Raw genomic sequence first — 57671 nt, 5'->3', positions numbered from 1 at the left:
GATTCAAACGCGAAAACTCAATCTGACGCGGTTTACATTCGATACTGATATTCGCTAATACCCAGTCATATAAAGGGCGGTGATCTTCAAATTCAAGTGTACATAGGCTGTGAGTAATACCTTCAATCGCATCCGAAATACAGTGCGTAAAGTCATACATAGGGTAGATACACCATTCATCAGCCGTCTGGTGGTGATGAGCAAAACGGATACGGTAAATAACCGGATCACGCATTTTCATATTCGGCGATGCCATATCAATTTTTGCACGCAGCATCATCGCGCCTTCAGCAAACTCACCGGCGCGCATACGGGCAAACAGATCTAAGCTTTCAGCCGCAGGACGATCACGGAACGGGCTGTCTTTACCGGCTGTTGTTAAAGTACCGCGGTACTCACGAGTTTGTTCTGCATTAAGCTCACAAACATAAGCTTTGTTATTTTCGATTAACTCAACCGCATAAGCATAAAGCTGTTCAAAATAATTCGATGAATAATGGATATCACCGGCCCATTCAAAACCTAACCAGCGCACATCTTCTTCGATTGCAGCCACATAATCAGCATCTTCTTTAAGCGGATTCGTATCATCGAAACGTAGGTTGCAGGCAGAATTCGGGTAGTCTAATGCCAGACCAAAATTCAGGCAGATAGATTTAGCATGACCGATATGTAAATAACCGTTTGGCTCAGGAGGAAAACGCGTCTGAATCGACTGGTGTTTACCAGTTTCAAGATCCGAATCGATAATATTACGAATGAAATTGCTTGGGGCCGTTTCAACCTGAGTCATTGCTTACCTCTAAAAAAATGTAAATCACAAAATAGTGGGCAATCATCGTATATTCTAAGCAGAAGCTCAAGGGAAATAACAGGAAAAAATACAGGAAGCGATGCAGAAGTTAAACAGATGGTGAATGCTGCACAATATCCTCAAATAGAGCCTTTAATAAATCAAAAAAAAGCACTCCGAAGAGTGCTTATTAAATCATCTGCTTATTAAATAAATTTACTTAACAGCTTTCATACGGTTAGCAATACTTTCTGCCTGTGGACCGATAATAACCTGTAGGTTATTTTCACCCAGTTTAACAACTCCCATTGCACCTAAGGCTTTAAGCTCTGCTTCATTAGCTTCGCTGCGGTCTTTCAGAGTTAGACGTAAACGAGTAATACAAGCATCAATCACTTCAAGGTTATTGATTCCGCCTAGCGCTGCAACATATTGAGTTGCCAGTTCACCAGCATCTTCTGTTGTTTTAGCTTTTGATACATTTTCTTCTTCATCTTCACGACCAGGAGTCTTAAGATCCAGACCTTTAATAACAGCTAGGAAAGTGAAGTAATAGATTGCGAAGAATGCAATACCCTGAACAATCAGCATGTACCATTTAGTTGCCAGCGGGTTTTTAGAAGAAAGAACTAAATCCACCAGACCTGCAGAGAAACCAAATCCTGCCATCCATTCCATAGATGCGGCAAAGAATACTGATACACCAGCTAGTACAGCATGGATTACGTAAAGAAGCGGCGCTACAAACATAAATGAGAATTCAAGAGGCTCAGTCACACCGGTAAAGAATGAAGATAACGAAGCAGCTAACATAATAGATGCCACTTTCTCTTTATTTTCAGGTTTTGCAGCTGTGTAGATAGCAAATGCAGCACCAGGAAGACCAAACATCATAATCGGGAAGAAACCAGCCTGGTACATACCAGTTTTACCAATGACTGCTGTACCTGCATCAATACCCGTCTGACCGCTTAGGAAATTAGGAATATCGTTAATGCCGGCTACATCAAACCAGAACACAGAGTTAAGTGCATGGTGAAGACCAACAGGAATTAATAAACGGTTAAAGAATGCGTAGATACCGGCACCTACTTCACCTAAACCAGAAATTGTTTCACCGAACGACTGCAGACCAGAGAAGATTACCGGCCATATTGCCATCAACACAAATGATACAATAATCATCACCACAGAGACTATAATCGGTACTAGGCGGCGACCAGAGAAGAAAGCTAATGCCTTATGCAGTTCAACACCTGAGAATTTGTTATATAACTCAGCAGAGATAATACCCACTAAGATACCCACGAACTGGTTGTTGATTTTGTTGAACGCGAAAGGTACTTCAGAAGCCGGGATCCCCTGGATACCAGCAACCGCACCAGGAGAAAGCAGAGTAGTTACCACTAGGAAACCAACTAAACCTGAAAGTGCAGCCGCACCGTCTTTATCTTTAGACATACCGTAAGCAACACCAACCGCAAATAGGATTGACATATTATCAATTACAGCAGCACCTGCCTTAATTAAGAATGCAGCAAGTTGTGACTCACCACCCCAGCCGTTCGGATCAATCCAGTAACCAATACCCATTAAAATTGCGGCTGCAGGTAAAACTGCAACGGGAACCATCAGGGCTCGACCTACCTTTTGAAAATAACCTAAAATATTCACAACTAGCTCTCCTTTAATTGTTTGCGTATGTGATAATTTAAAATAGTGTATCATTGTTGAAATGTGCTGTTATGCCATTTACACAACACGCTTCAGCAAATCTACTCTCGACTCTAAAGACTTTATTTCTCGGTGCAAATAAAAGCCCCTCATTTTGTGACTACAGTCACTTATAAGGGCACTATTTTCACTATTTTTGTGGCATATTGCCCCGACTTAATTTACGCTACGCATTAACTTAACAACCCATTTAACAACCGGAGAAAAAAATGCGCCTAATCCCTCTTGAAAATGCATCGAAAGTCGGCTTGTGGTCGGCCCGCTATATTATCAACGCAATTAACAAGTTTGCACCAACAGCAGAGCGTCCGTTTGTTCTGGGTTTACCAACGGGAGGCACCCCGCTGGCAACTTACAAACGTTTAATAGAACTTTATAATGCCGGTGAAGTAAGTTTCAAACATGTTGTTACTTTTAATATGGATGAATATGTTGGTATCGAACCGACCCACCCGGAAAGCTACCACAGCTTTATGCATAATAACTTCTTCAGCCATATTGATATCCAGGCTGAAAATATCAACCTGCTTGACGGCCTTGCAGATGATTTAGAAGCCGAATGCCAGCGCTACGAAGACAAAATAAAGAGTTACGGAAAAATTGATCTGTTTATGGGCGGTATTGGTCTTGACGGACATATCGCATTTAATGAGCCGGCATCTTCATTAGCTTCCCGCACCCGTATTAAAACATTAACACCGGATACCCGTATCGCTAACTCCCGTTTCTTCGGCAACGATATCAACCAGGTTCCCAAATTAGCCTTAACAATCGGTGTCGGTACCTTACTGGATGCGGCTGAAATCCTAATCCTGGTAACAGGTCATAATAAAGCCCAGGCACTGGAAGCGGCAGTTGAAGGCAGTGTTAATCACCTTTGGACGGTTTCTGCTCTGCAGCTTCATCCAAAAGCAATAATCGCGTGTGATGCAGACTCAACGATGGAGCTTAAAGTAAAAACATTAAAATACTTCACCGAACTGGAAGCTGAAAACATCGGTAACTTATAAACTGTATTAGATCAAAAATACTCAATAATTTGTTATTGATACCTTCCCCTGTCGTCCGGCGCTTAAATTAATATGCCGAACTCCAGTACTGAGCATCAGAAAGCGCGGTCAGGGGAGCCTTTTATATTAACGGAGAAGTTTGTAATGTACGCATTAACAAATTGTACAGTCTACACAACAGATGCAGTTTTAATCGAACATGCTGTTATTGTAGAAGATGATAAAATCAAAAGTATTTGCCCGATCAGCCAGCTGGATTCGAGCATTGAAATAGTGGATCTGCAGGGTGCAAATCTAACCCCAGGTTTTATTGATCTGCAGCTGAACGGCTGCGGCGGCGTAATGTTTAACAGTGCGGTAAACGAGGAAACATTGACGGTAATGCAGAGTGCGAACCTTAAATCAGGCTGCACCAGCTATCTGCCGACTCTTATTACCTCATCAGATGAAGATATGAAAAGAGCACTGCAGGTGGCACGCACTTTCATAAATAAAACAGCTAACGAAGTATTAGGCCTGCATTTAGAAGGACCTTACTTAAACGTTGAAAGAAAAGGCATCCATCGCCCGGAATATATCCGCAAACCTGAAGCGGCTATGATTGACCTTATTTGTGAAAATGCAGATATTGTAAGCCAGGTAACACTAGCACCGGAAAATACCCCCATAGGAGTAGTTAAACAGCTCAGTGAATCTGGTATTGTTGTCTCGCTCGGACATACCAATGCCACTTATGCTCAGGCAAAGGCCGCTATTGATAACGGCGCCAGCTTTGCGACCCACCTGTTTAATGCCATGACCCCGATGACCGGCCGTGAAGCAGGTGTAATTGGCGCAGTTTATGATAATGATATCTACGCTGGTATAATCGTTGACGGTTTCCATGTCGCTTACGAAAATGTGCGTATTTCTAAAAGAATAATGGGCGAAAAATTAATTTTAGTAACAGATGCAACAGCTCCGGCAGGCGCTAATATTAATGAATTCGATTTTGTCGGTACAACTGTTTATTACAAAGATGGTAAATGTTTCGGTGCCGACGGCACGCTCGGCGGCTCGGCTGTTACTATGATCGAATCAATTGAGCAAAGTGTTAAGTTTGTTGGAATTGAGCTTGAAGAAGCGATTCGCATGGCGACTTTATATCCAGCGAAAGCAATTGCAGTTGACAATAAACTCGGCAGCATAAAATCGGGAAAAATAGCTAATTTAGCAATTTTTACTAATGACTACAAAGTAACAGGTACTGTTGTGAATGGTGTATATAAAGCATCCTGAAGCAGAGTGTGAGATAACAAGCTGTTTATGTTTTTTCGAGGTGAGGGAGCTGCCTTTTGATTATATTTCAGCTTGATTTTTAAAACATAAACAGTTGTTACATAAGGATCGGTAAACAACGATGGTACAAAACAATCAGCAAGCAGGTTCAGTGATTGCAAACATTGATCATATTAAACAAGCGAACAGTGCAACTATTTATAAAGTAATTGAAAAATATGCACCTATTTCACGCGTTAAAATTGCCAAGGTCAGTAAACTGGCTCCCGCTAGTGTCACCAAAATAACCCGGCAGTTACTTGAAAGCGGTATTATTTCCGAAACCGCGCGCCAGGCTTCGACCGGAGGACGCTGTGCAATATCACTTGCTCCTAACTCAGCCTCCATTTATGTGCTGGCCGTAAAAATCGGACAAAAGCTGTTATCCCTAAGCCGCTATAATTTAGCCGGCGAACAGCTGTCAAATAAACAGGTTAATATACAAGGTGAAGACGGCGAGCAGCTTATTGAGCTGCTGATTTCTGAAATTGATCATTATATTAATAATGAACTGCATAACGCAGACAAGATATCAGCCATTTCCATCACACTGTCAGGGTTAATCAACCCCAAACAGGGGCGCGTGGTTTATACGCCGCATTATTCCTTTAAAGATTACCCTTTAGTTGAAGTTATCGAGCAGCGTTTTAATCTGCCGACCTTTATCGGTAACCATACACGCAGCCTTGCACTTGCTGAACACTACTTCGGTGCAACAAAAAACTGTGCAGACTCCATTTTAGTTACCATACATCACGGTGTGGGCTCCGGGATAATTATCCAGGGTAAAGCGCTGTTAGGACAAAATTTCAATATCGGTGAAATCGGCCACATTCAGGCAAACCCCGCCGGAAAACAGTGTCACTGCGGCAATTTCGGCTGTTTAGAAACAGAAGTCAGTGACCGAGTTATTCTTGAGAAGGTAGAAAGCGCCATCAGACAGGGCTGCTTCACTCAGCTGGAACCACAGGATATCTCCATTGACAGCATTTACCAAGCGGCCGCGGCTAATGATCCTTTATGTCAGAAAATTATTGAAGATGCTGCCGTTTATTTAGGAAAAACCGTAGCTATATTAATCAATTTATTAAATCCGCAGAAAATAATTATCGCCGGTAAGATAACCCAGGCTGAAAACAGTCTGTTTTCTACGATTAATCAGTGTATTACTCATCAGGCACTACCTGACTTTCAAAAAGAGTTGAAAATTGAAGCTGCCCAGTTAAATCCCAATTCCACCGTGGCCGCATTTGCATTAATCAAGCAGGCGCTTTATGAAGGTGATCTGTTACAGAAGATTAAAATCTAGATAAAGTTAAGATAAACATTTGGATATAAAAAAAGCGATCAGCACAAAAGTGATAATCGCTTTTTATTTTAAGCTTTTCCGGCGACAGTCAGGAAGTATTATTACCCAACAACACTGCCTAACTGGAAGATCGGCAGGTACATAGCAACAATTAAGCCGCCGACTACCACGCCAAGCACCACCATAATCATCGGCTCTAATAAGCTGGTTAAAGCATCCACAGCATCATCAACCTGCTGTTCATAAATATCCGCCACTTTACTTAACATACCGTCCAGATCACCTGACTCTTCGCCTATCATAACCATCTGCGAAACCATATCCGGAAAAGTTGCAGTAGTTTTCATGGCCACATTCATCTGCATACCGGCCATAACTTCAGAGCGAATATTATTAATCGCACTGCGGTACACAAAATTACCCGATGCCCCGGCTGCCGAAATAAGCGCGTCAACTAAAGGGATACCGGCGGCAAAGGTAGTTGACAAAGTACGCGCAAAACGTGCAATGGCGGCTTTATCTAAAATGGTACTGATTACTGGAATTTTAAGAATAAACTTATCGGTATTATCTCTGACTTTCTGCGACTTCTGATGCGCTTTTTTAAACAGCATAACTGCAATGACAATGACAGCGAGTATAATATACCAGTAACTCTGCACCGCATCTGAAATACCTAAAACAAACAGGGTAAAAGCCGGCAGTTCAGCGCCAAAACCTTCAAAAATATCTTTAAACTGCGGAATAACAAAAAGCAGCAGCAGCATAGTTACCACACCGGCAACGGTTAATACGGCTGCCGGATAAAACATCGCTTTTTTAATTTTTGATTTTAAGACTTCTGATTTTTCTTTATAAATCGAGATGCGGTCGTATATAGTTTCCAACGCCCCGGACTGCTCACCGGCATCAACCAGATCGCAATACAGGTCATCAAAGTATCTAGGATAACCACGCAGGGTCTGCGAAAGCGGCGTACCGGACGCAACTTCCGTTCCGATCGATGTCATCAGCTCCCTTAAAGGCGCTTTTTCATTACTTTTAGCAATCAGCTGCAGGCTTTGTACTAAAGGTACACCCGCACCTAACATAGTTGCTATCTGCCGGGAAACAACGGCAATATCCATGGGGATGATTTTATTACCAAAGGAGAACATACCCTTGGATTTTTTCTGGGTGCGGGTAACATTGACCCCCTGCTTGCGCAGTTCCGCTTTAATTTCAGCAACGGACTCGCCCTGCAGCTCACCTGATACTTTGGCGCCTTTGCGGTTAATACCTTTCCATTTAAAAGTATGAATAGCTGGTGCTTTTGCTGCTTTCTTTGCAACCATGAAATATTCCTTGGAGATTAATTATTCTGTTCCTCAGAGACTCTCAGGAAGCAGGAACAGAGCAGTCTAATGTTAAGTTACCCGGGTAACTTCATTCAAGCTGGTAATGCCGTTTAATGCCTGCTGCAGAGCAGACTGGCGCAGCGTGTCCATACCTTCATCCTGTGCGACTTTCGCTATTTCCATGGCATTACCGTTATTTAAAATAATATGCCCAATATTTTCTGTCATTTCCATCACTTCATAGATACCAACACGGCCTTTATATCCGTCAGTGCAGCTTCCACAGCCTACCGGTTTATATAGTGTAATACCTGCTTCAATTTGTGTCTCATTAAAGCCGATATTTTTTAACTCGTTATTATCATAATTTTCTGCAGTTTTACACTGCTCACATAAACGCCGTGCTAAACGCTGCGCAATAATCAATGTCACCGATGAAGCGATATTAAAAGCCGGCACGCCCATATTTAGCAGGCGGGTTAAGGTTTCCGCAGCTGAATTTGTATGCAGTGTAGATAATACCAGGTGCCCGGTCTGCGCGGCTTTAATGCCTATTTCAGCGGTTTCTAAATCTCGAATCTCCCCGACCATTACAATATCGGGATCCTGACGTAAAAATGAGCGCAGCGCAGAAGCAAAAGTTAAACCCGCTTTGGTATTAATCTGCACCTGGTTAATACCGGTTAAATTGATTTCCACGGGATCTTCGGCAGTGGAAATATTACGCTCAACGGTATTAAGAATATTCAGCCCGGTATAAAGAGAAACGGTTTTACCACTACCCGTCGGGCCGGTGATTAAAATCATGCCCTGTGGTTTTGCCAGTGCATTCATATATTTTGCTTTCTGCGAGTCTGAATAACCTAAACGGTCGATATCCAGACTGGCCGCTGATGAATCGAGAATACGCATTACCACTTTTTCTCCCCACATGGTGGGCAGGGTACTGACACGCAGATCCACATTACGTTTATTAGAAATTTTAAGCTTGATTCGCCCATCCTGCGGTAAACGACGCTCAGCAATATCTAATTTAGACATAACCTTTAAACGCGCAGAAAAACGGTTGGCGAGGTTAACCGGCGGCGTTGCTACCTCATGCAGAATACCGTCAACACGAAAACGGATACGGTATTTTTTTTCATAGGGTTCAAAATGCAGATCTGATGCGCCTTTACGTACTGCATCAATCAAAATACCGTTAATATATTTAACAATCGGTGCATCATCATCCACCCCGCCCTGGTTTTCATCAAGACGGGAATCTGTATCATCGACTTCAATATCATCGATATCGCCCATTTCACCAAGGGAGGAGACATCATCTTCTAATACCTCTTCAATGGCTTTATTAAGGTATTTTTCCTCCACCAGCAGGGCTTCAGTATGCATAGAAAAGCTGAAACCGAAATCTTCCAGTGCCGATACATTGGTAGGGTCCGACATAGCGATATACAGGGTTTTCTGCTGCACATAAACCGGCAGCGCATGGTGCTTCTCTATTAACTTCTCGTTAATAAACTTATCAGGGATATCATCTAGATTAAGGGTCGCAGAATCTAATAGAGGAATACCATATTCAGCTTCACAGAACTGCGCTAACGCTTCACTGGAAATGAAATCGTTTTCCACCAGATAACTGACCAGCGCTTTGTTTTCGTTAGCGGCTGCAGTAGTTATCTTTTGGAGTTTATCTAAGGGCAGTAAACCGCGAGCGGCCAGGCTGGAAGCCAGACCGCTAATATTATGATTTGTCGTCATTAGTCACACATTGCTGTAGGAACGCAACTTTCAGTCCATGTGATTTTACCCGATGAAGCTACCGCACCAGTTAAAGTATAATGGTCAGTCGCTGTAAAGCCGTCTGTAGCATCTGTTAAAGCTTTAATTACGGGAGCAGTAGCACTCGCAGTGAACGCTACGCTTGCCAAAAGTCCGTCGCTTCCTGCATCTGTAGCAGCAGCGGTTGCGGCTGCACACGTCGCGGTAGTACCGTCAATTTGAGCACAAACTTCAACAGCAGACTTTACAGCTCCAGTTGCGACCTTCAATTGTGTAAATTTAGCTTCTTTTGTGTAGTTATTATAAGCAGGCAGTGCTACTGCTGCTAGAATACCGATAATCGCGATTACGATTAATAGTTCGATTAGAGTAAAACCACTTTGTACTTTTTTCATTTTTATCTTCCTTAATTTTAATTTAATTTAACGTCAGGCTTAATTCAAAACTCCATCCTTAGATGAATTGAGTCAGTCATTAAGACATCATGTTAGTTAACTTAACCTTAACTCAAAGATGCGTGCACATCACTGCAGTTAACAATAAGTCGAGTGTGAAAGGCTGCTGCCGACTCAACCTCAATGATAATATCATTTTCAGTTTAGTCCATTACCCGGAAATAACTTATGAAACAATAATAAATTTGGATTGAGCAGTTCACCTTGCGTAGGCACACTTTCTCAAAAGCTCTTTAATCGAACAAGTAACGAATAGTCAGTATTAGAGCTGGATCAACTTTACTTTTTAATTTGTAAACGTTTCCTTAAAAAACTTAAACAAATCAATCGTTTTTTGTGCGTCATAAGGCATTTCACGGCTGTATAACGGCGCGTATTGTACACAAGAATAATCAAATAGAACACATATAAATATAAAAAACAGAGACTTATTTTGCAAGAAAGTAAAAGTTACAGATCAATATAAGGGTCAATAACCTACAGATAGTGACTACAAAAACAGCTGAAGTTGTACATTTAAAAGGAAGTTGTGCAGGAGAGCTGGTGAATTTTCAGCGTTTTTCCCGCTTTAAAAAACGGGAAAAACGCTAAAAATAGATTAATTAAAAGAATGAGGCATTAATCCACAGATGGGTAACAATGCTGGCGGCATAACCCAATGCGATAACCGGCGCCCATTTGATATGTGCACCAAAGGTATAAATACCGCGCGCCTGACCCATTAAAGCAACACCGGCAGCGGAGCCGATAGACAGCATACTGCCGCCGACACCTGCAGTTAATGTAACTAATAACCACTGACCAAGGCTCATATCCGGCTGCATGCTTAATACCGCAAACATCACCGGAATATTATCTACAATGGCAGATAAAACACCCACGGTTATATTGGCGTAAGTCGCATCCCAGTTGGTATACATGGCTTCTGAAATCATACCCAGGTAACCGATAAATCCTAAACCACCGACACACAATACCACTCCGTAGAAAAACAGCAGGGTGTCCCATTCCGCTTTAGCGACTTTATTAAAGATATCAAAGGGCGCACCGTCACCTAAATCACGCAGACGCTCATGCTCTACTCTGTCAGAGGCATTGTGTACTGCACTTTCATAATAAGATTTTTGAGTTTTACGCAGGAAGAAAGCGAAGAACTGTAGTAATCCCAGGCCGGTCATCATGCCTAATACCGGCGGCATGCCTAAGAATGAATGACCTAGAACAGCACAAGAAATAGTCATTAAAAACAGAGCGACAATACGCTTGGCACCGCGCTTCATATGTACGACCTCATCGTCACCGGCAGCTACTTCTTTAGAGATAAAGAAGCTCATAATAACGGCAGGTACTAAGTAGTTAACCGCTGAGGGAACAAACAGATGGAAGAAGGTAGAAAATTCAACCATGCCTTTCTGCCAGACCATCAGTGTAGTGATATCACCAAACGGACTGAATGCACCGCCGGCATTGGCCGCTACAACAATATTAATACAGGCAATAGCAATAAATTTATGATTAGTTCCGCCCACTTTCATAACAATTGCACACATTAATAATGCGGTGGTCAGGTTATCGGCGATCGGCGAGATAAAGAAAGCTAAAATACCGGTCAGCCAGAAAATAAGGCGTAAGGTAAAACCTTTATTGACCATCCAGGCGCGCAGCGAATCAAACAGCTGACGCTCTTCCATGGCATTAATGTAAGTCATCGCTACCAGCAGGAAGAAGAATAGTTCTGCATATTCTAATAAATTATGACGGAAAGCTGCTTCAGCATCATGATTCATACCATGCTGAGTGTAATAAAAACCTATCATCGCCCAGATAAGCCCGGCGGCCACTAGAACAGGTTTAGATTTACGTAAGTGGATCACATCTTCAAGCATTACCAGGCAGTACGCTATACCAAAAAATAAAATTGCAGCGTAACCTATTCCATGTGAAGTTAAATCCATTGATTCACCAGCACTGGCGAACAGATTCGGTGAAAATAATACAGCGATAAGTGTCAGTAAAACACTTAACGGTTTGGTGCGTTGTAACATTTCATTCTTCCTTAAAAACAACTAATAAATAAAAACGATAGATAAATTTCATGACCTTAACATAATAAACCTGCTAAGTAGAAGGGAATCCAGTATATATTACAAACAATTAGGTTCATCTTTGAGTAACAAAATAATCACTATAAGAGCAGGTTAAGGAAGGATAAAACCTCTTCGAGAAGTTCAGGAAGAGGTTAAAAGACAAATGAATTACTGTGCGATGACCCAGGTCAATATCTGCGCTCTTTGTGATTCCGAGGCCTGCTGATACCAGTATTCCAGCATAGATAACACCTTACTTTCACTGTTTAATTCTGCGCCGAGTGTTTTTCTGTTTTTAAATGCCCAGTCGCTGAACAGCTCTTTCTCCGCTGCAGAAGCTTTGACAAACAGATCTTTACTCATTTGAACAGGATCAGCTGCGTCTTGTTTAACTACAGCAGCCGGCTGAGCCATATTCTGTTTGTAGCCCTCAGTGACAGCATTTAAATAACCGCCGGGAACAGAGAAGCGTAAAACTTTTCCGCCGTTATTTGCCTTAAGCTCAAACAGCAGCTCCGTTTCTGCCGCTTTTATTAAAGTTTCATTTTTCACCGGGAAAGTAAAATACTGAGTCGCTGTGCAGTGCTCGGTACAGGTAGATGTTGAAACTGTATATTCTTTAATCTTAGTTTTACGGCCGTCAACAACGGCATAAACATAGGGTTTATAATTTTCAAAATAGCTAAGTGTCATTTTCAATTGAGATTCAGGCGCCTGCTGCTCTTTTTTGGCAAAATTTGCAGTGATCAGCAGCGATGCTTTCACTACGCCATGATTTTTATCACTTATATTATCTGGAATTAGTTTTTTCCCAACAACTTCAATATAGGTGGGTTTGATATTAACCTGCTCCACTGCATTGCTTAGATCATCTTCAGAAGAAAGACTTGAACAAGCACCTAATAAAGGCAGCAGAATAATAGTTATTATTTTTTTTAGCATGGGATTCTCCTGAATAAAACAAAAAAATGAGGCTGCTTGATAATAGCCCGATTCAGAGCAAATAAGAACAACGCCGGCAAGTGCCGGCGCTGTTTATACAGTGACTTAAGTAACGTTTTTTAGAAACCGTACTCTAGACCTACACGAGTTACGATATCAGGATTACCTGTATCACCCGAGTTTTTACCATTATAAGTATCACGAGCAGCTAAACGTACATAAGGTACAAAACCTTCGATAACGCCCATAACCTGAATTGATGCAATAGAATCGGCATCATCCTGCTTAACACTTTCAAGCTCAGATTCTAAGTTAGCCGTGTAACCAACTTTAACACCTAACGGACCGTTCCAGTACTGCGCAATAATAGAGTAAGAGCCCTGTGTATGCTTAGCACCAGCAGTTTCGCTTTCAGCTACTTTGTAGGCACCGGCAAGACCAAAACCACCAGGCAGACCGGCTTCAAAACCAACTAAGTAACCTAATGTATCGGTACCCACAGCTCCTTTAAAGTTTTCTGAAGTTTCAACAGCACCCATTAATGTTACAGTATTGAATGTATACTTGGCGTTTGCACCGTAGAAGTTTGAATCTTTAACACTGGAGTCACCGCGGCCTGTTGCGGCGGCAAAAGTGAACCCACCAAAAGCAGGAGAGTCATAACGAATAGATTCAGAGTGACGGTCATAGATAGCGGCAACATCACCGCCCCAGTCCCAGGAAGCACCTAAACCAGGGTTAGCGTACGGCCAGTCAACCAGTTCATACATAGGAGTCAGAACGCGGCCCACACGTACTTTACCCCAGTCACCTTTAAGACCGACAAAGGTATCACGGAAACCTAAGGTTCCCTGCCCGCCCGCTACGGCTTCATTTTCATCGTTACCGCCTTCGCTTAAATGTCCCACATAACCAGATTCAACCTGCATAAAGACTTCAATTGAGTCAGTCATCGGCTTACCGGCACGGAAACCAATACGCGATTCATTTTCAACATTGTAACCAGTACTGTCTACATCATTTGAATTAGTAGTATTGTAATTTACAACCGAGATAGCGGCGACACCATAAACTTCAACATTAAAGTCATTGTTTTCACCGATTTGATAAGCACTTACGCCCATTGCTGCAGTTGCCAGAGAAGCCGCTACAAGAGTTTTCTTAAACATATTAATATTCCTTTAAATAAACATAACGTTTTAGCTTCGATAATCCATAAATCCATGTCCATGAAGCCGTAATTTTAATGTGAAAATATTTCTAAATCTGCATCGTCACTTCCTCGTAAACGATGAAAATTCTTAAATTAAAAAGCTAACCACTTCTTCTTAATTTGACAGCCCAAGTAAGTTTCAACCTGCCCGCTTGAAAACAGATACTACCTTCGTGGCGCGAATTATCAATTCAATTCATCATCTAAGAGGTAAAATAAAGAGGTTGATCACAAATGCATTCAACACAACAAAAAGAACAGCAAAAACAAACACTTACAGCGACCAATGATTTTATCCTGACTTTTTGCGGTGATCCAGATCAATTTAAGCGAGCGTTTTGTGAACAACATCAACAAAGTAAAGGCATGAAAATGACAATAAAATCACCTTTTGATCGACTTGAAGAGGAAAATTCGCACGAGATATAAAGCAACTAAAAATAAGAGGTGGTATTTCATTCGAATTGAAGGCAAACAGCTGTTAATAACAAATTTATTTTTACAAAGCAGCTACTTAGCATGAAACTGAGAAAAACTTAGAGCACAAGGTATAACGCTGGAGAATATAAAAACACCTGTTTTAAGATGTTAGAATGGACAGCATAAAAAAACAGAGGTTAATAATAAGGCGCAGATAAGGAGAATCGTTTTAAATACAGCCCGATCATAAAAACATCCATGTCTGAACATATATATTAACGCGCTTATTTAGGGTAAATAACCTGTGCAAGGCCTCTTGCCCATTCATATTTAAATTGAGGCTCATTTCGTCGCCCTTCACACTGCCCGTGGTAACGATGACCTTTTGCCCCCATCAGAAAGGCATTATTCACATCACAAAACTTATCTAAACCCTGCTGATAACCCTGCAAATATTCCTCATAGTCCGAAGCAGTAACTGCATCCAGTTTCATTTCTTTAGCAAGATTCACTGCACTTACCAGCAGCTCTCCTGAAACTGCAGATCTTTCACCTGTTTTAAACCAGTTAGGTGATCCGCTGTTATCATAGTTTGCAGAGCATGAAGTTAACAACAGAGCTAAAAGCAGAACGCATACCTTATGCATTTATAACCTCTTTATATTTCAAGTAAAGCAGCTTTCACTAGGGCTGTTTTAATAAAAAGGCTAAGTTTTTTTACCACTTAGCCTTTAATTACTCATAACTATTTAAATTACTTGATAGTAAAGGGTACGACTAATGTAACTTTTAAATCTGTCTCATCCTGGAAAGCATTTGAGTATGGGTCCCAGTTAGCGGCATTCGAATCATTAACGTAGTTAGTGTAGTACATGCCCATCTGAGCACCTTTTAAAGTCCCAGTCTGGAAGGCATAATTTAAGAAGATGCTGCCGGAATACTCAACGAGCTCATCAATATTAGCCTGGTCTGATTTAGCACCAAAAGCATAAACCGCGTTAACACCTGCACTAAATCCTGGAGCACCGAGATCTGAGAAATCACGCGCAACAGAACCAAAGAAGGCGGCCTGACCATCATGGTTGAAATCTGAGCGGTTATTCCACCAGATATCATAGGCACCGTTTGATCCTCCATACACTTCAGTTAAGCGGTAAGCCATGTTGCCTACATGACCTCGAGTTTCTGTTGAGTCTGCAGCAGTGTACGTTGCTTCACCACGGAACGAATACTGACCGACTGATTTTGCTGAAATAAATGCTAATTGATAAGCGGTTGAATCATATTGATTATCATCATCTACAACATAAACTTGCGGAGATAAATACCAGCCGTTACTGCTTGTATATTTTAATTTAGCATGCGCATTTTTACGATCACCATCGCTTAATCCTGCATAGGCAAGATCTAAGGTCAGTGCATCGCTAAAGGCATACTGCCCGCCGATTGAATAAGCAGTACCAGCATCTTCGGCACTAGAACCAGTACCAGTGCGGAAACTATAACTATCTTTAAACCAGGGTGCACGGTACTCATCAGCAACCACGACACCTAGTTTTAAATCACCAAAATTTGCCCCGATTTCACCACCAGTATAAGTTCCAGCGGCAAAAGACCAGTTAACCCCCATAGCTGTCGGTACTGAAGGCTGAAAATAACCAAGCTTTGCATTTACTGTATCAGCAAATTTCAGCTTAACAGCGCCGGTCTGGATCTGCCCGCCATTCTGGTTACAATCACTTTCCCATGCACCGCTGCAGCCGCTTTCAGCTGTTGGATTCCTATCATAGGGGTTATCCACCCCCCAGAAATTCATTTCATGATCTGGAGAGGCGTTCTGCCACATATCAAATGTTGTATATACGTTTAAATCAACCCCCACTGTATCTGCAATATAACCCGAGTTGAAATTAACCGTTAAGTACAATGAGCCGTGGTCAAGGTTAGGTTTTTGTGCAGTGTCATTACCATTAGCATCTACATCACCACGAGTACGGTCACGCATCCATAATGCGATAGCGCCGCTAACCGTTGATTCTTCAAAAAATGCATTTGCCTCGGCGGCAAATTCAGGGCCGACATTGTCTGCAGCCATAACATTTGTAGACATCGCCGCAGCAGATGCGACCATTGCCAGTACAATCGCGCTTTTTTTAAACATATTATAATTCCTTAAAATAAACATAACGTTTGAGTACAGGTTTTAATTTTTCCCTAAAATCCATGTCACTAACGCTATATCCATATAAAAAACTACAACACAAAACCTATCAATATATTATTGATATCATGAAACATTTGAGGACCACTCCAACGTTTCATAAACAGAATAACCTTTTCTGTTAACAGAGATATTACTCAGCATTAATGCTATTTCAATGAGACTAATACGATATGGTGATAGCTATCACGAACTTAATTCGCACCGATTGTTAACTTAACAAGCAAAGAAAAATGAATTATCAACGACAAATCTAATCAAGAGATCTGTATCAAAAATATACAATTAAATGCAGATAAAACTGCAGCTGTTAACTCAGATGCAAATAAAGCGGTGGTTAATAGTTACAATGATTTATAAACCGGCAGGTTGAAGCTTCACCTTGAAAAGACAACAAAGAGATACTGGCCATATCAATTTGTAATTTAATTGACTGCTCGAAGGGAATAGCTAGAAATTCACTAAGAATACTGCGGATCACCCCGGCATGGGCAACAATTACAATGCTCTGTTCAACTGAAAGAGCATCAGTGATAATTTGTTTCCAGGCCTTAATAACACGCAGATGAAACTGATAAGGAGTTTCTCCAGCGGGAAACTGGTAATGCAGCCGGCTTAAATTCCAGGACTCTATCTCGCTTTGCGGAATGTCTGCCCAAGGTTTTCCTTCCCAGTCGCCGAAATTTATCTCTTTTAACTGTGCTGAAAATATCGGTTTAACCGTCGAAGTGTGTTTTTTACCTAAGTCAGCAGCAAGTCTTGAGCAGCGCTGCAGCGGGCTGCTGTATATAAGCGATATAGGCCGTTCTTTAAAATAATCACTTATTTTATCCAAGTGGTGCTGATAACAATCAGCTAAAGAACAGTCAAGCTGGCCGTAACAGATCCCGCTTTCAACCAACGGCTGAGTGTGCCTGACTAAGTAAACATTAAGTGATTTAGGCGCTTTCATTAAATTAAAGTCCGCATTAAAACACCCAGGATCCTATTAACAGATAGACAGTCACCTCGGTCACCTGCTGCGTTAATCCCAGGCAGTCTCCTGTATAACCGCCGAGTTTTTTATTAAAATAAAACCTCAACAGCAGGGTAATAATTAACAGCGTAAAGACTATCAAGACAGCCTGTGACAGTGTGAAAAACAATAATGGGAAACTACTCACCGCAGCGGCAAAAAACAGATAATACAAAGGCAGTTTTTTGACCAGTCCTTTAGCTTTTCCATCTTTCTGCACACGCACATATAATGAACTCTGCATAATCAGCACAGTGCAGCCGCGGCTCATAATCTGCGAGGCAAAGAACCCTGCATATAAAGTAAATCCGTCTAATTCGGATAGTTTCAATAATGCGGCTATTTTCAACAAGGTCAGTAATATCAGACCAATACCAGCATAAGTACCTATACAGCTGTCTTTCATAATATTCAAACGCTGCTGGGTATTGTAACCGCCGCCAAAACCATCGCAGCAGTCCGCAAAACCGTCTTCATGAAGCGCCCCGGTTAACAGCACAGCCGCTGCTAAAACCAGTATTAAGCTGATTTCAATATTAAAAATAAGCTGGAAAAGATAAAAACTAAGCGCCATCAGTAAAGCACTCAGTCCTCCAATAACCGGAAAATAAGCAGTCGCTTTATGGAACTGCTTATTATCAAACTGAATAAATGCGGGGATCGGTAAACGTGTAAAATACGAGATTGAGTACATCAGTATGGTGAACTGATGATTAATTTTAGAAAATATCCACATAACTTCGACTTAAGACCTGATAATAAAAAATAACCTAATCAACACAGCACAAAACAGGCAAACCATTATTACTGCCTTGAAAACAGTCTGCTCAGCGGTAGTCCGGCATCTTTAAAGTTGTGCAGCAGCAGTGTGAAATACGCTAATATTCAGCTGTTTTTACAGCAGTAAACCGGGATTTTATTGAGATTTTGTTTTCTGAGCAATGATTTCCTGGTGTGAATTGATTAAACTTAATACTGACCGCCCGGCTTAATAAGTTAATTTTAAATACGCTGTTACCTTACAGCAGATAGAGCAATAATAATCTGGCAGTTAATTTTAAACAGTCTAAAATTCAAGCAGAGTCCTAAATCTACAGATTTATGACGTGAAACGAATCACAAAGTACAAGAAAACAAGACAAATAACCCTATAACATGTTAAAAATAAGCCCATAATAAATCAGTTACCCGTTGCAATACGGGCTCTTTTTCCAGGCTGTATAATGTTTGATTTAAATGCCTATTTATTAAGCTTTTCTGAGACCTTTTTATGAATGATGATGATCTTCTTTTTATAGACGAAGATATTACTGCCCTTGATGATCAATTTTCATTACATCTTTCCCCCTGGAAAGTGATGATCGTTGATGATGATGAAGAAGTTCATGCGGTCACCAAACTGGTTCTTTCAAACTTCGAATGGGAAGACACCCCGCTTCATTTTTTAAGTGCTTATTCAGCCTATGAGGCCGAACAGCTTTTTCTGGAACATAATGATATTGCAGTTGCATTAATTGATGTGGTGATGGAAACAGATGATGCAGGTTTACGGCTTATCGAAACCATCCGCAATGAACTGAATAATAAAGCGACTCGTTTAGTACTGCGTACAGGACAGCCTGGTCAGGCGCCGGAACGGAAAATAATCCGAGAGTATGAGATTTCAGACTATAAAAATAAAACAGAATTAAGCGGTATCAAGCTCGATACACTGATGTGCAGCACATTACGTTCTTATCAGAATATTGTCAGCCTGCAGAAAAATAAAAAAGGGCTTGAGTTAGTTGTAGAGTCCTCATCGGCTCTGCTGGATGCAATCACCTATGAAGCGCTTGTTGGTGAAACTATTAACTACCTTTCCAAATTAGTTGAGCAGTGTTCCAATACACCAGCTTATACCCTCTCTTCTATTGGTATTTACTGCAACCCGACAGTTTTCCACCTGATCGAATCACGCGGTGATTTTGCGCACCTTACCGATCTTGATGATATTGATAAATTACCAGACCATGTTTCATTATTAATTGCTCAGAGTATTGCTGAACAACGTCATATTTACACGACCAGTGCATTTGTTATGAATATGCAGAGCAGCTCCGACAGCTGCATCATTTTTTACTTTGAAGGTTTTTTACCGCTTTCCGAGCAGGATATCTCTTTACTGGAACTGTTTGCCTCCAATACTAAAACATCTTTTGATAACGAAGAGCTGCGCCACGAACTTGAAGAAGGACAACGGGAGATCGTATACCTGTTAGGCGAGGCAATCGAGCACAAGTCAAAAGAAACAGGTAACCATATCCGTCGTGTCGCAGAAATAACCCGTATTTTAGCTCTTGAACTGGGTTACTCAGTTGCCGAGTCAGAAAAAATAAAATCGGCTTCGCCGCTGCATGACCTCGGTAAAATAGGTATACCGGACAATATTCTGCATAAACCTGGTGCGCTTACCCCTGAAGAATGGAAAATAATGCAGTCCCATGTTGAGATTGGTTATGAGTTAGTCCGTTATTCAGGTCAGGATATCTTGAAATATGCGGCCATAATAAGCCTGCAGCATCATGAAAAATGGGATGGAACAGGTTACCCGAGCGGTCTGAAGGGCGAAGAAATCGACTTAGTAGGCCGTATTGCCTCACTGGCCGATGTTTTTGACGCACTGGCCCATGACAGGTGCTATAAAAAAGCCTGGCCGATGGAAGAAGTACTGCAGTTTATTGATGACCAGGAAGGTTTACATTTTGATCCGCTTGTCGTGGAAGCATTCCGTAAGCACAAAAGCCAGATTATAGCGGTTAACGAACGCTATAAAGATATTTACTAAAACTAATTCACCTATTGCAGCCGGATAACAATAGGTGATAACTCATCTTCCCCTTTTCCTACATTTAACCCAATAAATCTTCCATTAAAACCACGACAGAGTAATTATTGAGATCAATTTTTATCACTATTGGTTTATAATGTCTGTTTTGTCTTTGTAATATTGGAAACCAGCATGTCTTTTGAAGCGCTTGAGCTCGACCAACATTTATTAAACGCCATTGCTAAAATGGGCCACAAACGCCCGACAAGCATTCAAACCTTAGCGATTCCACCAGCAATGGACGAGCAGGATATTATGGCCAGCGCACCGACAGGAACCGGTAAAACACTGGCGTTCCTGCTGCCTGCAGTACAGCGTTTAATTGACTTCCCGCGCCGTAAAGGCGGTTCTGCACGTATATTAGTATTAACACCAACACGCGAATTAGCAGTACAGGTCGGCGGTGTTGCACAGCAGCTTGTTGAAGGCACAGATCTTGTTGTCGGCAGTATTATCGGCGGTGTTTCCTATGAAGAACAGGAGCGGGTAATCACAGATAATGTTGATATCGTGATCGCAACACCCGGCCGCTTAATGGAATATATCGATTCTGAAGCATTTGACTGCCGCGAAGTAGAGTGCCTGGTTCTTGATGAAGCCGACCGCATGCTGGATATGGGCTTCATTGCGGAAATGGATCGTATTGCAGGTGAAACACGCTGGCGTAAACATACATCCCTGTTTTCAGCGACGCTGGAAGGTAAAGGTTTACGTGAATTCTCACGTGATGTATTAAACAGTCCGGTACAACTGACCGCCGAAGTTTCACGTCGTGAAAGTGGAAAAATTATTCAATGGGTTCACCTTGCTGACAGCCCGGAACATAAACTGCAGCTGTTAGCGGCGATTCTGCAGCAGGAAGCAAAAGAAGAAGAACAGCAGCAGAAAGTGATTGTTTTTGTTAAAACACGAGACCGTCTAGCCGAGTTAGTTGCACAGCTGGCTGAACTGCAGATCCCTTGTAATTATTTACGCGGCGAGATGGATCAGGAGAAACGTAATCAGGCATTAACACAGTTCAGAACTGGTCATATCAATATTCTTATCGCTACCGATGTGGCGGCTCGTGGTATTGATGTGCCGGATATTACTCATGTAATTAACTACGATATGCCCCGCAGCGCTGATATATACGTTCACCGTATTGGCCGAACAGCACGCGGCGGTAAAAAAGGGACAGCGGTTTCATTAATTGAAGCACATGATATCGATATTCTTGCAAAAGTAGAACGTTATACCGACCAGATAATAAAACGCCGTGTGATCAAAGGATTACGTCCAAAACACAAAGAAGCACAGCTCAGTCAGCGTAAACCTAAAAAGCCGGTAAATAAAAAAGGTAAAGAGCGTGCTGAAGAATTAAAAAAACAGCAGAAAGCCAGACGCCAGAAGAAAAAAGAAGATATGGGCAAACAGCGCCATCGCAATGTTAAAGCGAAAGGCAAGCCAGGCTGGGCCGGTCAGGGTAAAAAAGAAGATAAATCAGAAAGTTAATCGTTCCTAGAGAACAATCTTTTGGTAAAAATGCCGTTCATTAATATGAACGGCATTTTTTATGCCCGCAGATCATTTTACTGTTGAGGCAGAATCCATCAGAGCGCCGAAGAATGCCTGTTCAAAGTCATATTTAGGCTCTTTTTTAGCTTTAACGGCAGTCTGCTTCGGATTATAACCGTTTAAAATTAACACAAAAAGCCGATCTCCCTGAGGGCTTTTCACTATACCTAATAAATTAGTTACACCTTTCATTGATCCCGTTTTAGCAATAACTTTTCTTTTAAACAGATCCCCGCGCAGGGCGGGATGATACTGCAGTGTTCCGTCTATCCCGGCTACCGAGAAAGTAGATAACAAATTCAATTTATTATCGTTTAAATACACATAATTAAGCACAGACATAAACAGTTCTGCACTCATTAAATTATGACGGGATAAACCAGAGCCGTCGGCTAAATAAGCATTTTCTAAGTCAATACCATGGTCATTCAGTATCAGTTTAAGCGCCTGCCCGCCGTTACGAAAATTACCCGCCGTATTAAAGTACACCGCACCTAATGTTTTAAACAGACTGTCCGCAATTAAGTTATCAGACTCCTTCATCATTGTCCGCAGCATTTCGCTTAGAGGAGGTGAATGACGGCTAACTAGAACCTGCTCCCCGGCGCCCTTTTTATTCGAATTATCCAGTTTCACCTGACCGGTGATTTTTATACCCGCTTTTTGTAATTCATCACTAATTATCCGCTGCGCATACTCAAAAGGATCATTAACCGCAAAGGCTAAAGCGAAGGGACGATTACGGGGTACCATGCATCCCCACAGGTGATAACGGTTCTGACTGTTACGCGTCACCTCAAGATCGCAGAACTGCTCTTCCCGCTGCCGGGCAGTGACGACAGAGACATCACTGCTGATATCGACCGGCTCATAACTTGGAATATACAGGGTGGCTTTTTCAGCATCTGCTTTAGATAAACTTAAATTACCTAAGACACAGTTTTTATTAATAACTATAGCGCTCGAAGGGGCGGTATAACAGACCCCTAAATCATTCCAGGCTTGACCATTACTCCACTGATAACCATTAAAATGCCTATCATTAAGGAGTAGATCACCATTAATCTCTCTGATATTCAAGCGCTTTAAAGAGTTAAGCATATTATATATATCTGTTCTTAAGAGGGTCGGATCACCAACAAAACGAAAGGTAATATCGCCCTGATAACTGCGTCTGCTTATCCTGCTTTTCTGCCCCTCAATCGTAGTCTGATAACGAAACTCATCGCCAAGATAAAGTTTCGCGGCGGCCGCAGTCAGGAGTTTCTGCATACTGGCAGGAGTACGTAATGTTTCCTGCTGAGATTGTGTTATGACACGTTTTTTAAGCGGATCAGTAACAATATATGAAAGCTGCGTACCTTTAGGTAATAATGAATGCAAAGTAGACCATTGCTCAGCAGACAAATTAAAGGGCAGAAGAAAAACAATAAAATAAAGAAAATAGCGGGTCATAACAAAAGTTCCAATAACAGCAGAAATTCCATCATAACGCCAATTCTCTGTAAACCCAATTTTCCTAGTGGAAATTAATTATTTATTTAAGTTTTATCGCGCACGGGAAAAACACCATAATCAGCGCATCTATTCCTGTTTTTTATTCAGAAAATTTTCCGTAACAGTATTGTAAAATACTGAACTTAGAGCAGAATTCATTCACAGGCGGTGGTATAATTTTTCTATCGCCATTTGTTCACCGTGAGTCTGAAACTATGAATAATCCGCTATACCAAAAAAATATTATCTCAATCGCCGATCTATCCCGCACAGATCTTGAACTTATTCTGCAAACAGCCCATTCCTTAAAACAAACTCCGCAGCCTGAACTGTTAAAAAATAAAGTTATCGCCAGCTGCTTTTTTGAGGCATCTACACGTACCCGCCTTTCCTTTGAAACCGCGGTGCAGCGCCTAGGCGGCAGCATAATCGGTTTTGACAGCGGCGGTAATACCTCATTAGCACAAAAGGGCGAAACACTGGCAGACTCTGTTAAAGTGATCTCCTCTTATGCAGACGCATTTTTCATGCGTCATCCGCAGGAAGGTGCCGCACGTCTGGCATCTGAGTTTACTGAGATTCCGGTAATTAACGGCGGTGACGGTGCGAATCAGCATCCGACACAGACTTTGTTAGACTTATTTACCATTTATGAAACGCAGGATACCTTAGACAAGCTTAACATTGCTTTTGTCGGGGATCTTAAATATGGAAGAACGGTACATTCACTCGCGCAGGCACTGTCACTGTTCAACTGTAACTTCTATTTTATTGCGCCCGACGCACTAGCGATGCCGGACTACATTCTGGAAGAACTGACGGATAAAGGTATTAACTACTCGGTGCACGCAAGCATAGAAGAAGTTGTTGATTCACTGGATATTCTGTATATGACCCGCGTGCAGAAAGAACGCTTTGATGAAACTGAATATCAGCATATAAAATCGGCATTTTTATTAAATGCACAAATGCTCACTAATGTGCGTAATAATTTAAAAGTACTGCACCCGCTGCCGCGTATTGATGAAATTCATAATAATGTAGACGACACGCCCTATGCTTATTATTTTCAGCAGGCGCAAAACGGTGTTTATGCACGACAGGCATTACTTGCCTTACTGTTAACAAACCAGTTTCAACTAGAGGTTTAAAGACAATGATGCAGAAAAAATTACAAGTTGAAGCGATTCAACACGGCTCAGTAATTGATCATATTCCTGCTCAGCAGGGAGTTAAGATACTGAAGTTTTTCAAATTTACTCAGACTAATGAAAAAATAACAATCGGCCTTAATTTGTCGACACACAACGGCAAGAGTAAAGATCTGATTAAAGTGGAGAACACCTTTATCAGTGACGAGCAGGCCAACCAGCTGGCACTGTTCGCGCCGAATGCCACAATAAATCAGATAAAAGACTTTAAAGTAGTCAATAAGTTTCCGGTGCAGCTGCCGTCCTCATTTATCGGCGTATTAGCCTGTCCGAACAGCAACTGTATAAGCCATAATGAACCGGTAAAAACTCGTTTCTACGTTAATAACAAATCCGTCTTAAAACTGAAGTGCCATTACTGTGAAAAGTCCTTTCAACGTTCATTTTTTACTGAGCTGGATTGAACAAAAACATTCTGCAGATCTGTCCCTGCCCGCACAGCGGTCCGGGACAGCTATTGATTTTCATCAAGCAAAGTAGAAAACTGTGTTTTTGACCATAAAAACAAGATTGTAAAAGAACAAGTTAGGTTTATACTTATTATCAATCACTTGGATCGTTCATATATTCAAGTAGCTTAGGTACTACTACCTTTCTAATCATAGGCGAGCCTGATAATGCAATATAATACTTCTCTTCTTTGCGATATTTATGCCGACACCGTTGATGTTGTTGAACCTCTATTAACAAACTTTGGTGGTCGTAGTTCTTTTGCCGGTGAAGTTGTCACCATTAAGTGTTTTGAGTCTGTAGGGCTGATTTACAAAGCCCTGGAAGAGAACGGTGCAGGTAAAGTACTGCTTATTGACGGCGGAGGCTCATTACGCCGCGCATTAATTAACGCACATATTGCAGAGCTTGCCGTTGAAAACGACTGGGAAGGTATTGTTGTAAACGGCTGCGTGCGGGAAGTTGATATTCTTGAAGAGTTAGATATCGGTATTCAGGCAATTACAGCTATTCCGGTTGGAGCAGAGGATTCTGATATTGGAGAAACAAATGCTCCGGTTAACTTTGCCGGTGTGACTTTCCTGCCTGAAGATATTCTTTATGCCGACAGCACAGGCATCATTATTTCGCCAGAGCCTTTAGAGACTGACGACAGCGATGACAATGAAGAAACAGAAGAGTTAGAAGTACAATAAATGCTTATACCAATTCCACTAATTAAATAATCTATTTAGGCGTAGGAAAAATGGATTTGGTATTATTAACGAACATTAAAAAGCCCGCTTAACTGCTGTTAAGCGGGCTTTTTTGTATTTGAAAAACTAACAGCTTTTTAACGGTACGGCACAAATAACTTATACAGTTTCTTCGGCTTGTTCGATTTTACCAACTAACGCGCTTAAACGAGACTGCCACTGCTGGTGCTCTTCGCTCAGCTTGATATTTTCAGCCTGTAATAAACCGTTCTTTTCCGCCAGGCTTCGTTTATCTTCTTTTAATTCTTCAACTTCCATCTGCAGTAATGCAATTGTATCAACCGCATTCTGAATTTTGCTTTCTAATTTTTCTAATAGATCTAATGTCATCACTCGCCCCTAAAAAGAATGCATGTCATTTGACATGGTTAATGTTCGTTTAATTCTGTGAGAATAAGCATTACAGTCTGCTTATTCAACCATTGTTTTTGATTTGTCAGTAATATTATAAAATTATCGAGAAATTACAGAGCTCATACTGCCTTCTAAAGTTAATCAGCCGAGTTAACAGCACTTCTGGCTGTATAAGGCCCGCTATATGGGAAAGCAGGCCTTATGCAGCTAAGCTGGAAAATTTACAAACAAATATACTCGTCAGATATAGGTAAAGCCTTTTTACAGATCCTGCTCCATCGAAAGTGACGGCATCTCGCAGGACGGGCGGCCGACAATTTTAGCAGGTACTCCGGCAACCGTTGTATGAGCTGGAACAGCATCTAAAACAACGCTGCCCGCACCAATTTTTGCGCCGATACCGATTTCAATATTGCCTAATACTTTCGCCCCGGCTCCAATCATCACCCCCTGGCGGACTTTCGGATGACGATCGCCGCAGGCTTTACCTGTACCGCCTAAAGTAACTCCCTGCAGTAATGATACATTATCTTCAATCACAGCCGTTTCACCGACAACAACACCGGTAGCATGGTCAAACATAATACCCTGACCAATGGACGCAGCAGGGTGAACATCAACACCAAACAGTTCTGAGCCGCGGTTTTGTAAATACAGGGCTAAAGGAATACGTTTTTCTTTCCATAACCAGTTTGCAACACGATGCACCTGCAGAGCATGAAAACCTTTTAAATACAGCAGCGGAGTGGAATAATCTTCAACAGCAGGATCTCGATCCTGTACGGCGATAATATCTGCCATAGCGGCATTAATAATCTGCGGAGATTTATCGAAGGCCTCATCAATAACTTCACGCATCAGAATTGCAGGCATAGTATGGCTGTCTAAACGGTTTGCCAGCTGATAACTTAATCCTGTTTTTAAGCTGTGATGATTTAAAATTGTTGAATGAAAAAAGCTTGCTAAAACAGGTTCATTCGCAGAAAAACTGCGCGCTTCTTCCCTGATTTTTTCCCATAGCTGCTGCTGAACCGCTTCCATTATTAAGTATCCTTACTGAAGTTAACTGGCTTTGTTTCAAATTGTAGTTTTTCATTCTGTTTTTCTAGCGGAACAACAGAAAGAGGATCCAGATGAATAAGAATATCCGCATGCGGGAATATTCCTTCCAGGGCAGCCTCTAACTTATCCGCCTTGCTATGTGCATCAAATAAACTCTGGTCGTCATCAAGCTCTAAATGCAGCTGAATAAACTTGGTATTACCCGACTGGCGAGTACGCAGATCATGCACCCCGAGCACGCCCGGTATATGATAGGCCATTTTAATAATTTGCTCTTCTTCTGCTTTCGGCAGCTGCTTATCCATTAAGGCATCAATAGACTGCGTGCCTATTTCCCAGGCACCATGCAGGATATATAAACTGACCGCAATAGCAAAAAGTCCATCTGCCCAGTGCCAGCCCATGCCGGCTAAAACTAATGCCAGGAGCACGGCACCGTTCAGGGCAATATCAGTTCGATAGTGTAATGAATCAGCCTTTATCGCCATGCTTCCGGTTTTTTTCACAATATAAGACTGAAATGAAACCAGCGCAAAAGTCACGATTACCGAGAAAATCATCACCGCGATCCCCACATTAGAAGCGACGATCTGATTATCGTTAACTAACGAGGAAATACCATTAAACATAAGTAATACTGAAGAACCGGAAATAAATGCGGCCTGCGCCAAACCAGCCAGACTTTCTGCTTTACCATGACCAAAGCGATGATTATCATCGGCCGGCTGCAGTGCAATTTTAATGGCAAACAGGTTGATGATCGAAGTCATAACATCCATTAACGAATCAGTTAATGCAGCTAAAATACTTGCAGAGCCGGTCATTATCCAGGCAGTCAATTTGACGACAATTAATAAAGAAGCCGCAGCTATGGCAGCCCGCCCTGCAAACTTAACTAATCGTCCATACTCTTCTTTGGTGAGATTGTTGTGCAAAAAATACCTTCAATATGTCGCTTTATGAAGGCATTATTATAACTTGTTTAATTACTTACACCAGTTGGGATTATTTATTCTTCTGCTGAGCACGTTTATCTATTTTCTCCTGCATTTTCTGTTGATGCTGTTCAAAGAGAAGATCCATTTTCCCCTGCTGCTCCGGGGTCAAAGAATGATAAATATCAAAGGTCATCTGCATTCTCTTCAGCTGCGCCTCTTTTCTAAGTGCATTTTTGTCATCAATTAAAGCGCCCGCCTGCGCTTCATCAAAGTCAGAGGCTTTCATTATTGCCATCTGACGTTCATGAAAAGTTCCTCTATTATTGCTCTGCATTTTTTTATCACTGCGGTAATTCTGCATAATAATTTTTATATCAGCCTGCTGCTCAGGAGTCAGATCTACTTGTTTAAGCATTCCCTTAAACGGCATACCGTGGTGACCTCCCTTGCCCCCTGACTTGGCATAAGCCGTAGAAAAAGTAAGAGGAATAATCACACTTGCCAGCAGCACTTTTTTTAATAATGAGTTCATAATATTCTCCTGTCAGAAATGTATTTGACTATAATTAGTCATTTATACAAGTATAAAACAGCACATGCAGCCCAACGTAAAGCATGGGTAATGTTGTGTAAAGAAGTGTAAATATTATTACAAATGGCTTAAAATGTTGTTTAATACCCACATCAATAAAATATGCATTACGCTTACAACTTAACTCTTTACTACGAATGGATTTGAATTAGAGATGAATTTAATTTTACTTTAACCTCTTTATAAGTGACTTACCCTTATACAGAGGTATTTTTTAAGGTCACAATATGAAAAATCTACTCTTAATTGATGATGATAAAGAACTTGTTTCTTTACTTGCCGAATTTTTATCTCTTGAAAACTTCAATATCGACACTGCTTTTGATGGTGAAAGCGGTCTGCAGAAAGCACTTACAGGCAGCTATGATCTGATTTTGCTTGATGTCATGATGCCCCGCATGAACGGTTTTGAAATGTTAAAGTTATTACGGCAAAAAAGTGAAATTCCAGTATTAATGCTCACCGCCAAAGGCGATGAAATTGATAAAGTGTTAGGGCTTGAAATGGGTGCAGATGATTATCTGGCAAAACCATTCAGCGAACGCGAACTGCTTGCCCGTATTCGTGCTATTTTACGCCGTACACAGCATAAAAGCGCAGAAGTTCACAGCAAGATATCACATTTAGATATCGAACTGTTCCCTGCTCAACAGCAGGCGATCTGCCAGGACTTTACTATTGAATTAACCGGTACAGAACTGCTGCTGCTGGAAAAATTCCTGCATAACCCTGGAGAGCTGTTCTCAAAGGCAGAGCTTAGCGAGCAGGTTCTAGGTAAAAAACTGCAGCCTTTTGACCGCAGTATTGATATGCATTTAAGCAACCTGCGCCGCAAACTACCCGCTAGACTTGACGGTCAGACCCGTGTTAAAAACTTCCGAGGACGCGGTTACATGTGGCTGGAAGGTGAAACGCTGACGCAGGAAGCAAGTTAGTAAATATTAACTTCTACAGTTAGGCGCCTTTAGCTGTTTAGCCGGCGCCTGATTTACTGCTATAGTAAGATCTTTTATAACGGGATCTTACTGTGCGGCTGACTTCATTAAATTCACTTTTTATCAAAATATTTCTAGCCTTCTGGTTATTAATACTGCTCCTGACAACCGCATTAATTTTATTACCCAAGCTTGACGGTCGCCAGCTGCAGCCGCTTACAAAAATTGACTCTATCATCTTAAATAAAGAAAAACACCGTATTCAGCGGTATATCGAGCGCCATCCGGAAGCCAACGCAGTACAATTAATAAATTCAGATCCTAGAAGAGGATCCCGCAGTATTTTTTTCACTGATGCGTCCGGCCGTTTAATTAATGATCGTGCTCCAAGAAAAATACGTCAGTTTATTCTTGACAGTAATGAAGCGCAAATCCCCTTAAAAAAAGTAAATAAAAGTAGAACCTATTTAGGCCCTGCGCTTATCAAATATAAACAGCAGTCTCTTTTTCTCTACGTCTCAACCCCGAACAGGAAAGAGTCACTGGCCTTAATTGAGTGGCTGATTGATAATCCGCTGCTGCTGCTTATCACAGCCCTGTCGGTGAGCACTCCGCTGTGTGCATTTTTATCATGGCACTTAACCCATCCGCTGCGTCAGTTAAAAGATGTTGCCAATCAGGTTGCTCAAGGAGACCTCGATACACAGTTTCCTGAGATAAAAAACAGTGATGAAATTACGCAGCTGGCCAGCTCCATGCAGCTGATGGTGCTTTCCTTAAAAAATATGCTTAATAACCAGCAGCGGCTGCTCAGTGACATTTCCCATGAACTGCGCTCTCCCCTGACCCGCCTGGGCCTTGCACTTGCAATCAATAAAAAACACGCAGGAGACAGTAAGGAACTGCAGCGGATCGAGCTTGAAACACAAAGAATCGAGCTGATGATTGCAGAAATGCTCAACCTTTCGCGCATTCAGTTAACTCACGACAGAAAAGAGGACATTGCATTAAATGAGTTTTTAGGAGATTTATTACTGGATGCTAAATTTGAAGCAGATGAGTATGCAAAAACCTTTACCTACCCGGAATTAACATCCACAACAATCAATATTTACCCGGAGCTTGCCTACCGGGCAATAGAGAACATTATCCGTAATGCGATTAAATATGCCCGGCAGACAATCAGCGTCTATATTGCAGTGACTCCGTCAACAATTACTTTAACCATTAAAAATGACGGCGAATTAATCCCGGAGAGTGAACTGACTAATATTTTTCGTCCTTTTTATCGCCTCAATGAATCCAGAGACAGAGAAACGGGCGGGGTCGGTTTAGGTTTGAGTATTGCAGAAAACGCCATGCTTAAACACGGCGGTAAAATTTGGGCGGAAAATATTGATAAGCAGGTATGTATGCATTTACAATTCCCCCGTTTTTCATAATATAAGAAGTAAATAAGATGATTGAAGTCGCTCTGTTTGAACCTGAAATTCCGCCGAACACAGGTAATATTATCCGTTTGTGTGCGAATACGGGCTGCGTATTACATTTAATTGAACCGCTGGGGTTCGACCTGGATGATAAAAAAGTACGTAGAGCCGGACTTGATTATCATGAAATGACCCATGTTCACCGTCACAAGAATTACCAGGCATTTTTAAACGCGACTGCCGGAAAAAGAATTTTTGCCTGCACCACAAAAACCACAACATTTCACAGTAACGCGGCTTTTCAGTCGGGAGATATTTTACTGTTCGGTCCGGAAACCCGTGGTTTACCGGCTGAAATTTTAGATGCACTGCCGCTTGAACAAAAGCTGCGCATTCCAATGAAGGCTGAAAGCCGCTCCATGAACCTGTCTAATGCAGTATCAGTCTTTGTTTATGAAGCCTGGCGCCAGCTTGATTTTGACGGTGCAGTATAAAACGACAGCTATTAAGGGGAGTATTATCCCTTAATAGCGAGTTTATAAGCTTAAGAAGCATGTACTTGATTAAAGCCGTTTTTTTGGGCTGAATGCAGAGCATCATCAGCACGGCTCAGGCATTTTTCAACTGATTCATTATCATTAAACTGAACAACACCAAAGCTGGCCGTCTGTTCCCCTCCTCCTGAAAAGGCAAAGCGGTTAACCGCAGCTCTTATCTCTTCTGCCTGCCTCGAAGCTTCATTCAGGCTGGTTTCCGGACAGACTATTAAAAACTGCCCGCCCCCCCAGCGGCCTAAGACATCACCGCTCTGCAGTCTACTGCTTAATAAACCGCTAAGCGCAGCTAATACCTTATCTCCCTGCAGATAACCCAAATTATCATTAATCAGCTTAAAGTGGTCTATATCAATAAGAATCAGGCTGCATCTGGTTTTATAACGCTGACTTTGTGCAATTTTAAGGCGTAAAACCTGATCCAGGTAGAGGCGGTTACAACAGCCGGTTAATTTATCCGTCTGCGACAGAGCTTTCAGCTGCCTGCTGTGTTTCTTTAATAAACTATGGCGATACAAAAGAAAAACCATAATCACAGCAATAAGAAATAGTGAGACACGCATACGCCCGGGTGAAGAGCGGTCTATATATTTATACTGTACCCACTTAGATAATATCTGATGGCGTTCCTGGGTTGTTTCACTTTTTTTAACTTTATTGATAATGTTCCATAATACCGGTTTGTCACGGTTAACAAACAGGGTTAACTGCATATGGATATCGGTAATACCAACAACACGCAGTTCATAAAGGCCTAACTGCGCCATCTGGTAACTGGCTTCCGCCATACTTAATAAAACCACATCATAGTTATCATCTGCAACGCCCAGCAGTGCTTCATTAATAGAGTCAACTTTAACAAAATCAATATCCGGATAATTAGCAATAATCTCCTGCCCGTAGCCGCTTTGTCCCATCACTGCGATACGCAGATCTTTGGCTGCATTTAAGTCAGTAATATGATGAATATCTCCACGAGCAATCATCACCACCGGATTTTCAATGGTGCTGTAAGTTGCGCGGTACTGCTTTTCAATCTGCGGGTTAGAAGTGCTGCCTGAGATAATATCAGCTTTCTGCACTTTGCCGAGCTGTATGGTATTACTCCAGCTGTTTGTATTAGTGACTTCAAACTTTAACCCTGATTTTTCTGAAATCAGTTTCAGAACTTCAGCCACAATACCCACAAACTGCCCCTCTTCATCAAAACCTTCATAGGGAAACCAGGCAGGAGCACCAATCACAGTGACAGTCGGATTATCTTCCATCCAGCGCAACTCCTGTTCACTAAAAACAAGTTCACTTTGTTCCGTGATATAACTATCTGACTCCTGCGCATAGAGCGTTTTTTCCGAGGCCGTAAGCTGCACAGAAAACGCAATCAAAAATAACAAAAAGAGTAATCGCAAAAAATTTTCCTTGTCTTTAATAAATCGACTTGTTTACGGTTAAGGGTTTTCGGGTTGTAACAACTCCACTATTATCTGTACGCTGCGGTTTCCTCTGAACTCATTAATATCTAAACGGTAGGCGCAATAAACCTTTTTTACCAATGGATTAGGCCAAAAATCAAGATCAACATTAAAAGCAATTGCATCAATTACAGTACCGTCAATTTCCAGCGTCATTTTTAGATGCTTAGCGCCAACCAGACGCTGCTGTAACAGCTTAAATGAACCGTCAAACAGTGGAGCAGGGAACCCCTGCCCCCATGGACCGGCATCCCGCAGCTCCAACGCCTGCTCCAGACTAAACTGAGTTGAACTTAACTGTCCGTCTGACAAAATAACATTGTTTAACAGTTCTGAGTCAAGCTGTTCATTTAAAACCTCATTTAATGTTTTCTCAAACAGTTTAAAATCCTGCTCTTTCAGAGAAAGACCGGCTGCCATTGCGTGACCGCCGAATTTTAAAATTACATTGGGAATTTTTTTATCAACCAGACCCAGCATATCGCGCAGATGCACACCGGGAATAGAGCGTCCGGAAGCTTTTATTTCCCCATTAGCAGCTTTAGCAAACGCAAAAGTCGGCCGGTAATAAGACTCTTTAATCCGCGAAGCAACCAGGCCGATCACACCTTGATGCCAGTCAGCTTCAAACAGACAGATAGCATAGGGAATATTTTTTTCATCTACAGTTAAGTCCGCCAGTGTTTTTAACGCTTCATCCTGCATGCCCTGTTCAATTTCACGGCGGGACTGATTCAGTGCATCAAGTTCGTTAGCAATAATATTCGCCCGTTCTGGATTTTCACACAGCAGCAGCTCAACCCCGTAACTCATTTCGTCTAAGCGCCCGGCGGCATTTAACCTTGGCCCCAGTGAAAAACCTAGATCAGAAGCGACAAGCTGCGCCTGATTTCGTTTAGCAACATTAATTAAAGCACTAATCCCGGGACGGCATACGCCGGCACGAATACGGGCTAATCCCTGCTGTACTAAGGTACGGTTATTAGAATCCAAAGTAACCACATCGGCAACTGTACCTAAAGCAACAATATCTAACAAAGATGCAAGATTAGGCGCTTTAATATTTTCAAAATAACCTTTGCTGTTCATAAATGAACGCAGCGCCAGCATGATATAAAAGGCCACACCGACACCGGCAAGGTTTTTACTAGGGAAATCACAACCACATTGATTAGGATTAACAATGGCATCGGCATCGGGCAGCTCTTCACCAGGCAGGTGGTGGTCTGTCACTAAGACCTGCAGGCCTTTATCTTTTGCATATTTAACACCGGAAATACTGGAAATACCATTATCAACGGTCATCAGCAGCTGCGCGCCTTTCCCTATTGCTAAATCAACTATTTCGGGACTTAAGCCGTAGCCGTAATCAAAGCGGTTGGGGATAAGGTAGTCAATATTACTAAAACCTAATGCTCGCAGCGCTAAAATACTCAATGCAGTACTTGTTGCACCATCGGCATCGAAGTCTCCGACAACAATTATTTTCTGCGAGGATAATAACGCCTGATAGAGCAGTTCACAGGCGGCCGTAATGCCCTTTAACTGACTGGCGGCTAACAAGTTTTTGGTGCTGTTGTCCAGCTCGAGCGCACTATTGATACCGCGATTAGCATAAAGCTGCTTTAACAGCGGTGAGCAGGAAAGATTAAGAAAACCACAATCAACTGGGATTCTAGTTTTTACTTGAATTGGGGTCATAAATAAAACCATTGCTCCGGTAAAAAAAATACGTATGCAATTGGTATAAACTGCACGATAGAGAAATATCGGTGCAGTTTATACCCAACCTACCTCAAGATGCAAAAACCAGAAACTAAAGAGGCTGGCTCGAAGTAGAATGGGTGTATAAAGTGTCCGCTATTATTTTTGTTCTAACACCTGAATTAATCGATTTGCCGGTAAATACCCAGGTTTAAGCGAGCCGTCTTCTAAAATAATCGCCGGAGTGCCCCTAACGCCGAAAAACTGACCTAACTCATACTGTTCCTTAACCGTATTTTTACAAGTTTTATATTCCGGCTGTTTACCGCTTTTAGCAAGATTCATGGCAGCAACAGGATCATCCGCACACCAGATTGAAACCATTGTATTATAGGTAGCAGTGTTAGGGCCGCTCCGTGGAAAAGCCAGATAGCGAACAGTAATACCTAACTTATTATAATCTTCAATCTGTTCATGCAGCTTACGACAGTAGCCGCAGCTGGTATCGGTAAAGACAGTAATGACATGTTTTTCATCTTCTGCTTTATAAACAATCATGTCTTTCTCAAAAGCCTGTAACTTACTGAGGTTGGCTGATATTCTATCTCTGCTCAGTTTAGAGCGCTTCTGCTCCGTCAAATTATGCATCTGATTATCTAAATCATAAATATTACCGTGCACCAGATACTTCATATTCTCACTAATATAATAAACCTCTCCACCGGCAGTCACTTCATATAAACCGTCAACAGTAGATTTACTGACAGAGCTTACTGGAATGTTAAGCATCTGCATTTTTGCCTGGATCTTTTCTGAGATCTCTTTTGAAATAGATTCAGCCGCAGATGTAAAAGAAGAGAAGCTGGTTAATACAAATAAGCAGGCCACACCTGTTTTTGAAAAAATAGTCCGCATAAAAACCTCAAGTTGGTCATAAAATCAGGGAAAAAATAATATAACAGTGATTATGCCCAGAACAGCCTTAATTGTGAATGTTTAAATTTTGTAACAATTGTCTGCGGCTACGCTCTCGGGTGATGCTCCTGATGCAGATCTTTTAATCTGTCCTGCGCAATATGGGTGTATATCTGCGTTGTAGACAGATCACTATGCCCTAATAACATCTGCACTACTCTTAGATTTTTACTCCATAACATAATTTAATAAGCAGTAGTTACGCTCTCGGATGATGTTCCTGATGCTGGTCTTTTAACCTGTCCTGCGCAATATGGGTGTATATCTGCGTTGTAGAAAGATCACTATGACCTAATAACATCTGCACTACTCTTAGATTTTTACTTCATAACATAATTTAATAAGCAGCTACGCTCTCGGGTGATGCTCCTGGTGCAGATCCTTTAACCTGTCCTGCGCAATATGGGTGTATATCTGCGTTGTAGATAGATCACTATGGCCTAATAACATCTGCACTACCCTTAAGTCTGCACCATAATTTAATAAATGTGTGGCAAAAGCATGACGCAATACATGGGGAGATAATGCTTCCTTATCTATCCCGCAGACCTGCGCATAAAATTTAATACGATGCCAGAATGTCTGCCGCACCATTACTTTTGCACGGCGGCTGGGGAATAAAATATCACTGCTCTGCCCTTTCAGCAGCTCTGCCCGCGCCTCTTCAAGGTAGCGTTCAACCCAGTAAACCGCTTCTTCACCTAAAGGAACCAGGCGTGTTTTGTTACCTTTACCGGTAATACGCACCACCCCCTGCTGCAGATTTATCTCCTCCATGGTTAAACCAACTAGTTCTGTAACACGCAGCCCCGTTGCATATAAAAGCTCTAACATAGCCTTATCACGAAACTGCACCACATCACTAAGTTCCGGAGCTGATAACAAACCGTCAACTTCAGACTCGGATAACGATTTCGGCAGTGGTTTAATGGTTTTAGGACTTTGCAGTTTTGCGCTGGGATCATCTTGTCTGATTTTCTCTCTGCATAAATACTGGTAATAACGGCGTAAGGCACTCATCAAACGGGCGGTTGAACTGTTCTTATATTCTTTGTCACAGTTTAATCTAAAACTGAAATAATCACTTAAATCCGAAAAATCGGCATTAGTTAATGTCCGGCCGTTATTATGCAGGAAATCTTCAACCAGACGCAGATCATGACGATAAGAATCCAGCGTATTTTTTGATAATCCCCGCTCTAGCCATAATGAATCTAAAAATTGGTCAATGGTTAATTCTTCCATTAAACTCTCCTCTTCTTTCCTGCTAAGGTTTTAATTATGAAAATTGGTTTATTTTACGGTTCCAGCACTTGTTATACAGAAATCGCGGCTGAAAAAATTCAAGCCTGCATAGGTGCAGATCTAGTGGATGTATTTAACATAAAAACCGAGCCGCTTAGCAAGATAAATGATTATGATATTCTTATTCTCGGTATTTCCACATGGGATTACGGCGAACTGCAGGAAGACTGGGGAGCAATCTGGGATGAACTTGAGTCAGTTAATGCGGAAGGCAAGATAATCGCTTTATACGGCTTAGGTGATCAGGAAGGTTATGGAGAATGGTTTATTGACGCAGTGGGTATGCTCCATCAACAGTTATCTCCGCAGGCCCCGCAGTTTATCGGTTACTGGCCGACAGAAGGCTACCAGTTCAGCGCATCTAAAGCATTAACTGCAGACGGCACACAGTTTATGGGTCTGGCACTTGATGAAGACTCTCAATATGAGCTTAGTGATGAGCGTATCGAGCAGTGGTGTTTACAAATTCTCCAGGAGATCGAGTTATTACTGTAAATCAGCTTATTTGAGGCTCTGCAGCAGCACCGAAAATGCTCAGATTTTAACTTTGTTGATCGAAATACGATCAACAAAGTAGCTTTAAGGCTTTTTTTTACATCACAGATCACATTTCAACCATTACTTTTTAGTTATTTAATTTCAGCATCGTTACTATCCTGATCCAGATCAACCTGATTTAAAACGTATTCGTTAAGCTACGCGACCAATAAAATTGGAAATAGCTGGTCGTTTTATATATTACCGCTTCATTTACCAGTTAAATCCTATTACCTAATTCTTTTAAAATTAAAACACTCTAACCGTGAGGGAGTACCCGATTATGTCGGATGAAAAACAAACTAAGAGTTATAGCGAACTGCATAAGCCCGCAAGTGAATTTGCGACTCGTTCAGACTACTTAGACCATGAACTGCAGATTATGAAACCACGCCGTTGGGGTTTAAACCTTCCTGGTCGTGATTTCCGATTTGAATGGGAAGATCTTGTTCCTGCAATCGCCGGTACTATCGGTATTATCGCAATGTACTCTGCGGTTATGATGTCATGGGCTGACGGGCTGACCGAAGCCTGGCCGCATATTACTCTTGGTAAAGAGTTTGCTATCGAAGTTTCTCGTGTAGAGATGCTTATCCCGGCACTGCTTTTCTGTGTTATCGCATCAGGTTTTCTTAACCCGCGCGCTAACTTAGCGGGTAACCACGGTCCAATGATTCCATTAATCGGTGCAATTGCACTGGCTGGTGCTCACCCTCTTGCACTGGCACTATTATTAGGTGTATTTGGTCTATTACTTAGTTACTTTAAAGGCGGTTCGAAACTGGTTAACTTAACCAGTGAAGGTGTTGCCGGCGGTTTATTAGTATTCTTAGGTTTCACCGGTGCATTCAGTCAGATTGGAATGATTCAGAGCTGGTCTAAAGGTTTAGAATCTGCTGATGTTGCTGCTGGAAGCATGGGTTATGTCGGCCTGGTTGTGCTTGCTGTTAACGTTATTCTTTACGCATTCCTTGCACGTATCAATAAACGCTGGTTAGCAATTCCGGCATGTGCAATTACCGGTTTACTGATTGCTCTTGCTGCAGGTGCTGGTTTTGACTTAACTTTTGAAACTCAAATGGGGCTTCCTAACCTTAACCCTGTTTACTGGTGGGGAAGTACAACTGAAGGCTGGATGCTTGGTTTACCAAACCTAGAGCACTTCATTGCATCACTGCCGTTTGCAATCTTAGCAGTAGCAATGTGGTCGCCAGACTTCCTAGGTCACCGTATCTTCCAGGAATTAAACTACCCGAGAAACACTGATAAAGTGTTAATGGATGTTGATGATACAATGACAACCTGTTCAATTCGTCAAATCGTTGGTACTGCTGTTGGCGGTGGTAACATCACGTCATCTTGGGGTACTTACATGATTCCGGCGGCAATCGCTAAACGCCCGATTCCAGGCGGTGCAATCCTGCTTGGTTCTTTATGTATCATTATTGCAATCTTAGGTTTCCCTATGGATGTTGCGGTATGGCCTCCTGTAATGCGTGTTGCTCTGCTTGTTGGTGTATTCTTACCATTACTTGAAGCAGGTATGCAGATGATTAAAAATACTAAAGACTCACAGTCTGCCGGTATCTGTATCTTCTCAGCAGCGGTATTTAACCCGGTACTTGCCTGGGCATTAACTATGCTGCTTGATAACAACGGCCTGATTGGTGATAAAGAACGTGCTACTAAACTTTCGTTTTTAGATAAAATCATCATCCCTGGTACAGTATTAGTTATCTGTTTCATCGCTATGCTTGCAGTTGGTATGTTTGAAGGTAAATACGGTATTCCAGCGCTTCTATAACGGTTCGCAAAGTAAGAATATGATAAAGGCGCCTCTCAAGGCGCCTTTTTTATTTGTCAGAGATTAAAGCGCAAAAAGGCCGACTAGCGCAGACTAGTCGGCCTTTTATTTTTACTATTCCCGAATATATTTAGGCTTGAGCACGTAAATCAATAACTAAATCAGTATCTATCTCCTGCAGAGAATTAATCAGCTGATCCTTATTGAAGCTGTCGGAAACTGCTATCTTAAACTGACTGGTAAATACCGTACCGCCGATATCAGGCAGACCTAAACGATGGCACTGCATATCTTCAACTTTAATACTGTTTTCACTAAGCACCTGTGAAATCTGACTAACCAGACCTGGGCGGTCTTTGGCATCAATACTTAAGTTTAAGTGCGTTGATTTAGTCTGTGAAACGCTGCCCTGCTCAACAGCCTCAACATGAATATCTAAGGCTTTGAATTCACTAAGCAGCGTTGCAACATTCTCCGCTTTAATTTCGATTTTAATAAGTCCGGCAAAATAATCATCTATATGGCTGATTCGACTGTTTAACCATTTACCATCTAAAGCATGGGTTTTTTCTGATAATACTTTTACTAAGTCAGTTTGATTTGAGCCGCTAACTGTGACCATTATTTGAACATTCATAAACTTACTCCCATAGATGATTTACACGATTAAACGATAATTCATTGTTAATAAAAGAAACTTATACTTTAAGTGTACATCTAATTAAATTATAAACCACGAATATAATAAGCGTTATTTATCACTATTGAAAAGAAGTTAAAATAAGATCTGCGGCAGCTTTATAAACCTTGTTTTTTCACCACATAGATATGAGTGTCAAATACTGAATTTAGAAAAAAAACAACAAATATGAACAAAAAACTGCAGGATCGGTTAAAAAAACAGCTCCACAAAGGAATAAAAAAATAAATCTGTAATAAAATTACAGGTTTTTTGTGAAAATTGACTTATGTCAAATTTATTGCAGAATCCATTTGTTAGACTCAATCCGCACTCAATAAGCAGGATCAAATATCGATGCGAGCAGAAAATAAAATTGATGAATTACTTCCTCATCAAATCACCGAAAAAGCCGATAATGTGGCTTACAGCAAAGCAACCAAGGCCTTCCTGTCCGCTTTTTATCTTGCTGTTACTGCCGGCATGTTTATCAGCCTCGCTTTTGTATTTTATATCACAGTTACTACCGGCAGCCAGGATCTTGCATGGGGCATTAAAAACTTCATCGGCGGCATTGCATTCAGCCTAGGCCTTTTATTAGTTGTTGTTGTCGGCGGCGAGTTGTTTACCAGTAATACACTTACCCTTATTGCCAAAGCCAGCCATCGAATCACCACCGCACAAATGCTTAAAAACTGGGCGGTTGTCTACTTTGGCAACTATGTCGGCGCAACTTTTTTAGTATTCCTTATATTCTTTGCTGGTTTATATAACGCAGACAATGGACAATGGGGATTAACCGCATTACAAACAGCTCAACATAAACTGCATCATTCATTTACAGAAGCTGTCGCACTTGGTATTTTATGCAACATAATGGTCTGTCTAGCAATCTGGATGGCTTTTGGTGCGCGTACTATAACGGATAAAATGTTTGCGGTTCTTCTGCCGGTGGCGATGTTTGTCTCTTCTGGTTTTGAACACTGTATCGCAAATATGTTTATGGTACCGACAGGGATTCTTATTCACCATTACGCGCCGCCGGAGTTTTGGCTTGCAGTCGGTCGTAACGCCAGTGAATTTGCAGACATAACGACCATGAATTTTATACTTAACAACTTAATTCCCGTTACTATAGGTAATATTATCGGCGGCGGTGTAATTGTTGGTTTGATGCACTGGATGATCTATCTGCGTCCGGCACAAAAAAACAAAATAAATTTATAAGTACATTTAATTTTTAATCTCTAACTATAAAGGTAAATCTTTATGACTAAACTTAACGAAGACTTTTTATCAGCATGGGACGGCTTTGCTGGTGATACTTGGAAAACTGAAGTTAATGTTCGTGACTTCATCCAAAAAAACTACACGCCGTTTGAAGGTGATGAAAGCTTCCTAGCCGATGCAACTCCAGCAACTGACACGCTTTGGGAAAAAGTGATGGTTGGTATCAAACAGGAAAACAGCACACACGCTCCTGTTGATTTTGATACGGATGTTGTTTCTACAATTACTTCTCATGACGCTGGTTACATCAGCCAGGATCTGGAAACAATTGTTGGTTTACAGACTGAAGCACCGCTGAAACGTGCGATTATCCCTAACGGCGGTATTCGTATGATCGATGGTTCTTGTAAAGTTTATGGTAAAGAATTAGACGCCGATATTCGTAAAACTTACTCTGAATACCGTAAAACACATAACCAGGGTGTTTTCGATGTTTACACAGGCGACATCCTTAAATGTCGTAAATCAGGTGTATTAACAGGTTTACCTGATGCATACGGCCGTGGTCGTATCATTGGTGATTACCGTCGTGTTGCACTTTACGGTATCGATTTCCTAATGGCAGAGAAAGCTTCTCAACACAAAAGCTTAGAAGCTGAATTAGTTGCTGGTTCTTCATTAGAAGACACAATGAAACTGCGTGAAGAGATCTTCGAACAGTACCGTGCTCTAGGTCAAATGAAAGAGATGGCTGCTAAATACGGTTCTGATATCTCAGGTCCTGCAACAAGCGCTAAAGAAGCTATCCAGTGGACTTACTTTGGTTACCTGGCTGCAATCAAATCTCAAAACGGTGCGGCAATGTCATTTGGCCGTACAGCTTCTTTCCTTGATATCTTCATCGAGAAAGACTTACAAGCTGGTGTTATCACTGAGACAGACGCACAAGAGCTTATCGATCACCTGGTAATGAAGCTGCGTATGGTGCGTTTCCTGCGTACACCTGAATATGATGATCTGTTCTCTGGTGACCCTATCTGGGCAACTGAGTCTATCGGTGGTATGGGTGTTGACGGTCGTACGCTTGTTACTAAAAACAGCTTCCGTTTCCTACATACACAATACACTATGGGTCCTTCTCCAGAGCCGAACATCACTGTATTATGGTCTGAAGAGCTACCGATCAACTTCAAAAAATACTGTGCAAAAGTATCTATCGATACTTCATCTATCCAGTATGAAAATGATGATCTGATGCGTAACGACTTCGAAAACGATGACTACGCTATCGCTTGTTGTGTATCACCAATGATTGTTGGTAAGCAGATGCAGTTCTTCGGCGCGCGTGCAAACCTTGCTAAAACTCTTCTTTACGCAATCAACGGCGGTGTAGATGAGAAGTCTAAAGCACAGGTTGGTCCTAAGACTATCCCTGCAATTACAGCTGAAACATTAAGCTACGACGAAGTTTACTCAAACCTTGATCACTTCATGGACTGGTTAGCTGAGCAGTATGTGACTGCACTTAACTGTATCCATTACATGCACGACAAATACAGCTACGAAGCGTCTCTAATGGCTCTTCATGACCGTGACGTATCTCGTACAATGGCATGTGGTATCGCAGGTCTTTCAATTGCAGCTGACTCACTAGCGGCAATCAAATACGCAACTGTTAAACCAGTTCGTGACGAAGACGGCATCGCAACTGATTTCGAAATCGAAGGTGATTACCCTAAATTTGGTAACAATGACCCTCGTGTTGATGATATCGCTTGTGAACTTGTTGAAAGCTTCATGAAGAAAATTCAGTCTCGTAAAATGTACCGTAACGCACGTGCTACACAGTCTATCCTTACTATTACATCTAACGTTGTATACGGTAAGAAAACTGGTAACACTCCTGACGGCCGTCGTGCTGGTACTCCTTTTGCACCAGGCGCAAACCCGATGCACGGACGTGATGAAAAAGGTGCAGTTGCATCATTAACATCTGTTTCTAAACTACCGTTCTCATACGCACAAGATGGTATCTCTTATACTTTCTCTATCGTACCGAATGCACTAGGCAAAACAGATGACGCACAGAAAGCTAACTTAGCGGGTCTAATGGACGGTTACTTTAAGCACACACCTGAAATTGAAGGTGGTCAGCACTTAAACGTAAACGTAATGAACCGTGAAATGTTATTAGATGCAATGGAAAACCCTGAGAAATACCCTCAGTTAACTATCCGTGTATCTGGTTACGCAGTTCGTTTTAACTCGCTTACTCAAGAACAGAAAAACGACGTTATCGCACGTACGTTCACAGCGACGTTATAAAAATAAAATTATTCAGGTAAACTTTTGAGTTTGCCTGTTATAATCAAAAAAGGTTTCATCTTTGCGGATGAAGCCTTTATTTTTATCTATAATAAAGTGCTTATTTCATTTGTTTTTCATCTAGAAATAAATGAAATAATCAATTTCTTAGGGGTTTTTGATGTCAGTAATTGGACACGTTCATTCAGTTGAAACCTGCGGTACCGTCGATGGTCCAGGTATTCGTTTTATCATTTTTCTACAGGGCTGCCTGATGCGCTGTAAATACTGTCATAACCGTGATACTTGGGATATCGAAGGCGGCAAAGATATGAGTGTCGACGAATTAATGGCAGAACTTCTGCAGTATCGTCACTTCATGAATGCGTCAGGCGGCGGTGTTACCATCTCCGGCGGCGAAGCTATGCTTCAGCCGGAATTTGTCAGAGCAATGTTTGAAGCCTGCCGTTTAGAAGGTATACATACTTGTCTAGACACCAACGGTTTTGTACGCCGCATTGATGACACAACCAAAAGTGTCCTAGATGTAGCAGACTTAGTTTTATTAGATATCAAGCAGATGGATAATGAAAAGCATATCGATCTGACTCATGTAAGTAATAAATACACGCTTGATTTTGCTAAATATTTAGCAGAGCAGAATCAGCCGGTTTACCTGCGTTACGTGGTTGTTCCCGGTTATACCGATTGTGAGGAAGACGCACATACACTGGGTAAATTTATTGAACCGATGAAGAATATCGAAAAGATTGAAATGCTGCCTTACCATGAACTGGGTAAACATAAATGGACAGCGATGGGCGAGATTTATCCTTTAGACGGTGTGCATCCTCCATCACGCGATACCATGGAAATTATTAAAAACATTCTTTTACAATACAATGACAACGTCATTTACTGATTTCTCCGGCAGGTAAGTTTTTACCTGCCTTAACTGAGCCTCATTATGACCCCTTTTATCTGCCCGCTTTGCCGGACTGCTTTCTCAAAAACCAACAATACGCAAATCTGCACTAACAATCATCATTTTGATATTGCTAAAGAAGGTTACCTGAACCTGTTACCCGTAAATGCTAAAAACTCAAAAAATCCCGGCGATAATAAAGAGATGATGCAGGCAAGGCGTGCTTTTTTAAATAGTGACGGATATTTACCGCTTGCTGAAAAAGTCAGTGAGTTAGTTTGTGCCTGTCTCCAGGATAAAGAGCAGGCACAGATCCTTGATTTAGGCTGCGGTGAAGGTTATTACACTGCGCTTTTAGCGAAGCAGCTTCCGGAGCAGTTTGTTATTAACGGTTTAGATATTTCCAAAGTAGCAGTACGCTATGCGGCTAAACGTTATAAAAGCATCAATTTCTGTGTCGCCAGCGCCTATGATGTACCGCTGCCGGATAATAGTGTAGATGCCCTGATTCGAATTTATGCACCTTCGCTTAACAGTGAACTGCAGCGCTTAATCAAAGCAGAGGGGTATCTGATAACCGTAACCCCTGCCCCGCGCCATCTGCAGCAGCTGCGCGAAAAGATTTACCAGCAGGTAAATGAACATGCGATAGAGAATTCAGCACCTTCAGGCTTTATTAAAGTAGAGCAGATCAATCTTAATTACCCGCTGCAGACGGATGATCCAGAAACAGTTAAAAATTTGATTAATATGACACCGTTTTCATGGAAGTTTAACGAGCAGAAAATGCAGGAGCTGTTAGCTGAAAAAAACTGGTCAATCGAGTGTGATTTTAATATCGAGATTTACCAGAAAAAATAATGTAGAGCAGGAAAAACAAAAAAGTTAAGTCTGGTTTTATAGCCGGATTTAGTAAAAAAAATAATAGGAATTACACGCTAATTACTTTTACATTAATATAACTCCGCATTTTCATCTGTAGATTTAATAAACAGAAAAACCTGAAATTAAAAACACAGAAAATGCGGAAAACAGCGTCTAATTTTTCTTATTAAATTCCCCTGAGAAACAGTCATATACTCTTGTTAAATCAGCTCGTGATTTTGTAGAAAATTATCTCCGCCGATTTTAAAAGCATTTCTTAACAGCCTGGCCAGATCTAAATAAGAAGGCCTGCTTAACATCTCCTCCAGCTCACAACGTTTACCGCTCAGTTCGCTTTGTATGGCGATATACCAGGGTAACAATTTGCTCGGTAATAATTCCTGCGAACGTTTACCTAACCAGTATAAACCCTGAATAGGCAGGCCCAGCAAAAACAGGACAAAGGTCACAGTTATCGGCCAGACAAATAAAGATGGAAACAAAATATTCAATCCGACTACCAGCATTACAAAAGCAGGTACTGTTTTGATCAGCAGCTGAGTGTAATACACCACTTTGCTGTCAATAAATAAGCAGTTTAATGTCGGCTGTTTAGGCCATGTTTTCAGGTAATGGTCGCCTTGTTTAACGACATCTGTAAATAAATTCAATAGCCCTCCAGAGAACAATAAATAACGGCTGTAAATTAACACTAGCAAGAGTTTGCAGAATTGTTAATAAAAAATTTGATTTTAAATAATTTTTACCCCGATTGTTGATTGTCATTTTATTACATAAGCGTAGACTTCAGTAAAAATTATGTGAAGCAAATCACCCGCTCAAGAGCATAAAATCACGGCGGATTTGTACACATGATAGCGTTTTCATCAGTTATAAACTGATGACTATTATCTTAATTTACTTAGTGGAATTTTTCATGAGCAATAAACTAGTTCTTGTCCTTAATTGTGGTAGTTCTTCTCTTAAGTTTGCTGTTATTAATGCCGATAACGGCGATGAAATAATCAGCGGTTTAGCAGAATGCTTTAACCTTCCCGACGCACGCATTAAATGGAAGATTGCGGGTAAAAAAGAAACCTTTAACCTGCCGGCAAACAGCGCACATTCAGCTGCAATTACCTACATTGTTGAAGATATCATTAAAAAAGAACAAGGATTAGCAGAGCAGTTAGTTGCTATTGGTCACCGCATCGTACACGGCGGAGAGAAGTTTACAAAATCAGTTATCATCAATGAAGATGTACTGGAAGGTATTGAAGAGTGTGCATCTTTAGCACCGCTTCACAACCCGGCACATATTTTAGGTATCAAAGTTGCGCAGCAGGCTTTCCCTTCTCTGCCGCAGGTAGCTGTATTTGATACCGCTTTCCACCAGAGCATGCCTGCAGAAGCGTTTATGTATGCATTACCGTACAACCTTTATAAAGAAAAAGGCATTCGTCGTTACGGTATGCACGGCACAAGCCACCTGTTTGTCAGCCAGGAAGCGGCAAAAGTACTTAACAAACCTGTTGAAGAAACAAATGTCATTACAGCTCATCTGGGTAACGGCGCATCAATTACAGCAGTTAAAAACGGTAAAAGTGTTGATACCAGCATGGGCATGACGCCGCTTGAAGGTTTAGTGATGGGCACGCGCTGCGGTGATATCGATCCAAGCATTATCGAACACTTAGTAACACGAGGCGGCTACAGCCTTGAAGGTGTAATGGACATGCTCCAGAAACAAAGCGGCCTGCTGGGTATTTCAGGCGTTTCTAGTGACTGTCGTGATATCGAAGAAAACTATGCTAACGGCCATCATGGTGCGATGCTGGCAATGGATATGTTCTGTTACCGTTTAGCTAAATATATTGCTTCTTACGCAGTACCGCTAGGGCGTATTGACGCTATTGTATTTACCGGCGGTATCGGTGAAAACTCAAACCTTATCCGCGGCAAAGTATTAGATCTATTAACTGTTTTCGGTTACCAGGTTGATGCACAGAAAAATAAAGCGGCAAGATTAGGCGAGCAGGGTATCATTACTGCCGATAATTCTCCTGTTGCAATGGTTATCCCGACTAATGAAGAGTGGGTAATTGCTCAGGATTCAGCTGAACTTGTTTCTGCTTAAACCATATTAATAACAAACAGGGCAGTTGATACTGCCCTGTTTTCTCTAAATTCTATCCATAAAAGGAATAGTCATGTCTCGTACAATTATGCTGATTCCCATCGGTTCCGGTGTCGGTGTTACTTCTGTCAGTCTTGGAATGGTCCGTGCAATGGAGCGTCAAGGCGTTGCAGTTAACTTCTTCAAACCGATTGCTCAGCCTCGTCCAGGTGATACCGGACCAGAGCGTTCAACCACAACTCTGCGTAACGGTTCATCGTTAAATCCGCCTGAACCGTTTTCAATAAAATACGCAGAAAACCTTATCTCTTCAGGCAGAACTTCTGATCTGTTAGAAAATATCGTTGAACGTTTTCGTGAAGGCACCAAAGAAAGTGATGTAATTATTGTTGAAGGCCTAGTACCAACAGACAAGCATCAGTTTGCTAATGAAATCAACTACAGCATCGCCAAAGCATTAGGCGCTGAAATGGTATTTGTTACCCATCCAAGCAACGACTCTTCACAGCAGTTAAAAGAACGCATGGAAATTGCTGTCTCTTCTTTCGGCGGTAAAAAGAACAAACGTATTGCCGGCTGCATCATTAACAAAGTCGGCGCGCCGGTCGATGAAAATGATAAATCACGCCCTGATTTAACGGAAATGTTTGATATTCCAGATGGTGTTATTAATAACAACCTGGAAGTACTGCAAATGTTCAGCAAAAGCCCGCTGCCGATCCTGGGCTGTATTCCATGGAGCGCAGATCTGATTGCGCCGCGTGTAAAAGATCTGGCAACTCACCTGGAAGCACAAATCTTAAATGAAGGTGATCTTGATAACCGTCGTTTACACAGTGTTACTTTCTGTGCCCGTTCAATTCCAAATATGGTTGAGCACTTTAAAGCGGGTTCAATGCTGGTAACTTCAGGTGACCGTAGTGACGTGATTATCGCAGCATGTTTAGCTGTAATGAACGGCATGAAAATCGGCTGTTTACTGCTGACTGGTGACTACCCGCCGGAAGAAGAAGTAATGAAACTGTGCAGCCGTGCCATGGAGTCAGGTTTACCGATTTTATTAATCAAGAGCAATACCTGGCAGACAGCGCAGCGCCTGCAGAACTTCAATATGGAAATTCCAGTTGATGATATTGAGCGTATCGAAAAAGTACAGGAATATATTGCCAGCCATATCGACAAACACTGGTTAAATACGCTGACTGAAGATTCTTCATTAACACGCCGTCTGTCGCCGCCGGCATTCCGTTACCACTTAACAGAGCTTGCACGTAAAACCAGCCAGCGCATCGTACTGCCTGAAGGTGAAGAGCCCCGTACCATTCAGGCGGCCCTTATCTGTGCACAGCGCGGTATTGCAAAACCGGTTTTATTAGGTAACCCGGAAGAGATTCACCGCATCGCAACACAGCAGGGAATTGAACTGACCGATGATGTTGAAATTATCAACCCGGTTGATGTTATTGATAATTACGTTGCACCTATGGTTGAACTGCGTAAAGCCAAAGGTCTTACTGAAGTTGTTGCCCGCGAGCAGCTGCAGGATACGGTTGTACTGGGTACCATGATGCTGGCTGAAAATGAAGTTTCCGGTCTTGTATCAGGTGCCGTTCATACCACAGCAAACACTATTCGTCCGCCGCTGCAGTTAGTTAAAACGGCACCGGATGCAAGCCTGGTATCTTCTATCTTCTTTATGCTTCTTCCTGATCAGGTATTAGTTTACGGTGACTGTGCAATCAACCCGGATCCGACAGCCGAGCAGCTTGCAGATATCGCTATTCAGTCAGCAGATTCAGCAATCGCATTCGGTATCGATCCGAAAGTTGCTATGATCAGCTACTCAACGGGTACTTCTGGTGCCGGCAGCGATGTTGAAAAAGTACGTGAAGCAACTAAAATCGCTCAGGAACGCCGCCCGGATCTTCTAATTGACGGCCCGCTTCAATATGATGCGGCTGTGATGGAGAATGTTGCCCAAAGCAAAGCGCCTAACAGCCCTGTTGCCGGTAAAGCGACTGTATTTATCTTCCCTGACTTAAATACAGGTAATACAACTTACAAAGCGGTACAGCGTAGTGCGGATCTGATCAGTATCGGTCCAATGCTTCAGGGTATGCGTAAACCGGTTAACGACTTATCTCGTGGTGCACTGGTTGACGACATTGTCTACACAATCGCATTAACCGCAATTCAGGCTACTCAGGCTGATGAAAAAGCGGCTGCTGAAGCTTAAGCTTAGTATTTAGCAGAACTTAAAAAGCCCCGCCTGGTTAACCAGAGCGGGGCTTTTTTATATACGACGCAGTTAACTGCTAATCTTTTTTCTCGGCAGTATAGGCCTTCTCCGGGCGCTTATGGGCAATTCCATAATGACAGTCGATACAGGTATCACCATGACTGTTTAAGCGCTTATGGTTGAGTCTGGCCCGCTGCGGGCGTTCCTCCGATAACAGCGAGGATTCTTCATGACAGTAACGGCAGTTTCTAGAATCATTAGCAACCATATCATTCCAGACATGCTCCGCCATTCTCGGACGTTCGTCTTCAAAATTATGCATATTAATTTTGCCGGTGATCATATACCAGATATCAGCTGTCGCTTTGGTTTTAACAATCAGCTTATCGACAAATTCCCTAGGTACATGGCAGTCGGCGCAGCCCGCACGCACCTCTCCATTTTCGGTTTTCTGAAAATGTACAGATGCCTGATACTCTTCAACAATGGTATCCATACCAATATGACAGCTGTAACAAAATTCATTAGCATTAGTGACTTTCATCATTACCTGGAAGCTGCCCGCGCCGACAAGCATAAAAGCAGCTAAAACAAAAAGACCAACAGGTAAACCTAATAACCAGGGCTTTTTTAACAAGCGCCACAACTTCTGTTTACGATTTAATGCATCTTTAGGCATAAATCTGACTCCTTTCAGTTCCGCAGCAAAAAGCCGCTTACCTTACCCGTAAGCGGCTGGACTAGTTACTATTGTAAGTAACGGCGCTGGAACTCTTTCTGCGCTTTCTTACGCGCGGCTTTCACCTCTTCCGGCTCCTTACCGGTAAACCAGGCATGCTCAGGGCGCGATAAAACTTCTTCCAGCATTTTACGCCCTGCTTCGGCCTGCTCTTTTTTACCGGCGACTTCAGCTTTATGTAAAATCTCTTCAAACTCAGGAATAAGCTCCATATAGAAACGTTCCGCTACTTCGTACATACCATGCCACTGCGTATAATCGGGTGCCTGCATAGCAGCACCATGACGAGCCCGACGGCCTTCGTGATGCCAGAGGTAGAACCAGGTCCACTCTATTTTTTCATCAAAAGGCTGTGCCGTGATTAACTCATTCTCTTTCAGGAATTTCATCAGCCCCGCACCTGGCCTTGCAAATTTATCGTTATACAAGTTAACCAGTGAGTCAAACTGCTGATAAAAGCTGTCAATCATCGATTTAGAGTGGCAGGACTCACAGACATTCTGCATATCCGCACGGCGTGCTTCCCAGCTCTTAACTTCTTTTCCGGCGGCCAGTGATTTAGCATCGATTTTTTCAGAAATAGCAGGACGTAATGTCCAGCTGATACGATCACCAACATCATGGGTCAATGCCAGCTCGCGTGTTGCCGACATATGACAGGTCGCACAGGTAGGAGCCGCATCATAATCTTCACCCGGGATCCATTTTGCTGAATCAAGGTTCATACGATCCACATTGGCATAGAAGTTAATACCGTGTTTAGACTCTTCATAAACCTCTTTCTGCGGATGATCCGGTCCTAGATGACACTTACCGCATGCTTCAGGGCGGCGGGCCTGCTCAACTGAAAATTCATGACGCTGATGACAGGCAGTACAGGCGCCTAATGAACCGTCAGGGTTAATACGGCCGATACCGGTATTCGGCCAGGTGGTCGGATCTAAATCACCGTTAGGCAGTACTTTTACCTCACTGCCGTGACACTGCCAGCAGCCGTTTACAGCAGCAGGAGACTCACCATGGAAGGTCAGCGCACCTTCAACAACTTCTGCTAACATATTGTCCAGTGACCCCATAATCTGACCGGCTTTAGCATGGTGACTTTTAGTGAATTCATCCACCTCAGCGCTATGGCACTGTGCACAGTCGGTTGGTGAAACTATCACAGAAATCAACTGACCTTCATGGGTAATGGCGTCTTTATCACCTTTGTCAGCACTGTGGCATTCAAAACAGCCGACATTCGCACCGTAATGTTTGGAGCGTCCCCACTGCGCATAAATACTTGGATTTTTCTCTTTATGGCAGGCAGCACACTCCTGGCTCTCTTTACTTAATGAAGCAAAGGGTTTTAAGATATGCGGCTTAGGGGCTGCATTGACATTACCTGACAACACCAGGAAAAAACTGCTGAATATAAAAAAGAGACTTAATAAACGCCCTATTTTCATCCTAACTGCACTGTAAGCATCCATTCTAACACTCCTGTTAAACACAAATTCAGCCGTCGCGAAGGCGCAGATGTAATTGTGATATATATAAGAAATATAAATAACAGGCTAAAGGTAGAACAACTTAGGATTAATTCCGTGATAAAAGTGTGGTTTAGTCGCAAATATTACTTTCGAGCTACAAGTTATTGCGCAAAACTTGTTTTAAAACAAAAATTAAAGGGGTGTAAATGAGTTCTGTAAAACGATGAATTAATCACAGGTTTACAGTTATAGCCAAACCACTTGAAGATTCCTGTATCTTCAAATGGCTTGGCTATAAATATGCTTACAGTTCAATCAGAAGACACTTTAAGCCGTGATCCGGGTTTATATTCTTAAACTCGTCAGGAGGAGTGATCTTTTTAATGATTTTTGCCTGGGGGCACTCGCTTTCAATCGTATCTGTTAAAAACTGAAAATCCAGATCCGGCGAATTTAAACATAATAAAGCCAGACCGCCTTTATTTAACAACTCCGGTAAGCGGCGAATGATTTTAGGGTAATCACGTTTGATATTCACGCTGCCTTTCTGCAGTGAAGGCGGATCTGCAATAACAATATCGTAGGGCCCAAGACGCTTAACCTTACCCCAGGACTTAAACAGATCATGTCCTAGATACTTTATCTTATCCAGCTCATGCCCGTTTATCCTGTGGTTGTCTCGACCAACAGCAAGTGCTGACTTACTCATATCAAGGTTGATAACCTGCTCCGCTCCTCCGGCAACTGCAGCATTGGAAAATGCACAGGTATATGAGAACAGATTCAATACACGTTTTCCGCGGCTGTTTTCCTGGAGCCAGGTACGGCCGTTTTTCATATCTAAGAAAATACCGTAGTTTTGGTTCTTACCTAAATTAATTTTGTACTTAAGCTTATTTTCAGCAGCGATCAGATCCGTAATAGACTCGCCAAAAAGCACTTCTGTCGGTGCAAAATCGCGGCATCGGTACTGAACCTGGACACTTTTAACGTCAAAACCGCTGTCAGTCATCTTTTTAAGTAACTCGTTACTTAATTCTTCCAACCAGTCAGATTCCACTTCTTTATACAAAATAATTAACAGCACCGGAGATAACCAGTCAATATTAATAAAAGTGTATTCCGGAAAACAAAAACCCCGTCCGTGAAATAACCGCTGCAGTTCATTTTCCTGTTTACTGCTTACCTGCTGCCAGTTGATATGTTCTAATATTTTCATCTTTACTTATCTTGTTGAGTAATTGTCTGTAATTCGTCTATCTCATGATCCGAGCTCAATAAAACTGCAAACCAGCGCCCGTCATCGCTATTTTCCAAAGCGATTTTAAAAATCATAGTTAAGGGAACCGATAATAACATACCGACCATACCTAATAACCAGCCCCAGAAGATTAATGATAAAAACACCACTAATGTTGACAGCCCTAAACTGCGTCCCATGAATTTAGGCTCAATAATACTGCCCATCACCATATTAACGCTGACAAACAGAGCAATCACAACAGCTGCAGATCCCACCCCTAATTGTAAAAAAGTTAAAATAACCGCGGGAACAGCAGCAATGATTGAACCTATATTAGGAATATAGTTGAGTAAAAAAGCCAGCAGCGCCCACAATATATAGAAATCAACTCCCATCAGCCATAAAACAGAGCCGATAATTAAACCTGTCGCCAGGCTGATAATCGTTTTTATCGCCATATACTGATTAACTGATTTTAAGAAATGATCTAAACTTTTTTCTTTACGTACTGAATCATCAAATGCAGCATGTAGCTTTTTAGCAAATCCCTGCCCCTCTGAAAGCATAAATACCACAGTCAGTAACAATAGGAATACATTGCCTAACACACTGCTGAATCCGCTTAAGGTTGTGGTTACTAAGGTCATCACTTTAGCAGGATCAAAGTACTCACGTATTTCCGTTAAAGAAAGCGAAATATTGTACTGGCTCATCCATACCAGTACCCAGCTGATCTCACTGGATAACTTTTCTTCATAAGCAGGTATTGCCTGTCTAAATTCATTGACTGAGCTGCCGATAATACCGCCTAAGACAATAAACAGTGAAAAGATCAGCACAATCACAATGGTAATAGCAATGCCGCGCGGCACCCTGCGTTCAGCTAAAAAGTTAATTGCCGGATTACAGATAATAGCCACAAACAGAGACAGCAGAAACGGCACCACAATCGGAGCTGCGATTTTTATCCCGGCCAGGGAGATAACAATGGCGGCAAAAATTAATACAGAGCGGCCGGAAGCCGAAACATTGGACATAAAAATTTCACCTTATGATTAAAATAAGCAGTGAGCTTATTACCGCTTCCGCCTGTACGCAAAGACTTTTTTGGTCAAACTGCATAACAACAAAGCGGAAAGATGTAATAAAATTACAATTTTGCAGCATTTACTTAAGAGCACTTGAAATACAGCAGCTTTCACGTTATAAAACACCACATTTGCTGCAGCATGCGGGGCAATAATTTGCACCAGCTTGGATATTTGCACTCTTTTTGTAACTTACTTACATATGATCTCGATCAATACGTCAAAAATGCAAATTTCTATAATCAATGTGAAAGTTTTTTACTAAGATAAGTTTTCGCAAAGAAGACTTAGTTTTATTAAAACATTTTTAACTTTTTAATTTTATAAATCTTTGGAGAAATATATGACAGTAAGCACAGTTGCTGATTTAGAAGCTCTGATTGCGCGCGTTAAAGTCGCTCAAGCAGAGTACGCAACCTTTTCACAGGAAAAAGTTGATGAAATCTTCCGTGTTGCAGCACTTAAAGTGTCAACTCACCGTATCGAACTTGCGAAAATGGCTGTAAAAGAAACAGGCATGGGCATCACAGAAGATAAAGTAATTAAAAATCACTTTGCTTCTGAGTTCATTTACAACAGTTTTGCAGACACAAAAACTGTTGGTGAGTTATCACGCAATGAATCTTTAAATACGGTTACACTTGCAGAGCCTATGGGTATCATCTGTGCAATCGTACCAACAACTAACCCGACATCTACTGCAATTTTTAAGACGCTAATGGCGCTTAAAACGGGTAACGGTTGTATTGTTGCACCGCATCCACGTGCTAAAGAGTGTACAAACTACGCAGCTAAAATCGTTTTAGACGCGGCGATTGAAGCCGGCGCACCAAAAGATATTATCGGCTGGATTGACATCCCTTCTCTTGAACTTACCAATACAATCATGAAGCACGACGACACTGCAATCATCCTTGCAACCGGCGGCCCAGGCATGGTTAAAGCAGCATACTCTTCAGGTAACCCTGCAATCGGTGTTGGCGCGGGTAACACACCTGTTGTTATCGATGAAAGTGCTGATATCAAACGTGCTGTATCTTCAATTCTAATGTCAAAAACATTCGATAACGGTATGATCTGTGCTTCTGAGCAGGCTGCAATTGTTGTTGAATCTAAATATGATGAATTTAAAGCACGTCTTGAAGAGTACGGCGGCTTTATGCTGAACGCAGCTGATACTAAAAAAGTTGCTGACACTATGTTTATCGACGGCGCGCTTAACGCTAAAATCGTAGGTCAGTCTGCATTTACAATTGCAGAACTTGCAGGCGTTAAAGTACCAACTTCAACTAAAGTACTAGTTGGTGAAGGTCTTGAAGTAAAAGAAGAGAACATGTTCGCACATGAAAAACTATCTCCTACTCTTGGTCTGTTTAAAGCGAAAAACTACGAAGATGCTGTTCGTCAAGCGCAAATTGTTCTAGATATTGGTGGTGTTGGTCACACAGCAGCACTATACACAGACCAGGACGCAAACTCTGAGCGTGTTGATGCGTTTGGTCTTGCAATGAAAGCATGTCGTATCGTAATTAACTCGCCAACATCACACGGTGGTATTGGTGATATCTATAACTTTGGTTTCGCACCTTCATTAACGTTAGGCTGTGGTACACACAGTGGTAACGCTGTTTCAGAAAACGTAGGTCCACAACACCTGATCAACACTAAAACAATTGCGAAGCGAGCTGAAAATATGTTATGGCATAAACTACCAAAATCAATCTACTTCCGTCGTGGTTCATTACCAATCGCAATGACTGATTTAGAAGGCAAACAGCGTGCAATGATCGTAACGGATGGTTTCCTGTTTGCTAACGGTTACATTGACGAGTTACGTTCAATCCTTGAAAGCAAAGGAATGATGGTTGAAGTATTCCATGAAGTTGAAGCGGATCCGACTCTTTCTATTATCCAGAAAGGCGCGGCTGCTTGTAACGCATTCAACCCTGACGTAATTCTTGCTGTTGGTGGTGGTTCACCAATGGATGCTGCGAAAATCATGTGGGTTCTATACGAACACCCTGCAACTGATTTCGAAGACTTAGCAATGCGCTTTATGGATATCCGTAAACGTATCTACAAATTCCCTAAAATGGGCGTTAAAGCTGAATTAGTATGTATTACAACTACTTCAGGTACTGGTTCTGAAGTAACACCATTTGCCGTTGTTACTGACGACAAAACTGGTAAGAAATACCCGCTTGCAGATTACGAACTAACACCGAACATGGCTGTTGTTGATGCAAACCTAGTAATGGATATGCCGAAATCACTTTGTGCATTCGGTGGTTACGATGCAGTTACTCACGCTATTGAAGCTTACGTTTCAATGCTTGCTAACGAATACTCTGACGGTCAGGCGCTTCAAGCTCTTAAACTGTTAAAAGAATACCTGCCAAGTTCTTACCACAACGGTAAAAACGATGCAGTTGCTCGTGAGAAAGTTCACAATGCAGCAACTATCGCTGGTATCGCGTTTGCGAACTCATTCCTAGGTGTGTGTCACTCAATGGCTCACAAAATCGGTAATGAATTCCACATTCCACACGGTTTAGCAAATGCATTACTACTAACGAATACTATTCGTTTCAATGCAACTAATAAACCAACTAAGCAGGGTACGTTCTCTCAGTACGATCGTCCTAAAGCACGTGCTCGTTACGCAGAAATTGCTGTTCACCTTGGTTTCTACGAAGGTAACACTGAAGATAAAATCAACGCACTGCTGACTTGGTTAGACGAACTTAAAACTGAGCTGAACATCCCGCTTTCAATTCAAGCGGCTGGTGTTAATGAAGCTGACTTCCTGGCGGCTCTTGATGACCTGGCTGAACAGGCGTTTGATGACCAGTGTACTGGTGCAAACCCGCGTTACCCGCTTATCTCTGAGCTGAAAGAAGTGTTGCTTGCTTCTTACTACGGTAAAGACTACGTTGACGTAGTTGATGCGCCAGCAGTAGAAGAAGCTGAAGAAGAAGCTTAATTTTTCTTAGCGACTAAATAAAAAAGCCTGCTTAACCGCACAATGCCGTTCGGTTAAGCAATTTTAGGCTTATATCTTAACGGGTACCTTGATGGTATATAAAGCACTGAACGTGGAAACGTTCGGTGTTTT

Annotated in this window: 49 protein-coding genes and 1 pseudogene (1 of these 50 running past the window's edge); 21 read left to right on the top strand and 29 right to left on the bottom strand. The window is 41.8% G+C overall.

The features are described 5' to 3' along the window. Both glnS and nagE read right to left on the bottom strand, forming a co-directional pair. On the bottom strand, positions 1-793 hold the beginning of the coding sequence (gene glnS, locus G337_RS0111950) for a glutamine--tRNA ligase (RefSeq protein WP_028864093.1). It extends 869 nt beyond the left edge of the window; the window shows 793 of its 1662 coding nt (coding positions 1-793); its start codon is at positions 791-793; its stop codon lies off the left edge, out of view. Positions 794-1009: 216 nt separating this feature from the next. Next, positions 1010-2467: an N-acetylglucosamine-specific PTS transporter subunit IIBC gene (gene nagE / locus G337_RS0111945; RefSeq protein WP_028864092.1), complete on the bottom strand. Its 1458-nt coding sequence runs from the start codon at positions 2465-2467 to the stop codon at positions 1010-1012. A 269-nt stretch (positions 2468-2736) separates the two neighbouring features. On the opposite strand from nagE, the gene nagB reads away from it, so the two are divergent. The 3 genes from nagB (at position 2737) to G337_RS0111930 (ending at position 6163) form a co-directional block, all read left to right on the top strand. After that, complete coding sequence (gene nagB / locus G337_RS0111940; protein ID WP_028864091.1) at positions 2737-3537, top strand: glucosamine-6-phosphate deaminase; 801 nt, start codon at positions 2737-2739, stop codon at positions 3535-3537. Positions 3538-3681: 144 nt separating this feature from the next. Beyond that, positions 3682-4815 carry an N-acetylglucosamine-6-phosphate deacetylase gene (gene nagA, locus G337_RS0111935; RefSeq protein ID WP_028864090.1) on the top strand — a complete coding sequence of 378 codons (1134 nt, stop codon included), beginning with the start codon at positions 3682-3684 and terminating at the stop codon, positions 4813-4815. 121 nt (positions 4816-4936) lie between these two features. After that, on the top strand, positions 4937-6163 hold the full coding sequence (locus tag G337_RS0111930; protein ID WP_028864089.1) for an ROK family protein: 1227 nt from the start codon (positions 4937-4939) through the stop codon (positions 6161-6163). A gap of 101 nt (positions 6164-6264) precedes the next feature. Here the strand turns inward: G337_RS0111930 and G337_RS0111925 are convergent, their stop codons facing one another. From G337_RS0111925 to G337_RS0111900, 6 genes are all read right to left on the bottom strand, one after another. Then, positions 6265-7497: a type II secretion system F family protein gene (locus G337_RS0111925; RefSeq protein ID WP_028864088.1), complete on the bottom strand. Its 1233-nt coding sequence runs from the start codon at positions 7495-7497 to the stop codon at positions 6265-6267. A gap of 72 nt (positions 7498-7569) precedes the next feature. Beyond that, positions 7570-9261 (bottom strand): type IV-A pilus assembly ATPase PilB, encoded by a 1692-nt coding sequence (gene pilB / locus G337_RS0111920; protein WP_028864087.1) that lies wholly within the window; start codon positions 9259-9261, stop codon positions 7570-7572. Then, entirely contained in the window at positions 9261-9677 is a 417-nt protein-coding gene (locus G337_RS0111915; RefSeq protein WP_028864086.1) for a pilin, read from the bottom strand. Before G337_RS0111915 ends, pilB begins: the two co-directional genes overlap by 1 nt. Before the next feature lie 662 nt (positions 9678-10339). After that, positions 10340-11782, bottom strand: coding sequence for a sodium:proton antiporter NhaD (nhaD, locus tag G337_RS0111910; protein ID WP_028864085.1), 1443 nt, complete (start codon positions 11780-11782; stop codon positions 10340-10342). A gap of 210 nt (positions 11783-11992) precedes the next feature. After that, entirely contained in the window at positions 11993-12766 is a 774-nt protein-coding gene (locus tag G337_RS0111905; protein ID WP_028864084.1) for a hypothetical protein, read from the bottom strand. 119 nt (positions 12767-12885) lie between these two features. Then, a complete protein-coding gene (locus G337_RS0111900; protein ID WP_028864083.1) occupies positions 12886-13935 on the bottom strand; it encodes a porin in 1050 nt (349 codons plus the stop codon). Between the two features lie 278 nt (positions 13936-14213). Between G337_RS0111900 and G337_RS0111895 the strand changes: the two genes are divergently transcribed. Then, complete coding sequence (locus tag G337_RS0111895) at positions 14214-14408, top strand: hypothetical protein (RefSeq protein WP_028864082.1); 195 nt, start codon at positions 14214-14216, stop codon at positions 14406-14408. A gap of 275 nt (positions 14409-14683) precedes the next feature. Here G337_RS0111895 and G337_RS0111890 read toward each other — a convergent pair whose 3' ends face one another. The 4 genes from G337_RS0111890 to G337_RS0111875 all read right to left on the bottom strand — a co-directional run bounded on the left by G337_RS0111890 (position 14684) and on the right by G337_RS0111875 (position 18371). Beyond that, positions 14684-15046 (bottom strand): DUF2799 domain-containing protein, encoded by a 363-nt coding sequence (locus G337_RS0111890; protein ID WP_028864081.1) that lies wholly within the window; start codon positions 15044-15046, stop codon positions 14684-14686. Between the two features lie 107 nt (positions 15047-15153). Next, entirely contained in the window at positions 15154-16560 is a 1407-nt protein-coding gene (locus G337_RS0111885) for an OprD family porin (protein ID WP_037027385.1), read from the bottom strand. A gap of 397 nt (positions 16561-16957) precedes the next feature. Further along, on the bottom strand, positions 16958-17572 hold the full coding sequence (gene cobC / locus G337_RS0111880) for an alpha-ribazole phosphatase (protein ID WP_028864079.1): 615 nt from the start codon (positions 17570-17572) through the stop codon (positions 16958-16960). A gap of 16 nt (positions 17573-17588) precedes the next feature. Beyond that, positions 17589-18371, bottom strand: coding sequence for an adenosylcobinamide-GDP ribazoletransferase (locus tag G337_RS0111875; protein ID WP_028864078.1), 783 nt, complete (start codon positions 18369-18371; stop codon positions 17589-17591). A 534-nt stretch (positions 18372-18905) separates the two neighbouring features. Here G337_RS0111875 and G337_RS0111870 point away from each other — a divergent pair. Both G337_RS0111870 and srmB read left to right on the top strand, forming a co-directional pair. Next, positions 18906-20459: a response regulator gene (locus G337_RS0111870; RefSeq protein WP_028864077.1), complete on the top strand. Its 1554-nt coding sequence runs from the start codon at positions 18906-18908 to the stop codon at positions 20457-20459. Between the two features lie 174 nt (positions 20460-20633). After that, positions 20634-21995 carry an ATP-dependent RNA helicase SrmB gene (gene srmB / locus G337_RS0111865; protein WP_037027384.1) on the top strand — a complete coding sequence of 454 codons (1362 nt, stop codon included), beginning with the start codon at positions 20634-20636 and terminating at the stop codon, positions 21993-21995. A 72-nt stretch (positions 21996-22067) separates the two neighbouring features. Here srmB and dacB read toward each other — a convergent pair whose 3' ends face one another. Further along, positions 22068-23513 (bottom strand): D-alanyl-D-alanine carboxypeptidase/D-alanyl-D-alanine endopeptidase, encoded by a 1446-nt coding sequence (dacB, locus tag G337_RS0111860; protein WP_028864075.1) that lies wholly within the window; start codon positions 23511-23513, stop codon positions 22068-22070. Positions 23514-23770: 257 nt separating this feature from the next. Between dacB and pyrB the strand changes: the two genes are divergently transcribed. From pyrB to rraA, 3 genes are all read left to right on the top strand, one after another. Beyond that, positions 23771-24706, top strand: coding sequence for an aspartate carbamoyltransferase (pyrB, locus tag G337_RS0111855; RefSeq protein ID WP_028864074.1), 936 nt, complete (start codon positions 23771-23773; stop codon positions 24704-24706). Between the two features lie 8 nt (positions 24707-24714). Beyond that, positions 24715-25170: an aspartate carbamoyltransferase regulatory subunit gene (gene pyrI / locus G337_RS0111850; RefSeq protein WP_028864073.1), complete on the top strand. Its 456-nt coding sequence runs from the start codon at positions 24715-24717 to the stop codon at positions 25168-25170. Positions 25171-25383: 213 nt separating this feature from the next. Further along, a complete protein-coding gene (rraA, locus tag G337_RS0111845; protein ID WP_028864072.1) occupies positions 25384-25911 on the top strand; it encodes a ribonuclease E activity regulator RraA in 528 nt (175 codons plus the stop codon). Positions 25912-26070: 159 nt separating this feature from the next. On the opposite strand, the gene G337_RS0111840 is transcribed toward rraA, so the two are convergent. The 4 genes from G337_RS0111840 to G337_RS26140 all read right to left on the bottom strand — a co-directional run bounded on the left by G337_RS0111840 (position 26071) and on the right by G337_RS26140 (position 28857). Next, positions 26071-26301 carry a cell division protein ZapB gene (locus tag G337_RS0111840; protein WP_019615861.1) on the bottom strand — a complete coding sequence of 77 codons (231 nt, stop codon included), beginning with the start codon at positions 26299-26301 and terminating at the stop codon, positions 26071-26073. 285 nt (positions 26302-26586) lie between these two features. Continuing rightward, entirely contained in the window at positions 26587-27366 is a 780-nt protein-coding gene (gene cysE, locus G337_RS0111835; RefSeq protein ID WP_028864071.1) for a serine O-acetyltransferase, read from the bottom strand. A gap of 2 nt (positions 27367-27368) precedes the next feature. Next, positions 27369-28322, bottom strand: coding sequence for a cation diffusion facilitator family transporter (locus tag G337_RS0111830; protein ID WP_028864070.1), 954 nt, complete (start codon positions 28320-28322; stop codon positions 27369-27371). A 70-nt stretch (positions 28323-28392) separates the two neighbouring features. After that, a complete protein-coding gene (locus G337_RS26140; RefSeq protein ID WP_051303195.1) occupies positions 28393-28857 on the bottom strand; it encodes a Spy/CpxP family protein refolding chaperone in 465 nt (154 codons plus the stop codon). A 287-nt stretch (positions 28858-29144) separates the two neighbouring features. On the opposite strand from G337_RS26140, the gene G337_RS0111820 reads away from it, so the two are divergent. From G337_RS0111820 to trmL, 3 genes are all read left to right on the top strand, one after another. Then, entirely contained in the window at positions 29145-29852 is a 708-nt protein-coding gene (locus G337_RS0111820; RefSeq protein ID WP_028864069.1) for a response regulator, read from the top strand. Between the two features lie 92 nt (positions 29853-29944). Further along, positions 29945-31294: an ATP-binding protein gene (locus tag G337_RS0111815; RefSeq protein WP_028864068.1), complete on the top strand. Its 1350-nt coding sequence runs from the start codon at positions 29945-29947 to the stop codon at positions 31292-31294. A gap of 17 nt (positions 31295-31311) precedes the next feature. Then, complete coding sequence (trmL, locus tag G337_RS0111810; RefSeq protein WP_028864067.1) at positions 31312-31776, top strand: tRNA (uridine(34)/cytosine(34)/5-carboxymethylaminomethyluridine(34)-2'-O)-methyltransferase TrmL; 465 nt, start codon at positions 31312-31314, stop codon at positions 31774-31776. 50 nt (positions 31777-31826) lie between these two features. Here trmL and G337_RS0111805 read toward each other — a convergent pair whose 3' ends face one another. From G337_RS0111805 to xerD (G337_RS0111785), 6 genes and pseudogenes are all read right to left on the bottom strand, one after another. Next, entirely contained in the window at positions 31827-33245 is a 1419-nt protein-coding gene (locus G337_RS0111805) for a transporter substrate-binding domain-containing diguanylate cyclase (RefSeq protein ID WP_157619294.1), read from the bottom strand. Between the two features lie 39 nt (positions 33246-33284). Continuing rightward, positions 33285-35009, bottom strand: a complete 1725-nt coding sequence (gene recJ, locus G337_RS0111800) for a single-stranded-DNA-specific exonuclease RecJ (RefSeq protein WP_028864065.1) — start codon at positions 35007-35009, stop codon at positions 33285-33287. 162 nt (positions 35010-35171) lie between these two features. After that, positions 35172-35927, bottom strand: a complete 756-nt coding sequence (gene dsbC / locus G337_RS0111795) for a bifunctional protein-disulfide isomerase/oxidoreductase DsbC (protein WP_037027382.1) — start codon at positions 35925-35927, stop codon at positions 35172-35174. Between the two features lie 107 nt (positions 35928-36034). Beyond that, the gene (locus tag G337_RS28210) at positions 36035-36169 is read right to left on the bottom strand and encodes a tyrosine-type recombinase/integrase (RefSeq protein ID WP_084605351.1); all 135 of its coding nucleotides are present in this window, start codon (positions 36167-36169) and stop codon (positions 36035-36037) included. 17 nt (positions 36170-36186) lie between these two features. After that, positions 36187-36297, bottom strand: a pseudogene (gene xerD / locus G337_RS28205) (site-specific tyrosine recombinase XerD); the annotation flags it as partial. Positions 36298-36335: 38 nt separating this feature from the next. After that, positions 36336-37232 (bottom strand): site-specific tyrosine recombinase XerD, encoded by an 897-nt coding sequence (xerD, locus tag G337_RS0111785; RefSeq protein WP_028864063.1) that lies wholly within the window; start codon positions 37230-37232, stop codon positions 36336-36338. Between the two features lie 36 nt (positions 37233-37268). Between xerD (G337_RS0111785) and fldB the strand changes: the two genes are divergently transcribed. Both fldB and G337_RS0111775 read left to right on the top strand, forming a co-directional pair. Beyond that, positions 37269-37787: a flavodoxin FldB gene (fldB, locus tag G337_RS0111780; RefSeq protein ID WP_028864062.1), complete on the top strand. Its 519-nt coding sequence runs from the start codon at positions 37269-37271 to the stop codon at positions 37785-37787. Positions 37788-38112: 325 nt separating this feature from the next. Next, entirely contained in the window at positions 38113-39633 is a 1521-nt protein-coding gene (locus G337_RS0111775) for a DUF3360 family protein (RefSeq protein WP_028864061.1), read from the top strand. Between the two features lie 130 nt (positions 39634-39763). Here G337_RS0111775 and G337_RS0111770 read toward each other — a convergent pair whose 3' ends face one another. Continuing rightward, the gene (locus tag G337_RS0111770) at positions 39764-40270 is read right to left on the bottom strand and encodes a glycine cleavage system transcriptional repressor (RefSeq protein WP_028864060.1); all 507 of its coding nucleotides are present in this window, start codon (positions 40268-40270) and stop codon (positions 39764-39766) included. Positions 40271-40669: 399 nt separating this feature from the next. On the opposite strand from G337_RS0111770, the gene focA reads away from it, so the two are divergent. From focA to rlmA, 4 genes are all read left to right on the top strand, one after another. Beyond that, the gene (gene focA / locus G337_RS0111765; protein WP_028864059.1) at positions 40670-41539 is read left to right on the top strand and encodes a formate transporter FocA; all 870 of its coding nucleotides are present in this window, start codon (positions 40670-40672) and stop codon (positions 41537-41539) included. A 42-nt stretch (positions 41540-41581) separates the two neighbouring features. Next, positions 41582-43867 (top strand): formate C-acetyltransferase, encoded by a 2286-nt coding sequence (gene pflB / locus G337_RS0111760; protein ID WP_028864058.1) that lies wholly within the window; start codon positions 41582-41584, stop codon positions 43865-43867. Between the two features lie 160 nt (positions 43868-44027). Further along, positions 44028-44768 (top strand): pyruvate formate lyase 1-activating protein, encoded by a 741-nt coding sequence (pflA, locus tag G337_RS0111750; RefSeq protein ID WP_028864057.1) that lies wholly within the window; start codon positions 44028-44030, stop codon positions 44766-44768. A gap of 45 nt (positions 44769-44813) precedes the next feature. After that, positions 44814-45632 carry a 23S rRNA (guanine(745)-N(1))-methyltransferase gene (gene rlmA / locus G337_RS0111745; protein ID WP_028864056.1) on the top strand — a complete coding sequence of 273 codons (819 nt, stop codon included), beginning with the start codon at positions 44814-44816 and terminating at the stop codon, positions 45630-45632. A 224-nt stretch (positions 45633-45856) separates the two neighbouring features. On the opposite strand, the gene yfbV is transcribed toward rlmA, so the two are convergent. After that, complete coding sequence (gene yfbV, locus G337_RS0111740) at positions 45857-46306, bottom strand: terminus macrodomain insulation protein YfbV (protein WP_028864055.1); 450 nt, start codon at positions 46304-46306, stop codon at positions 45857-45859. 266 nt (positions 46307-46572) lie between these two features. Between yfbV and G337_RS0111735 the strand changes: the two genes are divergently transcribed. Together G337_RS0111735 and pta are read left to right on the top strand one after the other, a co-directional pair. Further along, on the top strand, positions 46573-47772 hold the full coding sequence (locus tag G337_RS0111735; protein ID WP_028864054.1) for an acetate kinase: 1200 nt from the start codon (positions 46573-46575) through the stop codon (positions 47770-47772). 73 nt (positions 47773-47845) lie between these two features. Continuing rightward, positions 47846-50008 (top strand): phosphate acetyltransferase, encoded by a 2163-nt coding sequence (gene pta, locus G337_RS0111730; RefSeq protein WP_028864053.1) that lies wholly within the window; start codon positions 47846-47848, stop codon positions 50006-50008. Positions 50009-50087: 79 nt separating this feature from the next. On the opposite strand, the gene G337_RS26135 is transcribed toward pta, so the two are convergent. The 4 genes from G337_RS26135 to G337_RS0111710 all read right to left on the bottom strand — a co-directional run bounded on the left by G337_RS26135 (position 50088) and on the right by G337_RS0111710 (position 54505). After that, positions 50088-50690, bottom strand: a complete 603-nt coding sequence (locus G337_RS26135; RefSeq protein WP_051303193.1) for a NapC/NirT family cytochrome c — start codon at positions 50688-50690, stop codon at positions 50088-50090. Between the two features lie 68 nt (positions 50691-50758). Continuing rightward, positions 50759-52225: a multiheme c-type cytochrome gene (locus tag G337_RS0111720; protein WP_028864052.1), complete on the bottom strand. Its 1467-nt coding sequence runs from the start codon at positions 52223-52225 to the stop codon at positions 50759-50761. A 304-nt stretch (positions 52226-52529) separates the two neighbouring features. Next, positions 52530-53444 (bottom strand): class I SAM-dependent methyltransferase, encoded by a 915-nt coding sequence (locus G337_RS0111715; RefSeq protein ID WP_028864051.1) that lies wholly within the window; start codon positions 53442-53444, stop codon positions 52530-52532. Between the two features lie 2 nt (positions 53445-53446). After that, the gene (locus G337_RS0111710) at positions 53447-54505 is read right to left on the bottom strand and encodes an AI-2E family transporter (protein WP_028864050.1); all 1059 of its coding nucleotides are present in this window, start codon (positions 54503-54505) and stop codon (positions 53447-53449) included. A 394-nt stretch (positions 54506-54899) separates the two neighbouring features. On the opposite strand from G337_RS0111710, the gene adhE reads away from it, so the two are divergent. Then, complete coding sequence (gene adhE, locus G337_RS0111705; RefSeq protein ID WP_028864049.1) at positions 54900-57539, top strand: bifunctional acetaldehyde-CoA/alcohol dehydrogenase; 2640 nt, start codon at positions 54900-54902, stop codon at positions 57537-57539. The last annotated feature ends 132 nt before the right edge of the window (positions 57540-57671 follow it).

Origin of the sequence: Psychromonas aquimarina ATCC BAA-1526 (assembly GCF_000428725.1) — a bacterium.
GTDB classification, from domain to species: domain Bacteria; phylum Pseudomonadota; class Gammaproteobacteria; order Enterobacterales; family Psychromonadaceae; genus Psychromonas; species Psychromonas aquimarina.
This window is presented reverse-complemented; position numbering and strand designations above follow the sequence as displayed.

Coding starts and splice junctions, on each gene's coding strand:
- nagB (WP_028864091.1), top strand. CDS start 2,737: ATGCGCCTAATCCCTCTTGAAAATGCATCGAAAGTCGGCTTGTGGTCG.
- nagA (WP_028864090.1), top strand. CDS start 3,682: ATGTACGCATTAACAAATTGTACAGTCTACACAACAGATGCAGTTTTA.
- G337_RS0111930 (WP_028864089.1), top strand. CDS start 4,937: ATGGTACAAAACAATCAGCAAGCAGGTTCAGTGATTGCAAACATTGAT.
- G337_RS0111925 (WP_028864088.1), bottom strand. CDS start 7,497: ATGGTTGCAAAGAAAGCAGCAAAAGCACCAGCTATTCATACTTTTAAA.
- pilB (WP_028864087.1), bottom strand. CDS start 9,261: ATGACGACAAATCATAATATTAGCGGTCTGGCTTCCAGCCTGGCCGCT.
- G337_RS0111915 (WP_028864086.1), bottom strand. CDS start 9,677: ATGAAAAAAGTACAAAGTGGTTTTACTCTAATCGAACTATTAATCGTA.
- nhaD (WP_028864085.1), bottom strand. CDS start 11,782: ATGTTACAACGCACCAAACCGTTAAGTGTTTTACTGACACTTATCGCT.
- G337_RS0111905 (WP_028864084.1), bottom strand. CDS start 12,766: ATGCTAAAAAAAATAATAACTATTATTCTGCTGCCTTTATTAGGTGCT.
- G337_RS0111900 (WP_028864083.1), bottom strand. CDS start 13,935: ATGTTTAAGAAAACTCTTGTAGCGGCTTCTCTGGCAACTGCAGCAATG.
- G337_RS0111895 (WP_028864082.1), top strand. CDS start 14,214: ATGCATTCAACACAACAAAAAGAACAGCAAAAACAAACACTTACAGCG.
- G337_RS0111890 (WP_028864081.1), bottom strand. CDS start 15,046: ATGCATAAGGTATGCGTTCTGCTTTTAGCTCTGTTGTTAACTTCATGC.
- G337_RS0111885 (WP_037027385.1), bottom strand. CDS start 16,560: ATGTTTAAAAAAAGCGCGATTGTACTGGCAATGGTCGCATCTGCTGCG.
- cobC (WP_028864079.1), bottom strand. CDS start 17,572: ATGAAAGCGCCTAAATCACTTAATGTTTACTTAGTCAGGCACACTCAG.
- G337_RS0111875 (WP_028864078.1), bottom strand. CDS start 18,371: ATGTGGATATTTTCTAAAATTAATCATCAGTTCACCATACTGATGTAC.
- G337_RS0111870 (WP_028864077.1), top strand. CDS start 18,906: ATGAATGATGATGATCTTCTTTTTATAGACGAAGATATTACTGCCCTT.
- srmB (WP_037027384.1), top strand. CDS start 20,634: ATGTCTTTTGAAGCGCTTGAGCTCGACCAACATTTATTAAACGCCATT.
- dacB (WP_028864075.1), bottom strand. CDS start 23,513: ATGACCCGCTATTTTCTTTATTTTATTGTTTTTCTTCTGCCCTTTAAT.
- pyrB (WP_028864074.1), top strand. CDS start 23,771: ATGAATAATCCGCTATACCAAAAAAATATTATCTCAATCGCCGATCTA.
- pyrI (WP_028864073.1), top strand. CDS start 24,715: ATGCAGAAAAAATTACAAGTTGAAGCGATTCAACACGGCTCAGTAATT.
- rraA (WP_028864072.1), top strand. CDS start 25,384: ATGCAATATAATACTTCTCTTCTTTGCGATATTTATGCCGACACCGTT.
- G337_RS0111840 (WP_019615861.1), bottom strand. CDS start 26,301: ATGACATTAGATCTATTAGAAAAATTAGAAAGCAAAATTCAGAATGCG.
- cysE (WP_028864071.1), bottom strand. CDS start 27,366: ATGGAAGCGGTTCAGCAGCAGCTATGGGAAAAAATCAGGGAAGAAGCG.
- G337_RS26140 (WP_051303195.1), bottom strand. CDS start 28,857: ATGAACTCATTATTAAAAAAAGTGCTGCTGGCAAGTGTGATTATTCCT.
- G337_RS0111820 (WP_028864069.1), top strand. CDS start 29,145: ATGAAAAATCTACTCTTAATTGATGATGATAAAGAACTTGTTTCTTTA.
- trmL (WP_028864067.1), top strand. CDS start 31,312: ATGATTGAAGTCGCTCTGTTTGAACCTGAAATTCCGCCGAACACAGGT.
- recJ (WP_028864065.1), bottom strand. CDS start 35,009: ATGACCCCAATTCAAGTAAAAACTAGAATCCCAGTTGATTGTGGTTTT.
- dsbC (WP_037027382.1), bottom strand. CDS start 35,927: ATGCGGACTATTTTTTCAAAAACAGGTGTGGCCTGCTTATTTGTATTA.
- G337_RS28210 (WP_084605351.1), bottom strand. CDS start 36,169: ATGTTATGGAGTAAAAATCTAAGAGTAGTGCAGATGTTATTAGGGCAT.
- xerD (WP_028864063.1), bottom strand. CDS start 37,232: ATGGAAGAATTAACCATTGACCAATTTTTAGATTCATTATGGCTAGAG.
- fldB (WP_028864062.1), top strand. CDS start 37,269: ATGAAAATTGGTTTATTTTACGGTTCCAGCACTTGTTATACAGAAATC.
- G337_RS0111775 (WP_028864061.1), top strand. CDS start 38,113: ATGTCGGATGAAAAACAAACTAAGAGTTATAGCGAACTGCATAAGCCC.
- G337_RS0111770 (WP_028864060.1), bottom strand. CDS start 40,270: ATGAATGTTCAAATAATGGTCACAGTTAGCGGCTCAAATCAAACTGAC.
- focA (WP_028864059.1), top strand. CDS start 40,670: ATGCGAGCAGAAAATAAAATTGATGAATTACTTCCTCATCAAATCACC.
- pflB (WP_028864058.1), top strand. CDS start 41,582: ATGACTAAACTTAACGAAGACTTTTTATCAGCATGGGACGGCTTTGCT.
- pflA (WP_028864057.1), top strand. CDS start 44,028: ATGTCAGTAATTGGACACGTTCATTCAGTTGAAACCTGCGGTACCGTC.
- rlmA (WP_028864056.1), top strand. CDS start 44,814: ATGACCCCTTTTATCTGCCCGCTTTGCCGGACTGCTTTCTCAAAAACC.
- G337_RS0111735 (WP_028864054.1), top strand. CDS start 46,573: ATGAGCAATAAACTAGTTCTTGTCCTTAATTGTGGTAGTTCTTCTCTT.
- pta (WP_028864053.1), top strand. CDS start 47,846: ATGTCTCGTACAATTATGCTGATTCCCATCGGTTCCGGTGTCGGTGTT.
- G337_RS26135 (WP_051303193.1), bottom strand. CDS start 50,690: ATGCCTAAAGATGCATTAAATCGTAAACAGAAGTTGTGGCGCTTGTTA.
- G337_RS0111720 (WP_028864052.1), bottom strand. CDS start 52,225: ATGGATGCTTACAGTGCAGTTAGGATGAAAATAGGGCGTTTATTAAGT.
- G337_RS0111715 (WP_028864051.1), bottom strand. CDS start 53,444: ATGAAAATATTAGAACATATCAACTGGCAGCAGGTAAGCAGTAAACAG.
- G337_RS0111710 (WP_028864050.1), bottom strand. CDS start 54,505: ATGTCCAATGTTTCGGCTTCCGGCCGCTCTGTATTAATTTTTGCCGCC.
- adhE (WP_028864049.1), top strand. CDS start 54,900: ATGACAGTAAGCACAGTTGCTGATTTAGAAGCTCTGATTGCGCGCGTT.